At 58.6% G+C, this 55,471-nt stretch carries 57 protein-coding genes and 4 pseudogenes (2 of these 61 cut by a window edge); 15 read left to right on the top strand and 46 right to left on the bottom strand.

Features of this window, described 5'->3' with window-relative positions:
• The 3 genes in view from C2U47_RS13470 to C2U47_RS13460 are tightly spaced (at most 25 nt apart) and all read right to left on the bottom strand, a layout consistent with a single transcriptional unit that may run on beyond the window.
• Window positions 1–1,884, bottom strand: partial view of a M16 family metallopeptidase gene (locus tag C2U47_RS13470; protein ID WP_103261693.1) — the 5' portion only. It extends 930 nt beyond the left edge of the window; 1,884 of the gene's 2,814 nt are visible here — the first part of the coding sequence; it begins with the start codon at window positions 1,882–1,884; the stop codon falls past the left edge of the window.
• 25 nt (window positions 1,885–1,909) lie between these two features.
• On the bottom strand, window positions 1,910–2,347 hold the full coding sequence (locus C2U47_RS13465) for a YqaA family protein (protein WP_029313803.1): 438 nt from the start codon (window positions 2,345–2,347) through the stop codon (window positions 1,910–1,912).
• Window positions 2,344–3,318: an NADP-dependent oxidoreductase gene (locus tag C2U47_RS13460; protein WP_180911341.1), complete on the bottom strand. Its 975-nt coding sequence runs from the start codon at window positions 3,316–3,318 to the stop codon at window positions 2,344–2,346. The genes C2U47_RS13465 and C2U47_RS13460 overlap by 4 nt, the downstream gene beginning before the upstream one ends.
• A gap of 56 nt (window positions 3,319–3,374) precedes the next feature.
• On the opposite strand from C2U47_RS13460, the gene C2U47_RS13455 reads away from it, so the two are divergent.
• On the top strand, window positions 3,375–3,542 hold the full coding sequence (locus tag C2U47_RS13455) for a hypothetical protein (protein ID WP_162624087.1): 168 nt from the start codon (window positions 3,375–3,377) through the stop codon (window positions 3,540–3,542).
• Window positions 3,543–3,571: 29 nt separating this feature from the next.
• Window positions 3,572–3,973 carry a fosfomycin resistance glutathione transferase gene (gene fos / locus C2U47_RS13450; protein WP_010673125.1) on the top strand — a complete coding sequence of 134 codons (402 nt, stop codon included), beginning with the start codon at window positions 3,572–3,574 and terminating at the stop codon, window positions 3,971–3,973.
• Between the two features lie 7 nt (window positions 3,974–3,980).
• On the opposite strand, the gene C2U47_RS13445 is transcribed toward fos, so the two are convergent.
• Entirely contained in the window at window positions 3,981–4,976 is a 996-nt protein-coding gene (locus tag C2U47_RS13445; protein WP_039040004.1) for a hypothetical protein, read from the bottom strand.
• Between the two features lie 246 nt (window positions 4,977–5,222).
• On the opposite strand from C2U47_RS13445, the gene C2U47_RS13440 reads away from it, so the two are divergent.
• Both C2U47_RS13440 and C2U47_RS13435 read left to right on the top strand, forming a co-directional pair.
• A complete protein-coding gene (locus C2U47_RS13440) occupies window positions 5,223–5,501 on the top strand; it encodes a hypothetical protein (RefSeq protein ID WP_050485177.1) in 279 nt (92 codons plus the stop codon).
• 25 nt (window positions 5,502–5,526) lie between these two features.
• Window positions 5,527–5,871, top strand: coding sequence for a hypothetical protein (locus C2U47_RS13435; RefSeq protein WP_103261690.1), 345 nt, complete (start codon window positions 5,527–5,529; stop codon window positions 5,869–5,871).
• Window positions 5,872–5,925: 54 nt separating this feature from the next.
• On the opposite strand, the gene C2U47_RS13430 is transcribed toward C2U47_RS13435, so the two are convergent.
• The 4 genes from C2U47_RS13430 to rpsF form a co-directional block, all read right to left on the bottom strand.
• Window positions 5,926–6,669 carry a ferredoxin--NADP reductase gene (locus C2U47_RS13430; RefSeq protein ID WP_039040002.1) on the bottom strand — a complete coding sequence of 248 codons (744 nt, stop codon included), beginning with the start codon at window positions 6,667–6,669 and terminating at the stop codon, window positions 5,926–5,928.
• A 101-nt stretch (window positions 6,670–6,770) separates the two neighbouring features.
• On the bottom strand, window positions 6,771–7,217 hold the full coding sequence (gene rplI / locus C2U47_RS13425; RefSeq protein ID WP_010673120.1) for a 50S ribosomal protein L9: 447 nt from the start codon (window positions 7,215–7,217) through the stop codon (window positions 6,771–6,773).
• Between the two features lie 52 nt (window positions 7,218–7,269).
• Window positions 7,270–7,500, bottom strand: coding sequence for a 30S ribosomal protein S18 (rpsR, locus tag C2U47_RS13420; protein ID WP_005313392.1), 231 nt, complete (start codon window positions 7,498–7,500; stop codon window positions 7,270–7,272).
• A gap of 32 nt (window positions 7,501–7,532) precedes the next feature.
• Window positions 7,533–7,919 (bottom strand): 30S ribosomal protein S6, encoded by a 387-nt coding sequence (rpsF, locus tag C2U47_RS13415; protein ID WP_005331771.1) that lies wholly within the window; start codon window positions 7,917–7,919, stop codon window positions 7,533–7,535.
• Window positions 7,920–8,155: 236 nt separating this feature from the next.
• Here rpsF and C2U47_RS13410 point away from each other — a divergent pair, with 236 nt between their 5' ends.
• On the top strand, window positions 8,156–9,379 hold the full coding sequence (locus C2U47_RS13410; protein ID WP_103261689.1) for an Nramp family divalent metal transporter: 1,224 nt from the start codon (window positions 8,156–8,158) through the stop codon (window positions 9,377–9,379).
• A 99-nt stretch (window positions 9,380–9,478) separates the two neighbouring features.
• A pseudogene (locus C2U47_RS13405) lies at window positions 9,479–10,326 on the top strand (hypothetical protein).
• A gap of 187 nt (window positions 10,327–10,513) precedes the next feature.
• Here C2U47_RS13405 and C2U47_RS13400 read toward each other — a convergent pair.
• The 4 genes from C2U47_RS13400 to rnr all read right to left on the bottom strand — a co-directional run bounded on the left by C2U47_RS13400 (window position 10,514) and on the right by rnr (window position 14,837).
• The gene (locus C2U47_RS13400; RefSeq protein ID WP_049636452.1) at window positions 10,514–10,969 is read right to left on the bottom strand and encodes a GNAT family N-acetyltransferase; all 456 of its coding nucleotides are present in this window, start codon (window positions 10,967–10,969) and stop codon (window positions 10,514–10,516) included.
• Window positions 10,970–11,120: 151 nt separating this feature from the next.
• Window positions 11,121–11,690: a Crp/Fnr family transcriptional regulator gene (locus tag C2U47_RS13395; RefSeq protein ID WP_103261688.1), complete on the bottom strand. Its 570-nt coding sequence runs from the start codon at window positions 11,688–11,690 to the stop codon at window positions 11,121–11,123.
• A gap of 7 nt (window positions 11,691–11,697) precedes the next feature.
• Window positions 11,698–12,447, bottom strand: a complete 750-nt coding sequence (gene rlmB, locus C2U47_RS13390) for a 23S rRNA (guanosine(2251)-2'-O)-methyltransferase RlmB (RefSeq protein WP_041214488.1) — start codon at window positions 12,445–12,447, stop codon at window positions 11,698–11,700.
• Window positions 12,444–14,837 (bottom strand): ribonuclease R, encoded by a 2,394-nt coding sequence (gene rnr, locus C2U47_RS13385; RefSeq protein ID WP_010673114.1) that lies wholly within the window; start codon window positions 14,835–14,837, stop codon window positions 12,444–12,446. Before rnr ends, rlmB begins: the two co-directional genes overlap by 4 nt.
• A 133-nt stretch (window positions 14,838–14,970) precedes the next feature.
• Here rnr and C2U47_RS13380 point away from each other — a divergent pair, with 133 nt between their 5' ends.
• Window positions 14,971–15,993, top strand: a complete 1,023-nt coding sequence (locus C2U47_RS13380; RefSeq protein WP_010673113.1) for a GGDEF domain-containing protein — start codon at window positions 14,971–14,973, stop codon at window positions 15,991–15,993.
• A gap of 61 nt (window positions 15,994–16,054) precedes the next feature.
• Here C2U47_RS13380 and luxS read toward each other — a convergent pair whose 3' ends face one another.
• Genes luxS through C2U47_RS13360 form a run of 4 tightly spaced genes read right to left on the bottom strand, consistent with a single transcriptional unit; the run spans window position 16,055 to window position 19,202 of the window.
• Window positions 16,055–16,564 carry an S-ribosylhomocysteine lyase gene (gene luxS, locus C2U47_RS13375; protein WP_010673112.1) on the bottom strand — a complete coding sequence of 170 codons (510 nt, stop codon included), beginning with the start codon at window positions 16,562–16,564 and terminating at the stop codon, window positions 16,055–16,057.
• Between the two features lie 18 nt (window positions 16,565–16,582).
• Entirely contained in the window at window positions 16,583–17,185 is a 603-nt protein-coding gene (locus tag C2U47_RS13370) for a transglycosylase SLT domain-containing protein (RefSeq protein ID WP_043153148.1), read from the bottom strand.
• Window positions 17,186–17,231: 46 nt separating this feature from the next.
• On the bottom strand, window positions 17,232–17,570 hold the full coding sequence (gene glnB, locus C2U47_RS13365; RefSeq protein WP_005308848.1) for a nitrogen regulatory protein P-II: 339 nt from the start codon (window positions 17,568–17,570) through the stop codon (window positions 17,232–17,234).
• A 9-nt stretch (window positions 17,571–17,579) separates the two neighbouring features.
• Window positions 17,580–19,202 (bottom strand): NAD+ synthase, encoded by a 1,623-nt coding sequence (locus tag C2U47_RS13360; RefSeq protein WP_069785379.1) that lies wholly within the window; start codon window positions 19,200–19,202, stop codon window positions 17,580–17,582.
• Window positions 19,203–19,339: 137 nt separating this feature from the next.
• On the opposite strand from C2U47_RS13360, the gene C2U47_RS13355 reads away from it, so the two are divergent.
• Window positions 19,340–19,843 (top strand): GspH/FimT family pseudopilin, encoded by a 504-nt coding sequence (locus C2U47_RS13355; protein WP_010673109.1) that lies wholly within the window; start codon window positions 19,340–19,342, stop codon window positions 19,841–19,843.
• A gap of 13 nt (window positions 19,844–19,856) precedes the next feature.
• Here C2U47_RS13355 and C2U47_RS13350 read toward each other — a convergent pair whose 3' ends face one another.
• The 3 genes and pseudogenes from C2U47_RS13350 to C2U47_RS13340 all read right to left on the bottom strand — a co-directional run.
• Complete coding sequence (locus C2U47_RS13350) at window positions 19,857–20,141, bottom strand: TapY2 family type IVa secretion system protein (protein WP_041210962.1); 285 nt, start codon at window positions 20,139–20,141, stop codon at window positions 19,857–19,859.
• Window positions 20,138–23,368 carry a pilus assembly protein gene (locus C2U47_RS13345; RefSeq protein ID WP_233735816.1) on the bottom strand — a complete coding sequence of 1,077 codons (3,231 nt, stop codon included), beginning with the start codon at window positions 23,366–23,368 and terminating at the stop codon, window positions 20,138–20,140. The genes C2U47_RS13350 and C2U47_RS13345 overlap by 4 nt, the downstream gene beginning before the upstream one ends.
• An 84-nt stretch (window positions 23,369–23,452) precedes the next feature.
• Window positions 23,453–23,620: pseudogene (locus C2U47_RS13340) on the bottom strand (IS630 family transposase); the annotation flags it as partial.
• Between the two features lie 93 nt (window positions 23,621–23,713).
• Here C2U47_RS13340 and C2U47_RS13335 point away from each other — a divergent pair.
• Window positions 23,714–25,144, top strand: a complete 1,431-nt coding sequence (locus C2U47_RS13335; RefSeq protein WP_041207141.1) for an IS4-like element ISAeme22 family transposase — start codon at window positions 23,714–23,716, stop codon at window positions 25,142–25,144.
• Window positions 25,145–25,154: 10 nt separating this feature from the next.
• Here C2U47_RS13335 and C2U47_RS13330 read toward each other — a convergent pair.
• From C2U47_RS13330 to murJ, 11 genes and pseudogenes are all read right to left on the bottom strand, one after another.
• A pseudogene (locus C2U47_RS13330) lies at window positions 25,155–26,027 on the bottom strand (IS630-like element ISAhy2 family transposase); the annotation flags it as partial.
• 403 nt (window positions 26,028–26,430) lie between these two features.
• Window positions 26,431–26,874: a type IVa pilus pseudopilin TppD gene (gene tppD / locus C2U47_RS13325; protein ID WP_069785400.1), complete on the bottom strand. Its 444-nt coding sequence runs from the start codon at window positions 26,872–26,874 to the stop codon at window positions 26,431–26,433.
• A complete protein-coding gene (locus C2U47_RS13320; protein WP_081999332.1) occupies window positions 26,871–27,863 on the bottom strand; it encodes a PilW family protein in 993 nt (330 codons plus the stop codon). Before C2U47_RS13320 ends, tppD begins: the two co-directional genes overlap by 4 nt.
• A complete protein-coding gene (pilV, locus tag C2U47_RS13315) occupies window positions 27,860–28,423 on the bottom strand; it encodes a type IV pilus modification protein PilV (protein ID WP_103261686.1) in 564 nt (187 codons plus the stop codon). The genes C2U47_RS13320 and pilV overlap by 4 nt, the downstream gene beginning before the upstream one ends.
• Window positions 28,424–28,426: 3 nt before the next feature.
• Window positions 28,427–28,834, bottom strand: coding sequence for a type IVa pilus pseudopilin TppA (gene tppA, locus C2U47_RS13310; protein ID WP_039039991.1), 408 nt, complete (start codon window positions 28,832–28,834; stop codon window positions 28,427–28,429).
• Between the two features lie 110 nt (window positions 28,835–28,944).
• Complete coding sequence (gene ispH / locus C2U47_RS13305; protein ID WP_039039990.1) at window positions 28,945–29,880, bottom strand: 4-hydroxy-3-methylbut-2-enyl diphosphate reductase; 936 nt, start codon at window positions 29,878–29,880, stop codon at window positions 28,945–28,947.
• Window positions 29,880–30,332 carry an FKBP-type peptidyl-prolyl cis-trans isomerase gene (fkpB, locus tag C2U47_RS13300; protein WP_103261685.1) on the bottom strand — a complete coding sequence of 151 codons (453 nt, stop codon included), beginning with the start codon at window positions 30,330–30,332 and terminating at the stop codon, window positions 29,880–29,882. The genes ispH and fkpB overlap by 1 nt, the downstream gene beginning before the upstream one ends.
• Window positions 30,329–30,832 (bottom strand): signal peptidase II, encoded by a 504-nt coding sequence (gene lspA, locus C2U47_RS13295; protein WP_103261684.1) that lies wholly within the window; start codon window positions 30,830–30,832, stop codon window positions 30,329–30,331. Before lspA ends, fkpB begins: the two co-directional genes overlap by 4 nt.
• Window positions 30,832–33,693 carry an isoleucine--tRNA ligase gene (ileS, locus tag C2U47_RS13290; RefSeq protein ID WP_103261683.1) on the bottom strand — a complete coding sequence of 954 codons (2,862 nt, stop codon included), beginning with the start codon at window positions 33,691–33,693 and terminating at the stop codon, window positions 30,832–30,834. Before ileS ends, lspA begins: the two co-directional genes overlap by 1 nt.
• Window positions 33,693–34,667: a bifunctional riboflavin kinase/FAD synthetase gene (gene ribF / locus C2U47_RS13285; protein WP_103261682.1), complete on the bottom strand. Its 975-nt coding sequence runs from the start codon at window positions 34,665–34,667 to the stop codon at window positions 33,693–33,695. The genes ileS and ribF overlap by 1 nt, the downstream gene beginning before the upstream one ends.
• A 209-nt stretch (window positions 34,668–34,876) precedes the next feature.
• On the bottom strand, window positions 34,877–36,439 hold the full coding sequence (gene murJ / locus C2U47_RS13280; protein WP_041210955.1) for a murein biosynthesis integral membrane protein MurJ: 1,563 nt from the start codon (window positions 36,437–36,439) through the stop codon (window positions 34,877–34,879).
• A 191-nt stretch (window positions 36,440–36,630) separates the two neighbouring features.
• Between murJ and rpsT the strand changes: the two genes are divergently transcribed.
• The gene (gene rpsT, locus C2U47_RS13275; protein ID WP_005308808.1) at window positions 36,631–36,894 is read left to right on the top strand and encodes a 30S ribosomal protein S20; all 264 of its coding nucleotides are present in this window, start codon (window positions 36,631–36,633) and stop codon (window positions 36,892–36,894) included.
• Between the two features lie 48 nt (window positions 36,895–36,942).
• On the opposite strand, the gene C2U47_RS13270 is transcribed toward rpsT, so the two are convergent.
• The 8 genes and pseudogenes from C2U47_RS13270 to rppH form a co-directional block, all read right to left on the bottom strand.
• Complete coding sequence (locus tag C2U47_RS13270; RefSeq protein ID WP_103261961.1) at window positions 36,943–37,245, bottom strand: ArsR/SmtB family transcription factor; 303 nt, start codon at window positions 37,243–37,245, stop codon at window positions 36,943–36,945.
• A 48-nt stretch (window positions 37,246–37,293) separates the two neighbouring features.
• On the bottom strand, window positions 37,294–38,226 hold the full coding sequence (gene nhaR, locus C2U47_RS13265) for a transcriptional activator NhaR (protein WP_010673095.1): 933 nt from the start codon (window positions 38,224–38,226) through the stop codon (window positions 37,294–37,296).
• A complete protein-coding gene (locus C2U47_RS13260; protein WP_174218567.1) occupies window positions 38,213–38,593 on the bottom strand; it encodes a hypothetical protein in 381 nt (126 codons plus the stop codon). The genes nhaR and C2U47_RS13260 overlap by 14 nt, the downstream gene beginning before the upstream one ends.
• Before the next feature lie 20 nt (window positions 38,594–38,613).
• Window positions 38,614–39,804: a Na+/H+ antiporter NhaA gene (nhaA, locus tag C2U47_RS13255; RefSeq protein WP_103261680.1), complete on the bottom strand. Its 1,191-nt coding sequence runs from the start codon at window positions 39,802–39,804 to the stop codon at window positions 38,614–38,616.
• Between the two features lie 279 nt (window positions 39,805–40,083).
• A complete protein-coding gene (thyA, locus tag C2U47_RS13250) occupies window positions 40,084–40,878 on the bottom strand; it encodes a thymidylate synthase (RefSeq protein ID WP_103261679.1) in 795 nt (264 codons plus the stop codon).
• On the bottom strand, window positions 40,878–41,702 hold the full coding sequence (lgt, locus tag C2U47_RS13245) for a prolipoprotein diacylglyceryl transferase (protein ID WP_043153049.1): 825 nt from the start codon (window positions 41,700–41,702) through the stop codon (window positions 40,878–40,880). Before lgt ends, thyA begins: the two co-directional genes overlap by 1 nt.
• 66 nt (window positions 41,703–41,768) lie before the next feature.
• Window positions 41,769–44,048: a phosphoenolpyruvate--protein phosphotransferase gene (ptsP, locus tag C2U47_RS13240; protein WP_041214477.1), complete on the bottom strand. Its 2,280-nt coding sequence runs from the start codon at window positions 44,046–44,048 to the stop codon at window positions 41,769–41,771.
• 13 nt (window positions 44,049–44,061) lie between these two features.
• A pseudogene (gene rppH, locus C2U47_RS13235) lies at window positions 44,062–44,549 on the bottom strand (RNA pyrophosphohydrolase).
• Window positions 44,550–45,319: 770 nt separating this feature from the next.
• Here rppH and mutH point away from each other — a divergent pair.
• On the top strand, window positions 45,320–45,994 hold the full coding sequence (gene mutH, locus C2U47_RS13230; RefSeq protein WP_103261678.1) for a DNA mismatch repair endonuclease MutH: 675 nt from the start codon (window positions 45,320–45,322) through the stop codon (window positions 45,992–45,994).
• Window positions 45,995–46,077: 83 nt separating this feature from the next.
• Entirely contained in the window at window positions 46,078–46,407 is a 330-nt protein-coding gene (locus C2U47_RS13225) for an isoamylase early set domain-containing protein (RefSeq protein ID WP_010673087.1), read from the top strand.
• 102 nt (window positions 46,408–46,509) lie between these two features.
• Here the strand turns inward: C2U47_RS13225 and rplS are convergent, their stop codons facing one another.
• From rplS to ffh, 5 genes are all read right to left on the bottom strand, one after another.
• Window positions 46,510–46,857, bottom strand: a complete 348-nt coding sequence (gene rplS, locus C2U47_RS13220) for a 50S ribosomal protein L19 (RefSeq protein ID WP_005313505.1) — start codon at window positions 46,855–46,857, stop codon at window positions 46,510–46,512.
• Window positions 46,858–46,889: 32 nt separating this feature from the next.
• Window positions 46,890–47,639 (bottom strand): tRNA (guanosine(37)-N1)-methyltransferase TrmD, encoded by a 750-nt coding sequence (gene trmD, locus C2U47_RS13215; RefSeq protein ID WP_010673086.1) that lies wholly within the window; start codon window positions 47,637–47,639, stop codon window positions 46,890–46,892.
• A gap of 34 nt (window positions 47,640–47,673) precedes the next feature.
• On the bottom strand, window positions 47,674–48,195 hold the full coding sequence (rimM, locus tag C2U47_RS13210; RefSeq protein WP_039039979.1) for a ribosome maturation factor RimM: 522 nt from the start codon (window positions 48,193–48,195) through the stop codon (window positions 47,674–47,676).
• A gap of 24 nt (window positions 48,196–48,219) precedes the next feature.
• Complete coding sequence (gene rpsP, locus C2U47_RS13205) at window positions 48,220–48,468, bottom strand: 30S ribosomal protein S16 (RefSeq protein WP_010673084.1); 249 nt, start codon at window positions 48,466–48,468, stop codon at window positions 48,220–48,222.
• Between the two features lie 179 nt (window positions 48,469–48,647).
• Window positions 48,648–50,027, bottom strand: a complete 1,380-nt coding sequence (gene ffh / locus C2U47_RS13200) for a signal recognition particle protein (protein WP_010673083.1) — start codon at window positions 50,025–50,027, stop codon at window positions 48,648–48,650.
• A 285-nt stretch (window positions 50,028–50,312) separates the two neighbouring features.
• On the opposite strand from ffh, the gene C2U47_RS13195 reads away from it, so the two are divergent.
• Together C2U47_RS13195 and C2U47_RS13190 are read left to right on the top strand one after the other, a co-directional pair.
• A complete protein-coding gene (locus C2U47_RS13195; RefSeq protein WP_069784328.1) occupies window positions 50,313–51,104 on the top strand; it encodes a cytochrome C assembly family protein in 792 nt (263 codons plus the stop codon).
• A 39-nt stretch (window positions 51,105–51,143) separates the two neighbouring features.
• A complete protein-coding gene (locus C2U47_RS13190; protein ID WP_010673081.1) occupies window positions 51,144–52,424 on the top strand; it encodes an HlyC/CorC family transporter in 1,281 nt (426 codons plus the stop codon).
• A gap of 30 nt (window positions 52,425–52,454) precedes the next feature.
• On the opposite strand, the gene C2U47_RS13185 is transcribed toward C2U47_RS13190, so the two are convergent.
• Complete coding sequence (locus C2U47_RS13185; RefSeq protein WP_069784305.1) at window positions 52,455–52,922, bottom strand: Rrf2 family transcriptional regulator; 468 nt, start codon at window positions 52,920–52,922, stop codon at window positions 52,455–52,457.
• A 111-nt stretch (window positions 52,923–53,033) separates the two neighbouring features.
• On the opposite strand from C2U47_RS13185, the gene hmpA reads away from it, so the two are divergent.
• Window positions 53,034–54,227, top strand: a complete 1,194-nt coding sequence (gene hmpA / locus C2U47_RS13180) for an NO-inducible flavohemoprotein (RefSeq protein WP_069784306.1) — start codon at window positions 53,034–53,036, stop codon at window positions 54,225–54,227.
• Between the two features lie 82 nt (window positions 54,228–54,309).
• Here the strand turns inward: hmpA and C2U47_RS13175 are convergent, their stop codons facing one another.
• Window positions 54,310–54,900, bottom strand: a complete 591-nt coding sequence (locus tag C2U47_RS13175; RefSeq protein ID WP_029313773.1) for a tetratricopeptide repeat protein — start codon at window positions 54,898–54,900, stop codon at window positions 54,310–54,312.
• Window positions 54,901–55,296: 396 nt separating this feature from the next.
• Window positions 55,297–55,471, bottom strand: the end of a protein-coding gene (mdh, locus tag C2U47_RS13165) for a malate dehydrogenase (RefSeq protein ID WP_010673076.1). 761 nt of this gene lie beyond the right edge of the window; only the last 175 of its 936 coding nucleotides appear in the window; its start codon lies off the right edge, out of view — the gene reads right to left on this strand; its stop codon occupies window positions 55,297–55,299.

The following is a 55,471-nucleotide window of genomic DNA, read 5'->3' as shown; positions in this document are numbered from 1 at the left end:
CTGGGTCTTGAGCCGCTCGAAGTCCGCTTCCCGCAGGCCGGGTTGCAGCAGCACTTCCCGCACCAGCGCCAGGGTTTCAGGCAGCTTGTCCGCCAGACTGCTGATGGTGATGAGGTTGTTGTACTGGGCGCTGGAGACGCTGATGCTGGCGCCGAGTTTTTGCAGCTCGTCGCTCAGCTCGGCCTCGGAGAGGCGCGTCGTCCCCTGCTCCAGCATGGCGGCGGTGAGGCTGGCCAGCCCCAGCTCTCCCTTGCCTTCGGCCCGGATGCCACCCGGCAGGGCGATCATGATGGAGACGGCCGGGATCTCGTCGCTGTGGGTGCCGATGATCTCGATCCCCTTGTCGAGCTTGCCACGCCAGATGGCGGGCACCTTGACGCTCACCGCATCGGCCGCCTTGGGCTGCACGCTGCGATCGAAGTCATCTTTCACCGGCCGCTCGGCCAGCACCTTGTCATGCTTGCTGTAATCCGGCAGCTCCCGCTTGGCGGGAGTGAAATTGGGCTTGGCGGCCTGCCAGTCGCTCTTGCCCTTGGGCACCACGCTCAGCACCACGGCAGGCTTGTTCTGGATGAACTTGTCGTAGGCAGCCTTGACGTCAGACCCCTTGACCCGGGCGATGGCATCCAGATTCTTGAACACATAGTCGGGATCCCGGGCCAGCACCTGCCCCATGGCAAGCTGGCTTACCTTGCCCTCGATGCTGTCGAGTCCCCAGATGGCGGATGCGCGATAGCTGCTGATGGCCTTCTCCAGATCCGCAGGCTTGATGCCGCGCTGGGCGAACTCGCCGATCACCTTGTCCACCTCGCCCTTGAGGGTCTTGAGGCTGCCATCCGCCGCCGGATTGGGGTAGGCATAGACCGTCAGGGTACAGGCCAGCTCTTCGCAGGAGTGGGAGGCACCCGCCTCGATGGCCTTGCCGGTTTTCACCAGGGACTGGTAGAGCATGGAGCTGGCAGAGCCCCCCAGCACATCGGCAAAGATGTCCAGCGCCGGCTCCTGCGGGTCACCCAGGGAGACGGTCGGGTAGCTGATATACAGGAGCGGCAGATGCACCTTGTCTTCCAGCGTCACGTAGCGGGTTGCCGGCAGGGTGGCAGGCTGAGGCGTCGGTTCGGCCACGTCCGGACCGCGCGGGATGGAACCGAAGTACTGCTCAATCCAGGCCAGCGCCTGCTTGGTATCAAAGTCGCCGCCCAGGGTCAGGGTCGCGTTGTTGGGACCATACCAGCGCAGGAAGAACTGCTTGAGGTCGTTGACGTCGACCCGGTCGAGATCCTCCACATAACCGATGGGTTGCCAGGAGTAGGGGTGGGTACGCGGATAGAGTGCCTCCCCCACCCGCTCGCCCACCAGGCCATAAGGCTGGTTGTCGATGCGCTGGGCCCGTTCGTTCTTGACGGTGGCGCGCTGGATCTCGAACTTCTTCTGGCTCACCGCATCGAGCAGGAAGCCCATGCGATCCGCCTCCAGCCAGAGCACCTTCTCCAGCTGGTTGGCCGGCACGGTTTCGTAGTAGTTGGTACGGTCCTTGTTGGTGGTGCCGTTCATGTCACCGCCCGCTTCGTTGATGATCCGCATGTGTTCCTGATCGCCAACGTGCTTGGAGCCCTGGAACATCATGTGCTCGAAGAAGTGGGCAAAGCCCGACTTGCCCACGGTTTCCCGGGAGGAGCCGACGTGATAGGTGACGTCCAGATGCACCAGGGGATCGGAGTGGTCGGGGGCCAGGATCACGGTCAAACCGTTGTCCAGCTTGTACATCTGATAGGGAATGCCGAGCTTGCCCTCCTGCTTGACCTGCTCGGACACCAGGGTCGGGGCCGCCAGCACGGGAAGGGAGAAGCCCAGCAGCATGCTTAATGGAATGAGTTTGTTCACGGGTACCTCGTGAGTGACAAAAGGGCTAGAAGATCTGACTGGCCAGCAGAAACACCAGGGCATAACGAAGCAATTTGCCGAGCCCGATCAAGATGAGGGAGCGCCAGAAGGAGAGGCGCAGCCAACCAGCCAGCAGACAGAGACCATCGCCGACCACAGGCGTCCAGGCAAGCAGTAGACACCAGTGGCCATGACGTTTGAGCCAACCAAGGGCTTTTTGTTCCCCACGGCCTTGAAAATCTTCCGGTTTTTTCTTGTGGGTGGCGAGCCAGCCGAGCCACCAGGTGGTCATGGAACCCAGGGTATTGCCCAGCGTCGCCCAGAAAAGCAGGCTGGTCATGCTCCACTCCCCCTTGACCGCCATGGCCCCCAGCAGCACTTCCGAGCTGCCGGGCAACAGGGTGGCGGAGGTGAAGGCGCTCAGAAACAACCCTCCCAGCCCCATCCCGGTGAAGTCTATCATCCGGGCTGACCGTCTGCGGCGGACATGCGCAGCAACAGCTTGCCGCGCACATGGCCCTGCTCGATGGCCTGATGGGCCAGCGCCCCTTCTGCCAGCGTGTATTCACCGGAGACGGTGATCTTCACTTCCCCCTGGCGAAGCAGCGTCAGCATCTGGGTCAGCTGCGTTCGATCGGGATGGACCAGCATGCCGACAACCTCGACGCCGAGCTCGGCCCCCGCGTCCTTGATCTGCTGGGCCGTGATGGTGGGGACCGTCACCAGACGGCCGCCCGGCTTGACGCAGGCCAGCGCCGCCTTGCCGCTCTCGCCCCCCACCAGATCCAGCACCAGATCGAACGGACCATCGGTGATCGCCTCGGTGCGCCACCCGGCCTGGTGGTAATCCACCATCCGGCTCGCCCCGAGACTATGAAGGAAGCTGTGATTGTCGCCGCTTGCCGTGGCAACCACGTGGGCACCATAGGCGGCGGCAAACTGCACCGCCAGGTGGCCGACGCCACCGGCACCGGCCAGGATCAGTACCCGCTGCCCCGACTGCAAGCCACCGTGCTCCAGCAGCCCCTGCCAGGCGGTGAGACCCGCCAGCGGCAAGGCCGCTCCCTGCCTGAGGCTCACCCCATCGAGCTTGACCAGCTCCTCCTCGCGGGCCACCACGGATTCGGCATATGCGCCAGCGGCGAGGGGGAAACCCACCATGCCGCACACCAGTTCCCCCTCGGCCAGCGAGGTCACGCCGGGCCCCACCTTTTCCACCACTCCGGAGACGTCATAACCCGGCGTCCAGGGCAGGTTGTCCTTGTTCTGGGCGGCCGCCCAGCCGAGACCGGCCCGGGTCTTGGCATCGATGGGGTTGATCCCCGCAAAGCAGATGCGCACCCGCACTTCGCCGTCGGCTGGCACCTTGTCCAGGGAAGGGTTGAGCCTGAGTACCGAGGGGTCGCCGAATGCGGTAATCTGTAGCTGCGTCATTGCACAATCCATCCTGTTGATTGATCAAGGGTCAACAGAATAACAGCGAGGACACCATGGCTCGAATGTTTCTTATTCCTCTGTTGCTGACCCTGGGGTGGTGGGCGTTTCTGCTCTACTTCCGCATTCCGCTCAAACAGGGGGCCAGGGGCTTTTACTGGATCATCGGCATCGGCGGCGGGCTGGCCGCCTTCCTCAGCCTGATGATGGTGCTCACTCACTAGGGTTCGGGGACAAGGGGGAAGAAGAGAAGATGCTGCAGGGACTGAACCATCTCACGCTGGCAACCGGCGATCTCGACAGCAGCGTTGCCTTTTATGTCGACTTGCTGGGATGTCGCCCCAGGGTGAGATGGGCACGGGGAGCCTATCTCACCCTCGGCGATCTCTGGCTCTGCCTCTCCTGCGATCCCCCCCAACCGGCCAGAGATTACAGCCATGTCGCGTTTGGCATCTCGCCTGAACAGTTTCCAGCCTTCTGCGCCCGTCTGCGCGCGGCGGGCGTCGTGGAGTGGAAGAAGAACAGCAGCGAAGGGGATTCACTCTATCTGCTGGATCCCGACGGGCACCGACTGGAAATCCATGCAGGCAACCTGGATAGCCGGCTCGCCTCTCTCAGACAGCAACCCTATGAGGGTCTTATCTGGTTCGACTGAGCCGGATTCACCCCTGCTCGGCACGAAGATGGTAGTGACGATTGCTGCCCTGCCCCAGCACGCCCTGCGCCAGCAGATGCTGGAACACCCGGTCCACCTCCTCCAGAGACAGTGACAATGCCTCTGCCACCTTGCGTTTGCTGCATTTGAGCTCGCCGCTCTCCAGCGCGCCGCGCACCTGGGCGACCACGGCTGGCTCGGGCATGGGTCTACTGATGGCTGGCGGCTCCGGGGTCGGCGCTGCGACCCGGGCCTCGGCTTGCGCCTTCTCCCGTTGCCACATCCATTGACGGCGGAAGCGGTTCTCCTCACCGATCAGGCTGACGAAAAAGGCACCAAACGCATCGAGCAGGATAGACAGGAAGCAGACCAGCAGGAACTGCACCTGGCCGATGCTCATGCCCACCCCGTCCGCCAGACTGCTCATCAGCCCCAGCATGGAGGACTGCTCCCCCAGCGGCTTGGCGTCCCGCTCCTGGCGCAGCTCGTCCTGACGCAGCCTGAGCTTGGTGTTGGCCTGCTGCAGACCGCTGACGCCGCTCGAGATACGCGCCATCTCGATGTATTTGCGGGCCGCCTCTTCGTTGAGCTGGATCTGCCGCTCTATGCTAGCTATCTGCTCGTCGAAACGGGCTATCTCCCGCTCGTGACGCGCCTGCTGGCTCAGGATGGTGTTGGTGGCGCTGTTGATGCCGCCGATACTGCCCCCGATGGAGATGGCAGCGAGAACGCTGTAGAACAGCAGCGACCAGAAGGCGCCGCCCAGATCCCGCCTCGCCTTGCACTCGCCGTACTCGTACCAGACGTAGAACTTGCCCAGCTCGAAGATGATGGCCAGCCCGCCGAACAGCCACTTCATCAGGGGGTTTTCGTCGATGGAGAGAAACAGCAGCAGGGAGAAGACGATGGAAGCCAGAATGGCCAGCCCGGTAAAACTGTAGACAGTCGTGAGGGCGAACCATCCCTTGGGGTAACGCAATGCGGCGCAAGCCTGAGTAGTCATGATGAAACGGGAAACATCTGCAGGAAAAGTTGGCTGCCGATTATAGTCGCCACTCCCCCGGAGAGAAGGGCAAATCCCCGAATTCCCGCCGATGGACGATCAGCTGCCCAGAGTGCGACCAAAACGTGCAAATCGGCAGCAGAAAAACACTACAATCGACCCCGAACCTGAAGGACATCTGCGGTTATGCTCGGGTTAAGCCCGCCGCATTACACTCTTTTCCACCGAACACGACTCGAGGACATCATGAACAGAACGACGGCTTTGTTGCTCTCTCTTTTTCTGATCACCGGTAGCGCCCTGGCACAGGACGAAGGGAGCCAGACCTTCTCCGTGGATGCGCTGACCTTCAATCTGGACTGGAATGACACGCAGTTTGACTGGTCCCAGAGCAACTGCTTCGATCTCGGGAGCGGTGACACGGCCGCCGCCGACTGCAAGAGGATCAACCTCAATCTGGAGGACGAGACGCAGCGCAACCAGCCCCCCAGCACCAACCAGATCAGCACGCAACCGGATCAATGATCCCCCTGACAGGGGCCTTGATGCGATGACCCACATGACCATGACTTCCCGCGGCGCACTGCTGCTCTCCCTGCTTCTGGTTCAGGGAATGGCCTTTGCTGCCCCCCCTTCCAAACACGATGACGACATCCGGATCTCCACCGACCAGGGCCGGGTAAGCCTGGATTGGGACGACAAGGAGTACGAGTGGTGGCAGCACAACTGCCTGGATGTCAGCACCCGGACCAGCCGCATCCAGCTCAACTGCGACAACATGGGTGGCAAATACCGCGACCATTACAACCGCAGCATTCACAGTGGCAACAACCCGGGTCAGGGCCATGACAAGCCCAGGAACAAGCACGGCGGCAACGGCCACCAAAAACACTGACCAGCATGCCCATGGACATGGTTGAGGGGCCTGTGGCCCCTGGAGTCATTTCCCCTACCAGTAGTTTTCCATGCTGATATTGCCGGGGGCGCGACGCAGGTTCTTGGCAAGCCCCAGCCCGAGCAGGGTCTGCTGAGTCTCTTTCACCATGGCGGGGTTGCCGCAGATCATCACCTGGCTCAACTCGGGGGAGAAGTTCAGCCCCACCCTCGCCTGCAAGCTGCCATCGACGATGGCTGCCGGGATGCGCCCTGCCATCGCCCCCGGCCAGGTCTCACGACTGACGAAGGGAACATAGCGAAAACGCTCGCCATGCTGCTCGGCAAAACTGGCGATAAGCGGCTGATAGCTGAGCTCTTCCCCTTTTCTCACCCCGTGTACCAGCACCAGATGCTCGAAGCGGTCGAAGACCTGTCCCTCGGCCAGCATGGCGAGGAAGGGGCCGATGGCGGTGCCGGTTGAGAGCAGCCAGAGGTCCCGTCCCGGGGGAATCTCATCCAGGGTCAGAAAACCGGTGGCCTGGGACTGCACCAGCAGGCTGTCGCCCACCTGCAGGGAACCGAGAGAGGGACTCAGCTCACCGCCGGGGATCTCCACCAGATAGAATTCGTGATAGGGCGTGCCGGGAGGATTGACGAAGGAGTAGGCACGCTGGACTCGACGCTCGCCCTGCTCCAGGGCCAGCTTGGTGAATTGACCCGCCTTGTAGGGGGCAAGTTCCGCCTCCACACGCAGGGAGAGCAGGGTGGGTGTCCACTCGATGCGCTCGATGACCCGACCTTCGACCCAGGCAGCCATAAAGGTTCTCCTCCAGAGGAACAGACCTTCACTTTACCCCTTGATCTGAAAATAAAAAACCCGCGCATGTGCGCGGGTTTTTCTGCAAGAGCGGAACGCTATTACAGAGCAACAACCTGGATTTGTACGGTTGCTTTGACGTCAGCGTGCAGCTGAACAACAACTTCGTACTCACCGGTGTTACGCAGAACGTTGCCCATACGGACTTCGCTCTTGGCAACGGCTACGCCGGCAGCAGTGATGGCTTCAGCCACGTCACGGGTACCGATGGAACCGAACAGTTTGCCTTCGTCGCCAGACTTGGAGGCGATGACAACGGCAGCCAGCTCACCCAGCTTGGCAGCGCGCTCTTCGGCAGCAGCCTTGTTGGCAGCCAGTTTGGCTTCCAGCTCAGCGCGACGAGCACCGAAGGCTTCGATGTTGGCCTTGGTGGCCATAACAGCTTTGCCTTGCGGGATCAGGTAGTTACGGGCATAACCAGCTTTTACGGAAACTTGGTCACCCAGACCGCCCAGTTTGGCGATCTTATCGAGCAGGATAACTTGCATTACCTTTCCTCTATAAATTTCGTTGAGTTAGGCGTAAGCGCCGGGCCGATTCTTACTTGTTGTGCAGATCGGTGTACGGCAGCAGAGCCAGGTAACGAGCACGCTTGATGGCGCGTGCCAGCTGACGCTGATACTTGGCGCGGGTACCGGTGATACGGCTCGGTACGATCTTGCCAGATTCAGTGACGTAGTTTTTCAGAGTAACGATATCTTTGTAGTCGATCTCGGTAACGTTCTCGGCGGTGAAGCGGCAGAACTTACGACGACGGAAATAACGTGCCATGGCCTTTATCCTCTAATGCGGTGATCTAAGAATTACTCTTCGGAAGACGCTTCAACAGCATCTTCGCGACGCTCGTCGTCACGACGGGTGAAGCGCTCTTCCTTGGCCTTGGCCATCGGAGAAACTTCAGTCACGGCGTGCTTGGTGCGCATGATCATGTTGCGGATAACGGCATCGTTGAAGCGGAAGTTGGTTTCCAGCTCATCGATAACGGCCTGTTCAGCTTCTACGTTCATCAGAACGTAGTGAGCCTTGTGCAGCTTGTCGATCGGGTAAGCCAGTTGACGACGGCCCCAATCTTCCAGGCGATGAATGGTACCACCAGCGGTGGTGATAGCGCCGGTGTAACGCTCGATCATGCCAGGTACTTGCTCGCTCTGGTCCGGATGAACCATGAAGACGATTTCGTAATGACGCATTTTAGCTCCTTACGGATTAATTCAGCCTCCGCCCAGGTGCAGCCAGACCTCGGAGGCAAGGAACATAGTGATGTTTAGACGCTGCTTTCTAGGGCGGCGTATTGTACGAAATCACCTCTCCCACTGCAACTGGCGAAGCAAGATGTTTTTCTCGATGAGCCCGATACAAAACTTTAATTGATAATGATTATTATTTAGATCCATACTCTCCTCATATCCCCACGGAGGATGACAGTATGCAACCTGCGCTCACCACGGCCATCCCGGCCCGCAAATTCAAGCTGACCCTGCTCGGCCCCGCCTTCATCGCCGCCATCGGTTATATCGACCCGGGCAATTTTGCGACCAATATCCAGGCCGGCTCCACCTTCGGCTATCAACTGCTGTGGGTAGTGGTGTGGGCCAACCTGATGGCCATGCTGGTGCAGACCCTCTCGGCCAAGCTCGGTATCGTCACTGGCAAGAACCTGGCGGAACACATTCGTGATCGTCTGCCCAGGCCCGCAGTCTGGGCCTATTGGGTGCAGGCCGAGATCATCGCCATGGCCACCGATCTCGCCGAGTTCATCGGCGCTGCGGTCGGCTTCAAACTGCTGCTCGGCATCACCCTGCTGGAAGGGGCCTGCATCACCGCCGTGGTCACCTGGGGGATCCTGATGCTGCAATCCCGCGGCCAGAAGCCGCTGGAGTTCGTGGTGGGGGGCCTGCTGCTGTTCGTGGCCGCCGCCTACATCGTCGAGCTGATCTTCTCGCGCCCCCACCTGCCGAATCTGCTGGAAGGGGCACTCTTCCCCGGCCTCCCCAATGGTGATGCTGTCTATCTTGCCGCCGGCGTGCTTGGTGCCACCGTGATGCCCCATGTCATCTATCTCCACTCGGCCCTGACCCAGCACACCCAGGAGCAGGGCACGGTGATCCAGCGACTGCACAGCACCCGGGTCGACGTGGCCATCGCCATGACCATCGCCGGCTTCGTCAACCTGGCCATGATGGCCATGGCGGCTGCCGCCTTCCACAGCTCCGGCAACCAGCAGGTGGCCGAGCTGGAATCGGCCTACCAGACCCTCACGCCCCTGCTGGGCCCGGCAGCCGCCACCCTGTTCGGCCTCTCCCTGGTCGCCTCCGGTATCTCCTCCACCGTGGTGGGGACGCTGGCGGGACAAGTGGTGATGCAGGGCTTCGTGCGCTTCACCATTCCGCTCTGGCTGCGCCGAGCCATCACCATGGCCCCCGCCTTCGTGGTGATCGCCATGGGCCTCAACACCACTGAAATCCTGGTGTTGAGCCAGGTAGTGCTGAGCTTCGGCATCGCCCTCGCTCTCATTCCGCTGCTGATCCTGACCGGTGATCGCGCCCTGATGGGGGCACATCGCAATCACCCCGTCACCCAGGCCGTGGGGCGTCTCATCGTCGCCCTGGTGATCGGCCTCAATGCCTATCTGCTGGTCACCACCCTCTAACGCCATCTTGAGGCTCATTGACCCGGGTTGATGAGCCTTTTCGCACTTTCGCGTATGCTGCCCCTTTCCCTTCTCATCATCTCGTTGCGGGAGCCCGCCATGGAACATACCCGAGCCAGCTTCGTACTGGGCCACCATCAGGAACAGGCCAGCGTCGTCTGTTGCAAACAGGGGGATCCGACCCTGCTGGTCACCGACCTCACCCCCTTTCATCCCCAGAGCCACCTCTGGCCCGATCAACCCGGTGACGTGGGCACTGTGCGCTGGGAAGGGGGGAAGCGGCCGTGGGCCCCTGCCGCATGGGCGCCATCAGTCCCGAGGGCGAGCTGTTCGTGGATACGGAGATTCCGGTCAAGCGGGGGGCGGATGGGTGGGCTTTCGTGGTGGTGCATCCCCTCGCCGGTTCCCATCACCTTGCCATTGGCTCGCCTGTGGAACTGACAGTGGATGCCGAGGCTCGCCATGCCCTGAGCCTGGGCCACAGCGCCTGCCACCTGGTGGCACTGGCCCTCAATCGGGCGCTCACGCCCTATTGGCGAAAGGAGACAAGCGAGCTTGACGCTCTCGGGCAGCCGGATTTCGACCGCCTCGCCATCCAGCACTCCCGGGTCGAGCCCAGAGGATCAAAGGAGCAGTACCGGATCGGCAAGAGCCTTCGAAAAAAGGGAATTAACAGCGAGGCACTGCTGGCCGACCTCGACAGGATAGCGCTCCAGGTCAACGAGCAGCTGATGCGCTGGCTCAAAGAGGGAGGCGAGATCCGCCGCAGCCGGGCCGGTGAGGCCATCATCGATTCCCGCTACTGGCATGGCATGCTGGAGGGTCGGGAGATCACCATTCCCTGTGGCGGCACCCATGTGGGCAGTCTGACCGAGTTGGGCCAGGTTCAGGTGACGCTGGCCTCCAGTGAAGAGGGATTTACCCTCACCACCCGGGTCACCCCCTGAACCACCCCAGCCCTCCTGATGCCGCACCGCCCTGACCGGGGCGGTGTCCCGACAGAGAGACCGCAGGCAGATCAGTGCGGCGATATCTCACCCCGGTCTGACGACCACATGGCCACGGGGTAGCAAAAAACCATGCGATGCCCCACGGGTGAGGGGCCACTTGCCCCTTTCCTGGCGCCTGACGATGTCAGGCAGGCTCCCTTCGCATCCCCATGTGAGGGATGTCATCTTCCAGATACCCTTCCCCTTCGGCCACGAAACCATGCTGGCCGTAAAAACCTTGCAGGTGGGCCTGTGCACCGAGCCAGATGCTGTGTGCAGGCCAGCGTGCCTCGCACTCTCTGACCGCTTGCGCCAGCAGGCGGTGACCCAGTCCGCCCCCCCGCGACGTGGGAGAGGTGACCACGCGGCCGATGGCGGCGCCGCTGTCATCACCAATGCCGGGTGCCATGATGCGGGCATAGGCCGCCAGGTGATCCCCCTCACGACCGAGCAGATGCAGCACGCCGTCACGGCGATCCAGCCCGTCCAGATCCTGGAAGGGACAGGTCTGCTCCACCACGAACACCTCGGCGCGCAGGGCAAGCAGCTCATACAATTCATCCGTGGTCAGCTCGGACCAGGATTTCATACTCCAGTTCATGAATGACTCCTGTTTAATGGGGTCTGACAGCATAATCTTGCTCCCGACGAGGGGCATTAACCTTGGTTAAGTTGCCCCCCTTCTCATCCAATGCGGACATGGCCAGAAAAGAGCCGATCTCTGCCCTAGTTCATCGGTAATCCCTTCTGGCTCAACCCTGATCGCGCGTTTTCAGCCGCCTGCGGATGCGGCTCAGGCTGATGGGGGTGATCCCCAGATAGGCGGCAATCTGGTGATCCGGTACCCTGGCATCCAGCGCGGGGAAGCTTCGCAGAAAATGCTGATAGCGCGCCTCTGGGCCCCCGGTCAGCAGCAACAGCTCTTTCTCCTCCTTGATGCGCAGTTGCACTTCAAGGAGATGGTGATACCAGGCGGGCCAGCAAGGGAGTCGGCGCAGATCCGCCAGCGGAAGAAGCTGCAATCGGCAAGGCTCCAGCGCCTCCACACTGTAGCGGGCGGGCTCACCACTGAGCAGGTGGTGGAAGTCGATAAACTCGTCCCCCTCCCAATAGAACTCCTTGATGTACTCGCGGCCATCCGCCAGCACTACCTTGGCCCGCAACAACCCCTCCTCCACCCTGACCAGCAGCGCCGGACTGTCACCGGCATGCCAGAGGCAGGTGCGAGGGGGCAAGGTCAGGGAGCAGGTAAAAGAGAGGAGGCGCTCGGCCTCCTGCTCATCTGCAACCCGTTCCCAGACAAAGGGGGGTCTGTCGGTCATCGTCTTGTCAGACGCGGCGCTGGCGCACGGCTTCGAACAGGCAGACACCGCTCGCCACCGAGACGTTGAGGCTGGATACCGCCCCCGCCATCGGGATGCTCACCAGCTCGTCGCAATGTTCGCGGGTCAGACGGCGCATCCCCTTGCCTTCGGCGCCCATCACCAGCGCCATGGGGCCGGTGAGTTTGGCCTGATAGAGATCGTGATCCGCCTCGCCGGCGGTGCCCACGATCCAGACGCCGCGCTCCTGCAGCTCGCGCAGGCTGCGGGCCAGGTTGGTGACCTGGATGAGCGGCACCACTTCGGCGGCGCCACAGGCGACCTTGCGCACCACGGACGTGAGGCCGGTGGCCTTGTCCCGCGGCACGATCACCGCATGCACCCCGGCCGCATCGGCACTGCGCAGACAGGCGCCGAGGTTGTGCGGATCGGTCACCCCGTCCAGTACCAGCAGGAAGGGCGCTGTCTCTTGCGCCGCCAGACCGTCCAGCAGGCTGGCCAGGTCGTGCTCGGCCAGCTTGGGCGCTTCAATCACCTTGGCCATGATGCCCTGGTGATTGTTGCCTTCCGCCTTGTCATCCAGCGTCTTGCGGTTCACGCTCTGCACCCTGATGCCGAGGGACTCCAGCTCGGCCAGCAGGGGATGCAGCCGCTCGTCATCGCGGCCCTTGAGAGCCCACACCTCGATGAAGCGCTCGGGGGTGCGCTCCAGCAGCGCGGAGACGGCGTGAATGCCGTAGATCAGTTCAGTACTCATTTAGTGCTCTTGGCCTTGTCGCGAGCCTTTTTGCTCGGTCGTCTGTTGCTGGGCTTGGCACGGCCACCCTTGTCGGATTTGCCGCTCTCCTTGCCCTCTTTGCGTTTCTCGTGGCGCTGGGCGCTCTTGGCCTTCTCTTTCTTGATCTCGGCCTGCTTGCGCGCCATCTCCTTGGCGTTCTTGCCGGTGGCCTTGAGGGGCTCTTCCACCATCACGAAGTCGATCTTGCGATCATCCAGATTGACGCCCATCACCTTGACCCGCACCTTGTCGCCCAGACGGTAGCGGCGGCGGAAGTTCTCGCCGATCAGCTGCTGGTGCAGGGGGTCGAACTGGTAGTAGTCGTTGGTGAGGGTGCTGACGTGCACCAGACCGTCGATGTGGATCTCCGCCAGACGCACGAAGAAGCCAAAACCGGTGACGCTGGCGATGACGCCGTCAAACTCGTCACCCACGTGATCCAGCATGTACTCACACTTGAGCCAGTCTGCCACGTCGCGAGTGGCGTCATCAGCACGGCGCTCCGTCATGGAGCAGTGCTCGCCCATGGGGTCCACTTCTTCCAGCTGGTAGTGGTAGCCACCGCTCGGCGTCCACTTGTGGCGCAGGTTGCCCTGCTGCTCCTTGGCGGTCTGATACTTGATCGCCCGGTGCAGGATGAGATCCGGGTAGCGACGGATTGGCGAGGTGAAGTGAGCGTAGGACTTCAGGGCCAAGCCGAAGTGACCGATGTTGTCGGCCTGATAGATGGCCTGACGCATGGAGCGCAGCAGCATGGTGGAGAGCAATTCCGCATCCGGGCGCCCTTCGAATTTGGCGGCCAGGTCGGCAAAGTCCTTCGGCTCGGGCTCCAGGCCCCCCTTGAGCTCCAGACCCAGCTCGGCCAGGAAGTCGCGGAAACCGGTGAGACGCTCCTCGCCCGGGCGGTCGTGCACCCGGAACAGGGCGGCGGCCTCGTTCTTCTCGATGTAGCGGGCGGCCGCCACGTTCGCCTGGATCATGCACTCTTCGATGATCTTGTGGGCGTCATTGCGCACCAGCGGTACGATACGGTCGATCTTGCGCTGGGCGTTGAAGATGAAGCGGGTCTCCTCGCTTTCGAACTCCACCGCACCGCGTTGATGGCGAGCATGCTTGAGCGCCTTGTAGAGGTTGCTCAGCTCCTCGATGTGGCCCACCAGCGGATCATACTGCTGACGCAGCTTGGGATCCCCGTCCAGGATCGCCGCTACCTTGGTGTAGGTCAGGCGAGCGTGGGAGTTCATTACCGCTTCGTAGAACTTGTAGCCGGACATGCGGCCGGCGGCGGAGATGGTCATCTCGCACACCATGCAGAGCCGGTCGACCTGCGGGTTCAGGGAACACAGACCGTTGGAGAGCACCTCCGGCAGCATAGGCACCACGAACTCGGGGAAGTAGACCGAGTTGCCGCGCTGATAGGCTTCGGTGTCGAGGGCGGTGCCCGGCTTCACGTAGGCGGAGACGTCGGCGATGGCGACCCACAGGCGCCAGCCGCCACCGCGCTTGGCTTCACAGAAGACAGCGTCATCGAAGTCGCGGGCGTCTTCCCCGTCGATGGTCACCAGCGGCAGGGCGCGCAGGTCGATGCGACCCTCTTTGGCCTTCTCCGGCACCTGCTCACCGAGACCGGCGACCTCTTTGGTCACCTCTTCCGGCCAGGTGTGCGGAATGCCGTGGGTACGCAGGGCGATCTCGATCTCCATGCCGGGCGCCATGTTCTCACCCAGGACTTCCAAGACGGTACCGACCGCATTGAAGCGGGCAGTGGCGCGCTGGTTGATGCGCACGACTACGACCTGGCTCTGGCGAGCCCCCTTGTTCTCCCCTTCCGGGATGATGATGTCCTGGCCGATGCGGCTGTCATCGGGTACCACGAAACCGACGCCGTTCTCGACGAAGTAACGACCGACGATGTCCGCCTCCCGGGATTTGAGCAGGCGCACCAGACGCGCTTCCTGACGACCCTTGCGATCGATCTCGGTCGGCTGCACCAGGGCATAGTCGCCATGCATCAGGCGCTGCATCTCGCGGTTGTTCAGGAAGAGATCCGCTCCACCACCCTCGGGGCGCAGAAAACCGAATCCATCTTTGTGGCCAAGCACATAGCCTTTGACCAGATTCAGGCGATCCGGCAGGGCGTAACATTGGTTGCGGGTGAACACGAGCTGCCCGTCGCGCTCCATGGCGCGCAGACGACGTCGCAAGGCTTCCAACGGCTCTTCATCGGTCAGCTTGAGGACCTTGGCCAGCTCTTCCCGGGACATGGGTTTCTCATGGCCCTTGATGAGCTCCAGCAGCATCTCGCGACTGGCGATGGGGTTTTCGTATTTTTCGGCCTCGCGTTGGAGGAAAGGATCTTTTTGAGACATAAGCAGGCCTTAGGGTAGGTAATAACGCAGACATTATATCGGAGGGGGGAGCTAATGGCATCCATCGACTGCCTTTTGGCCATTCTCTCTGTCATACTGGACACAGTTTGCAGGTATGTGAGACTCGGAACTCATGAGCAAGGACTCGTTCGCCCAATCTGCCGCCTATTTGAAACAGGCGGTTCCCCTGATGATCAAGTATCAAATTCCCACCACGCCGAACAACTATCACCTTTGGTACAGCTATGTCTCCGGCGACATGCCCGAACTCAACCATGCCGTCGATCAGGCGATAAAACAGCAGGGAACCTTCTCCCTGACCACCTGTGAGCGTCTCTACCACCAGCACCTTGCGGCTCAGGACGAGCAGCAGATCGAGGCGATGAAACTCAACCTGGCGGCCATGGCCAGCGAGCTGAGTCACTCGATGCAGGATGCCATCTCCGATACCGGGCTGTTTCAGGAGATGCTCGACAAGAGTTTCGACAAGCTGAGCAAGATAGACGACGAGGGACTCAGCCTGGAAGACACCATGGGGATCCTGCGGGATCTCGTGCGCGAGTCGCGTGACGTACGCATGTCCACCCTCCACTTTCGCAACCAGCTCAGCAGCGCCGAGAAAGAGATCAAGGAGCTGAAACAGGCCCTGAACGAGACGAGGAAGCTGGCCACCGAGGACCCGCTCACGTCTCTGCTCAATCGACGCGCCTTCGATCTCGAGATGGACAGCCTCATTCGCAGCAAGCAGCCCTTCTCCCTGATCCTGACCGATATCGATCGCTTCAAGAACTTCAACGACGAATACGGACATCTGCTGGGGGACCAGGTGCTGCGCATCGTCGGCAAGCGGCTGCGAGAGGCCAGCAAGGAGGGCATAACCGCCTATCGCCTGGGGGGTGAGGAATTTGCCCTCTTGGTGCCAAACCGCGCCCTGGCGCTGACCCGCCAGATGGCCGAGAGCCTGCGTCGCGTCATCGAGCGGATGTCGATTCTGGATCGCAAATCCGGGCGACGCATCGATCACATCACCGCCTCGTTCGGCGTGGGGGAATACATCCCCCAGGAGACGGCAGACACCCTGATCGAGCGTACCGACAAGCTGCTCTACAAGGCCAAGGAGCTGGGACGCAATCGGGTGATGCCACTGCCTTCCTGATCCCACCAGATGCAAAAAGGCCGGTCATTGACCGGCCTTTTTCATGCTTCCCTTCTCGGGATCAGAGGCTTTTCAGCTTCTCTTCCGGCAGGGCCAGCTCGTCATTGTGGTTGACACCGATACCGCGCTCCAGCACATGGCGGGCGATGGCATGGGCCTCTTCCAGCGAATGCATGCTGTAAGTACCGCACTGGTATTCGTTCAGCTCGGGGATCTTACCCTGATCCTGCACGGTCAGCACGTCGCTCATGGCGGCCTGCCAGGCAGCGCCAACACGGGCTTCATCCGGCGCACCGATCAGGCTCATGTAGAAGCCGGTGCGGCAACCCATGGGAGAGATGTCGATGATCTCCACCCCATTCCCATTGAGATGATCACGCATGAAGCCGGCAAACAGATGCTCCAGAGTATGGATGCCGCGCTCGGAGAGGATCTCCTCGTTCGGCACGCAGAAACGCAGGTCGAACACGGTGATGGTGTCCTTGTTCGGGGTCTGCATGGTCTTCGCCACCCGCACTGCCGGGGCGGCCATGCGGGTATGGTCGACGGTAAAACTGTCCAATAACGGCATTTCTGACTCCTGATTTGGTTACCAGAACCAGCCCCCGCTGGAGAGCTGATCCTTGCATTGTCGATACTGGGCACCGTAGCGCTGGGCACGGGCCTCCACCTTGCGGGAGACCTTCATCAGCCATCCCTTGCTGCGGTAGCTGCCACGTCGGTAGCCCCCCCAGCCTTCGTGATAATTGAGATACTGGCCATAGGCATCCCACTTGGACGTGCCGTTGAGCCGCTGTGCCTTGTGAGTGTACCAGCCCATGAAATCGATGGCGTCGGCAAAGTCGTCGCGATCGCTCCAGCCGTTGCCGGTTTCCCGCTGGTAGTCGGCCCAGGTTTCGTCTTTCACCTGGGCATAGCCGTAGGCTGAACTGGCCCGCCCGGTGGGGATGAAGAGGAAATACTGCATCGGCGGCTGGGCATCATGCACGAAGGAGGACTCCTGGTACATCATGGCCATCACTACCTGGACAGGTGTCCCCCACTTCTCGTTCATCTTGAGCGCCGCCTCGTGCCACTCGGGTTTCTCCCGAAAGATCTGGCACAGGTTTTCCGGCTGTGCCGGCGGCCGGGTACTGCACGCGGTGATCGCCATCAAGCACGCCGCCACGACCCCGATACGGTACAACGACATCAGGGCAACAGACTCTTGCTGTTCATCACAGGGCACATCCACCACATCAGATCGCGTCTTCGTTCTCTTCACCAGTACGAATACGAATGACGCGCTCCACCTCGCAGACGAAGATCTTGCCATCACCGATCTTGCCGGTACGCGCTGTGTTCTGGATGGCTTCCAGGCAGGCATCGAGATCCTCGTCCTGCACCACCAGCTCCACCTTGACCTTGGGCAGGAAGTCGACCATGTACTCGGCACCGCGATAGAGCTCGGTATGGCCCTTCTGGCGGCCGAACCCCTTGACCTCGGACACTGTCATGCCGTTGATGCCGATCTCGGCCAGGGCCTCGCGTACATCGTCCAGCTTGAACGGTTTGATGATGGCTTCAATCTTCTTCATGGTGACTCCTTACCAGTTCTGTTTGCCGAACCCGGACGTGATGGGATAACGGCGGTCCTTACCAAAGTTGCGAGCCGTGATGCGAGGGCCGACGGCGGCCTGACGGCGCTTGTATTCGTTGAGATCCACCAGGCGGATCACCTTGCGTACCACCGCCTCTTCGAAACCTTCCGCCACCATGTCGGCGACAGACGCATCCTCTTCCACGTAGCGCTTGAGGATGGCATCCAGAATGTCATAGGGGGGTAGGCTGTCCTGGTCCACCTGATCCGGTGCCAGTTCGGCCGACGGGGGACGATCGATGACCCGCTGCGGGATCACGTACTCCACGCTGTTGCGATATTCGCACAACTTGAAGACCAGGGTCTTGGGGACATCCTTGAGCACATCAAAGCCACCCGCCATATCGCCATACAGCGTGGCATATCCCACGGCCATCTCGCTCTTGTTGCCAGTGGTCAGCACGATACGGCGGCGCTTGTTGGACAGCGCCATCAAGAGCACGCCGCGGCAGCGGGCCTGCAGGTTCTCTTCGGTGGTGTCGCGGGCAGTCCCTTCAAACAGCGGTGCCAGCTGGGTCATGAAGCCTTCGAACATGGGTTCGATGGAGATGATGTTGAACTCCACCCCCATCCGCTCGGCCTGCTCCTTGGCATCCTCCACGCTCATCTGGGCGGTGTAGCGGAACGGCATCATCACCGCCTGCACCTTGTCCGCCCCGATGGCATCGGCCGCAATGGCCAGGGTCAGCGCCGAGTCGATGCCGCCGGAGAGACCCAGCACGGCGCCGTGAAAACCGTTCTTGGTGACATAGTCGCGCACCGCCAGCACCAGGGCCTGATAGGTCTCGGCCAACGGCTCCAGCGGTGCGGCGGGTTCCCGCTCCTTCACCGGCTGACCATCGGCAAAGCGCACCAGCGCCAGCTCTTCGGCAAACGGAGCCAGCTTGTGGGTCAGCTCGCCCTGGCTGTTGAACACCTTGGAGCAGCCGTCGAAGATCAGCTCGTCCTGGCCGCATACCTGGTTGAGGTAGATGAGCGGCAGGCCGGTCTGATCGCAGCGTTCCGCCATCAGCTCGCGGCGGATCCAGGGTTTTTCCTGATCATAAGGAGAGGCATTGATGGTGAGCAGCAGCTCGGCCCCCGCCGCCTTGGCGGCCAGCGCCGGACCCGGCTGCCAGAGATCTTCGCAGATGAGCAAACCCAGCTGATGGCCACGGAACGGCACCACACAGGTATCGGTCGCCGCAGTGAAGTAGCGCTTCTCGTCGAACACCCCGTAGTTGGGCAAGTCCTGTTTGAAATAACGTGCCCGCAGTTGCCCGCGCTCATAGAGAGACGCCGTATTGTAAAGCGCCCCCTCTTCGCGCCAAGGGTGGCCCACCAGAATGGCACATTGGCCCTGCCATGCCGCGATGCGGGACAGAGCGGCCTCGACCCGGACCATCAGGTCGGCGCGCAGCAGCAGATCCTCAGGCGGGTATCCTGTCAGGGCCAGCTCGGAGCAAACCAGCAGATCGGCCCCTTGCTGATCGGCCTGGGCTGCTGCCGCCAGTACCTTGTCACAGTTATCTTCGATGGCGCCTACCGTCAGATTTAACTGGGCAAGCATCAGAGAGAGGGCTTTTGCCATGGCGATGCATCTTGAATTCGAAAATGATGGGGAATGATAAAGAAAAGGCGCTGGCTGTGCCAGCTCAACACTTGGGCTTTGCGCTGGTGTTCTGGCTGTCTGGAGATAAGATGTAACTAATCGAGGGAGATATTGACATGATCAAGGACGAGAAAGGATTCACCCTGCTGGAACTGATGATCGCCGTCAGTCTGGGGGTCATCTTGCTTGGTATTGGTGCACCGGCCATGTCGAGCCTGCTCAATGAGAATGCCTTGAAATTTGAATCTCGCACACTCTTGAAATATCTGCGTTTTGCTCGTAGCCAAGCCATCGACAACCAGCAATCTGTCACTGTGTGCCTTGCCAATGCCAGTGACAATTGTGTCACCGCCAATCCGACCCAATTCCTCGTGTTCGTCGACGGTAATGGCAATGACATTTTCAATAACGGTGAGCAGATCCTGGCAAGAAGCCCTCAGCTATCTGACTCGCTGACTGCTGCAAACAATCGAACTTCCACTACCTTCAGCCCTGATGGCACCAGCCTGGGTACCAATGCCACCATCACGCTGTGTCGTTCAGGAAATGCCCAGATAAATCTGGTCATCTCTCCCTCCGGCCGCACCACCCAATCTACCCAGGCAAATATCTGCCTCTGAATGAAGTCCTTCGCTATCGCAGTTGACGGGCATCCTGTTGCTGACCCTCTTTTGACTGGAAATTTTCCTCCGCAGTGCGGCATTCCAGGATTTTCTTCACAGGCTGTACCGCACCATCCACCTCGTATCCTCTTTGTTTGAATTTATCCTGCACCGCCTTTGGCGTGTTGTCTGCCACAGTACCGTGCAGGACAACCTTCTGGCCGTTAACCAGCTCGACATAACATTTTATGTCATCTGCCAAGACGGACCCGGATAACAAGAGGCACAAACCCAACACCCCGCTGCGTGTTTTCATTGTGCCTCTCCTTCGTAGAGGTAAATTTTCTTGGGCGACATGTCCATTTCAGCCTCTTCCGCCCCCTGGGCGCACTCACCGCCACTGGTACACCGCTCAGGCTCACCATTGCCTTCGTCTTTTAGGATGACCTCTTCCCCGGTGCCGCCCCCCAGGATGCGGATTTTGGCATCATCCCCGGCATGTACCACCAGATCGTCTGCCACCTTGTTTTGCACTTCAACGTAGCGTTCTGGAGTTTCATTGCCATCGAGATCGACCACATAGCGGAAGGAGCTGCCATAGTGCATGTCCACCATATACTGACGCGCCGCGCCTATAGACTGAATGGTGCATTGCTGGAACGATTGCACCTGAGGCAGGAAGGAGGTGAAATAGAGCTTGCCCTGCAAGACCACCCCGGCCCCCAGAGACTTCTCTCCCCTCGCGTTCAACCAGTTGACCCAACCCTTGGCACTGGTAATACCCGCCTTGATTGCCAGCGTGCCTTCGACTGTCGTCTGGACCGACAAAGGATCATTGGTCACATCGTAGAGGTCTGATACCAGGATAGGGTCTCTGGCCGTCGCATTCGTGGCACGCGGCATGACATCATAGTCACGCAACATGAAATAGCCATTGCGGACAGTCGCTTCCGATGAGGGGCGATTGCGGTCTCCACTCCCAATCAGCACTGCATCAAAGGGACGATCCTGATAGGAATAGACCACATTCCCTCCCACAACGGTGCGAGTGACCTGCTTGTTGATGGTACGCACCACGATAGGCTGGGTGAAGAAACGGCGATCATCGGCTTGAGTGACATCCGACCCCAGGCTGGCAAATTTGAAGACGCGCCAGTCAGATTTGTTGGTGCCAGGGAGATCCATGCGCCAGATATTGCCCCCCGTATCACCCACATAGATGCGATCGACTTTGCCATCACCATCGCTGTCAAGCGTAGCTACCGATCCGGGCATGCTGTCGGTCATCTCCGTGACCCTGAGGTTGCTGGTTGAAGTCGCTGCTGGGGTCGCACTGAATATCAGCGCCCCTGTATCGGCATTGACGATGTAGATACCTCTGCCCATGCTGTCACTGGTTCCCAATCCCAGCACGCTCTTGTTCACGTCATAACCGCCAGCAAAAATAAGCACGGGATCACTGACTCCCGGCACAAACGCGACTTCCGGCACCGACCAGGTCAGCCCCAGCTCACCAAAACCAGTCGTCAGACTGTTCAGACGCCATTTCAGTGTCGGCGTATCCGGGCTGGAAACGTTGAATGCATAATAGGCTTTGCCGCCGCTCCTCAAGCCGGTGAATACCCAGACAAAATCGCTCTCCGAGGATTTCAGCACCCCGTTGCGATTGGCATCTTTGATAAGGGCCACCGGAGAAGAGTCAACACCGTAGATATGTTCGGCTGATTCCGCATTGAGACGCAGCGCCTTCTGATTGGCCATGAACTCATAAGGTATCGCCGCCCAGCTTTCGTCTATGGTGCTCCCCATGTCCTTGAACATGTGAAGGAAACCGGCATTGGTTCCAAACACTATCCGCAAGTCGGGTGCATCCGTCGGGCTGCCGGATTGTGGGCCATAGTTCAGCACCAACGGACGGGAGTGCAGGGGATCCCCCATGATATGGCGGCGGTTCAGGGTTGAGGTATCAAAGTCCTCATCGTCGACATCCAGCCCCTTGGTCCAGTTAATCAGTGCATCCAAATCGGTCGTGCTGCTGGCCTGCATCCAGGTCATGAGCGCCGCCTCACTGCCAGCCTGCGTCACCAGATTGGCCTTGGTCAGCTGATCGAGGCGGTTCTGGGCATTGTTGATGACATAGAGACTGCGATTGCTTTTCCCCGCCAGCATCTCTTGGGCTCCCCCTTCAGCCACCTTGTTGCCATCGCGGCCCGATGACCAGAAGGTTTGAGCGTTATCGATAATAGCACCATCAGGTTTAATTGCCGGTAATCCTCTCGCATCCACCACATAACCATCAGAAGAGAGCATTAATTTTTTTAGATTGCCTTTCCACTTAGGGCCGGCGTCTGGTTCAAACATCGCGTAATAAATATTGTTATTACTACGTGTTCTATCAAAGTTATTGCTGGCGATGGCGGGTGACACCAGTGATGCATTGATACGCAATATTGCCAATAGTGATGCTTTCAGCGCATCACTTAAGGCAGATGCATCGGTTGCCGGATAATATTGCCCTCCACCCCGCCGTGCCGTCTCGGCCAGCAAATTACCCGCTCCGGTAATGGCTTCATCACCAAACCCAACAGTGAAGGTAGTTACCGTCTGCTTATCACCCATCGTACTGTTAATATCATTGTGCTTCATATAGCCAGCCAGTGCAGCCAAATAACTAGACCCACGACTACTACCTGAACCATATGACACTGCTGTACCATAAGCCCGCTTGTCATTATCAGATAATGTGTTGATAAGACCTATCACAGTATTATCAGAGGAACCATCACTAGTCGGCTCACCATCGGTGATGTAAATAACATAACCATTGTTCGAACAATTGTCATAAGGAGCCTTATAAGTACCATCAGACTTTTCAGCTGATGTATCTCTGGCAGGCGATAAACTACCCCCCTGAGTACCGTAGACAACACTCATCCCTCCAAAGAATTGATAGGCCTCCTGTAAGGTCTCGCACAACGGCGTGTTGCCATCCGCATTCAATGCATTGACTTTATCAAGCAAGTCCTGCTCACCTGTCTTACTATTACCCAGGATTGTTTCACTTCCTAATATATTACGGACAATACGACCACCATTGGTATTTGTGTTTCTACTGCTATTCTCATTAAAAACTGCCAAACCAAAATCCACACCAGGTGTTGATGAAATTAACTCAGCCACCGCATTTTTGGCAATACTCAGCCTTGATTGGTTGACTGGTTTACCTGGCCCGTGATACCAACGTATATAATTGGAAGAATACAGTGTAATGCCTGTATTATTATTATAGACATTGGTAACATCTGCAGTATACGCTGCCGTTGCGGTAGAGTTCCCCCTGATGGGGTAACCAGCCCCTACTGTCAAAGTTCCACTATAGGGATTGGCTGTATTCCTTACCGTAACATCCTGTTGACAATCTACCAATTTTATATCTTTTTCTTGCTCACCTCTGATGGAATCCCATGACCAATATCGCCAAAAAAGAAAATTGGTTTCCTTATAAACCCAAACAGCTGAAACAAACTGCCCTACATTGGACAAGGGGGGCTTTGACGTCGCGCATGCATTTACGCTGTCAGGGAAGCGGGCAGAACTGGTAATACTAAATAACTGATCCCAATAGTGCTACACCTTCGCTGTGCCATAGCCATTCCCCGGGAAAGGAGACACGGTATCCATGAAGTGTTTCACTCGGGCCAGCAGGTTTGCCATCCCTCTGCATTGATGATTGCGCGTGATGGTTTCATGTAACTTGTGCCATAGCCGTTCTATGTGATTAACCCAAGGGCTGTAACTGACTCTTATACACAAGTAGCGCCCTGAACGGAACCATTCCCGTTTTCCAGGATCTGATCTTCCATGTGACCTCCTAACATGGTAACGATCATGATAACTTCTGCTCTTCATCGTGCGGCTGACTGGGCTAAATCTGTGTTCTCTTCGGCGGCGCTGGGTGATCCTCGCCGTACCACCCGTCTGGTTAACGTCGCCGCTCAATTGGCAAAATGTTCTGGAAAATCAATAACCATCTCATCAGAGGGCTGTGAAGCCATGCAGGAAGGCGCTTACCGATTTATCCGCAATCCCAACGTCTCTGCCGAGGCGATCAGAAAGGCTGGCGCCATGCAAACCGTCAAGTTAGCTCAGGCGTTTCCCGAACTGCTGGCCATTGAGGACACCACTTCTTTGAGTTATCGCCACCAGGTCGCCGAAGAGCTTGGCAAGCTGGGTGCTATTGGAGATAAATCCCGCGGATGGTGGGTTCACTCCGTTCTCTTGCTCGAGGCCACTACATTCCGCACCGTAGGATTACTGCATCAGGAGTGGTGGATGCGCCCGGATGACCCTGCCGACGCGGATGAAAAGGAGAGTGGCAAATGGCTGGCTGCGGCCGCAACTAGCCGGTTACGCATGGGCAGTATGATGAGCAACGTGATTGCGGTCTGTGACCGCGAAGCCGATATCCATGCTTACCTGCAGGACAAACTGACACATAAAGAGCGATTTGTAGTGCGCTCCAAGCACCCGCGCAAGGACACTGGCTCCGGATTGTATCTGTACGACCATCTGAAAAACCAACCGGAGCTGGGTGGCTATCAGATCAGCATCCCGCAAAAGGGCGTGGTGGATAAACGCGGTAAACGTAAAAATCGACCCGCCCGCAAGGCGAGCTTGAGCCTGCGCAGTGGGCGCATCACGCTAAAACAGGGGAATATCACGCTCAATGCGGTGTTGGCCGAGGAGATTAACCCGCCCAAGGGTGAGACCCCGTTGAAATGGTTGTTGTTAACCAGTGAACCCGTCGAGTCACTAGCCCAAGCCTTGCGGGTCATCGACATATACACCCATCGCTGGCGGATCGAGGAGTTCCATAAGGCATGGAAAACCGGAGCTGGAGCCGAGAGGCAACGCATGGAGGAGCCGGATAATCTGGAGCGGATGGTCTCGATCCTCTCGTTTGTCGCGGTCAGGCTGTTACAGCTCAGAGAAAGCTTCACGCTGCCGCAAGCACTCAGGGCGCAAGGGCTGCTAAAGGAAGCGGAACACGTAGAAAGCCAGTCAGCTGAAACGGTGCTGACTCAGGATGAATGTCAGCTACTGGGCTATCTGGACAAGGGAAAACGCAAGCGCAAAGAGAAAGCAGGTAGCTTGCAGTGGGCTTACATGGCGATAGCCAGACTGGGCGGTTTTATGGACAGCAAGCGAACCGGAATTGCCAGCTGGGGCGCCCTCTGGGAAGGTTGGGAAGCCCTGCAAAGTAAACTGGATGGCTTTCTTGCCGCCAAGGATCTGATGGCGCAGGGGATCAAGATCTGATCAAGAGACAGGGGCTGTAAACTGGCTGGAACACCAGGCAGAACTTGGGATTCTTCTTCAACCATCGCTCGGTCTGTTTGCTTTTGTGAATGATGTAGTTATCGAGGATCAACGTGATGGTTTTGGCTCGTCGGTAGTGGTGGCGCAGCTTTTCCAGCATGGCAATAAACAGCGATGAGTTTTTCTTGATCCCGCTGACGTAAAGTACCCTTCCGTTGCCTGCGTGGAGAACGCCTGCCAGATAATGCTTGGCATTCTGCCCCGGTGTGACAACCCGCTTTTGCTGCGCTCTGAACATCCAGTCGGCTCCTAATTTGGGATTGAGGTCTATATCGACTTCATCCTCATAAAACACCGGATTATCGGCATCACAGCGGGCCAGCGCGGCGTCGATATTCGCCATTTTTTCCTGATAGGCTGGGTCTTTTATCCGCAAGGTCGGCACGGGCCTGCGCCAGACAATGCCCATACGAGGTAACCATCGGCGGAGCGTGGAGGCTGCCACATTGAGCCCTGTTAACCGATTGATTTTTATAGCCAATAGTTCAGTACACCAACGGCTGCGCTGATAACCAAAATCTTGCGGAGAAAACTGCATGAGCAGCACCAGTAAGGTGACAATCTTGGCGATAGGTAAGACTGGGGCACGGCCAGCCGGTAAGGCTTCTAGCGCATCTATGCCTTCATCTCGATACCACCGAAGCCAACGACCGATGGTCGAGCGCGCAGCGCCGGTAAGGTGATGAACATCGGTGATCGTGCGTCCTTCATGTAACAGCAAGATGGCCATCAAGCGACGAGCATGTCCTTTATCACGGGTGGCATGGATGATTTTGTGAATGCGGCGCCGTTGTGGTCGTGGCAGAGGTGGTAGGATAGGCATCAACTCAGTCCTTTGGGTGTGGCTTGTTTTGTTTAGCGACTAATCAGATCGCACAAACTGGACTGAGTTCCCTTCCTCCGGTGATCTACTATTCGGAACAGCTATTTAGGCACACTGCTATTTGAAGAGAAATATATGTACTTTTTGCTATTGTTTGTGTCGGGGTCATTAGGTAATGCTGGATATATTGTTGCGGGATCATAGGCTTCACTCACCTGCATTGTTTCTTTCATACTGCCGGATGTATCAAATATCAGCAGCACCTTGGGGCGAAAATCCCCGGCCTTGTTAAAGTCATATATAAACAGTTCGGTGTCATCGGCTCTCGTCGATGTAATGCCAAACACAAGGCTACACCAGCATAAAATCACTCCAAGTCGTCGTAACCACATATCCTTCGCTCCTATTCGGTGAGCAGTGGTTGTTCTACACCCGCAATCCAAGTCAACGGGCGAACATATTTTCCATAATTCACATTGGCCTGCAGCTCGACATACTTGCACTTAGGAATCACATTGCTGCTGCTGGCGTCAATCTTTCTCTTGCACACGGTTTCGGTGCGATTAGCAAGAGCGACCGCGGCCGAAGCATTGCTGCTATTGATGCTGATCGCCGCACTGGCCCCCGGAGTGTCGCTCATGCCGGCAATCACCGTCGATATGTTGTTGCTCTGTATAGCGGCTTCGATAATGCCTTCGAGTCGGTGCTCTGCCTGGCGGAAGCTGGCAGACGAACCTGCCATCTTGAGGTCTTGCCCCGAAGATTGCATCACCACCACGGCAATCAGGGTCAGGGGCACCAGAATGATCAGGGCTATGATCAGAGCCACACCGCTCTGGGATTTCATTTCCCTCCTCCTGCAATCACCGCTGGATTACGTAATGAGACGCTCGACTCCAATAGCAAACGACGATAACCATCGCCGTTACCCGGGACCTGAATATCGCCAACCTGATAGGTGTTGTTATTGACATAGCGACTGGAAACTTGTAACGAACGCACGAGCACAAAGACTCTAGCGGCGATGACTCGCCCCTCACTCCACTCCTGCCCTGTGACATTGTTGGTAGCGACATAGCGATCAATTTCGCCATCAGGGACTAAGCTGTCATCAACACCAAGCAATATTCTCATCTGTTCAATTCCTTCGGCCATTGCTCCACCAATTAATAAAGAACCACCCCCAGGCGTTAAATATCGCTTACGCAGCTCAGGGTTGCCATTTTTTGAATTAGGAGATAGGTAGTAAATAAAATGCTGATATTCCCACAACTGCGGGTTTATCATGGTGCCGGGGATGGCCTCCCCCTTTTTGAATAGGTAGGCTGACTGTGTTGTAGTTGCAAGATAAAAGCGTGTAGTCACTAGATCTTTAGATTCCAAAGAGTTTCCAACTAATCGCTTGATACTCACAACGTCTGAATTGGCTATACGGTCACCGACATCAATGCAGTCGAGCCCCCCTCCTATCACGGTTCTATTTCCATCTATATGCGCAACCCAGAATGAACGTAGTGAACCTGTACTAGTTGGAAAACTGCCACGATCTAAGTCATCTAAACAATCTTTTGCTACAGTAGTCCCGCTACTTAAGGTTATCCCCAAGTCTTTAGTCATTGGAGACCCCGTATAATCCCCCCAGAAGCCGGCCCATTTCAGATCCTGGGTGAGCAGACGCATGGCGATACGGCCATTTTCCTGCAACTCACTCTGATCGAAAGCATCTTCGGTGGTGGCGCGAGAAGCCACAAAGATGCTCAAGCCGCCACCGACCAAGAATACGCCGATCAGCATGGCGATCAGCCACTCGATCAGGGTAAAGCCACGGGCGTTCATAATGTGGTCGTCAGCACGAACTGACGCCTCTGTCTGTCTGCGGCATTCCCCAGTCCACAGCTGTTGCGCACGGCGGTGACCACATCTGCGCCATCAGACAGAGACTCACGACCCCGCCAGAAGATCCCTATGGTCAAACTGTTGTTGGCGCCACGAATCACGCAGCCGACCGGAGATTGCAGAGGTGACGCGGCACCGGATACTGCGGTTCCCAGCAGGGACTGCTGCCAGTAGAAGAGGTCCAGTGCCTGCCGCTCAGTCCTGCTGCAATCCGACATGGTGCCATTGTTGTTGGCACAGCTCGGCATATCCAGGATCGCGTTGCCGGATACCACTGTCGTTCCCTGACCAGACCAGCTGTCTTTGTTGATCCTGGCGCGTTCGACCAGATCATTGGCCAGCCAGTTGGCGATGGTGCGCTGACGCGCTTCGTAGCTGGAAAACTTGGCGGTGACCTGCATGGCAACCAATCCCAGCAAGCCGAAGGAGAGCACCACGGCCGCAATCATCACCTCCAGCAGGCTGAATCCCCTCGTGTGTCGATGGTGCAGTGGTTTCATCGCCTAGTCCCAGCAAGCATTGTTGACGGTATCCCCGAGCCGGGTGGCACTCCGGGTGCCATCCTGGTCGATGGAGAAAATGATGCAGTCGCTGTCTGACCCCTGCGCACCAGAGGCTGTGGCAAACAGGATGTATGTATTGACCCCGGCTGAGATGACCAGGTGATAGAAGCCGGATTCGGAGTTCTCCGAGATATTCAAATCGGCTGCGGATGAGGTATACCGATTGAAGTCCATAAAATAGGTTTCTTGTCTGTTGGCGGCATCCAACAGCATTTTTTTGGCATCAATTCGGTGGCTGGACAGCAGGTAACGCTGATAGGAGGGATAGGCAATAGTGCCAAGAATCGCCACGATTGCGACGACAATCATCAATTCAATGAGAGAAAAGCCTCGATAGAACCCAATCATAACCCATCCTTGGTGACTGGCGGTTCATATAGTCTAATGCCGGATAGGTCGCAACGACAAATCCGGCATCAGGAACATAACTCTTTATTCTCAGGCCATCCTGGCCACATTCAAATAATTCTAAGCTCGGGCGGCACTTCAAACACCACATTCTCTTCCCGGCCAGGATGCTCGGTCACTATCTTGCCTCCCAGCTCGCGCAGCCGGGCGATGACATTCTGAACAAGCACATCGGGGGCTGACGCACCCGCCGTGACCCCGATACGGGCAACCCCGTCCAGCCATTGCGGCTCAATCATGGAGGCATCGTCGATGAGGTAGGCCTTGGCGCCCACCTTCTCGGCCAGCTCCCTCAGACGGTTGGAGTTGGAAGAGTTGCGCGATCCCACCACCAGCATGGCGTCCACCAGCCCGGCCATCTCCCGCACCGCATCCTGGCGGTTTTGGGTGGCGTAGCAGATGTCATCCTTGCGCGGCCCCTGGATCTTGGGGAAGTGCGCACGCAAGGCATCGATGACATCCGAGGTCTCGTCCACGCTGAGTGTCGTCTGGGTCACGAAGCAGAGGTCATCCGGGTTCTTCACCTTGAGTTTGGCCACATCTTCCGGCGTCTCCACCAGATACATGCCACCCTCACTGTTCTCGTACTGTCCCATGGTGCCGATCACCTCGGGGTGGCCGGCATGGCCGATGAGCACGGCTTCGGAGCCCTTGCGACTGGCGCGATGGACCTCCATGTGCACCTTGGTCACCAGCGGACAGGTGGCATCGAACACCTTGAGGGCGCGGGATTTGGCCATCTCGCGCACGACCTTGGCGACACCGTGAGCGGAGAAGATTACGATGCTGTCATCCGGCACCTCGTCCAGCTCTTCGACGAAAACGGCACCCGCCTCCTTGAGCTTGTTCACCACGTAGCGGTTGTGCACCACTTCGTGACGGACATAGATCGGGGCACCGAACTTCTCCAGCGCGCTCTCGACGATGCTGATGGCCCGGTCGACACCGGCACAGAAGCCACGGGGGTTAGCCAGCAGAATATCCATCAGTGCACCTTCTCCTCGTCATCAACCCCCAGGATCTCCACCTCGAAGGTGACGGTGTGACCGGCCAGGGGGTGGTTGAAATCGACCGTGACCGACATCCCTTCCACCGCCCGGATGATCCCGGGCAGTTCGCTGCCGTTGGGCTGGTCGAACAGGATGATGGCACCCACCTTGGGCTCAACTTCGTTACCGAATTTGGCGCGATCGAGATGGTAGATGTTGTCGGGATTGGAAAGGCCGAACGCCTCTTCCGGCGCCAGGGTAAAGCTCTTGCTCTCCCCTTCGCGCAGCCCCAGCAGGCACTGCTCGAAGCTCGGCGTCAAGCTGCCGTCTCCCATCCGCAGACGGGCAGGCTTGCCGTGCAGCGCCGTGCTGTCGGCCACCGAGCCATCTTCCAGTTTGATAGAGAAATGGAACAGCACGCTGCTGTCCGCAGCAATTAGCTGGCTCATGAGGTCGCGTCCTGTTTTTTCTCGCCACGGAAGCCGTCCAGCACGATCATGGCGGCACCGATGAAGATGAAGCTGTCAGCCAGATTGAACGCCGGCCAGTGGGCGCGCTGCCAGTAAAAGTCGAGGAAGTCGACCACATGGCCCAGCACCAGCCGGTCAAACACGTTGCCGAGCGCACCGCCGATGATCAGGCTGTAGGCGATACCGCTCCAGCGCTGGGTGACCGACTGCTTGCGCAGCCAGTGGATCAGCAGGCCGCAGATGGCGAACGCCAGCACAGCGAAGAACCAGCGCTGCCAGCCTCCCTGATCTGCCAGGAAGCTGAAAGCCGCCCCCTTGTTGTAGACGTGGACCAGGTTGAAGAAGGGGGCGATCTCCACCCCCGGGTAGCCAAACGGCAGCAGCTTGACCACGGCGAGCTTGCTCGCCTGGTCCAGTACGAAGGCCAGCACCGCCAGCCACAGCCAACGCAGGCCGCTTTTATGTTGAGTCATGTTCATCAGGCAAATTGACGCGTTTCGCCGTCACCCTCGACGTTGGTGACGCAGCGGCCACAGATCTCTTCATGGCCCGCAATAGTGCCCACGTCTTCCACATGGTGCCAGCAGCGGTCGCACTTGGCGGCGGCAGACTGGGCCACGCAGAGCCACAGGTCATCACGCTCGGTTGCCACGGCCTCTGCCGGTGCAGCATCGACGCTGACCACCTTGGCCTTGGAGGTGAGCAGCACGAAGCGCAGCTCATCGGCCAGGGCGTTCAGACGCGCGGCCAGCTCCGGCTTGGCGAACAGGGTCAGCTCGGCCTGCAGAGAACCGCCGATGCGCTTCTCGCCACGGGCCACTTCCAGCGCCTTGTTCACTTCACCGCGCACGGTGAGGATCTCGGCCCAGAACTCGTCGTTCAGCACTTCGCCCGCTTCCAGCCCGAACAGGCCGTCGTACCACTCCTCGGTGAACACGAACTCGCCGCGCTCACCCGGCAGCAGGGCCCAGATCTCGTCGGCGGTGAAGCTCATGATGGGCGCCATCCAGCGCACCATGGCCTCGGCGATGTGATAGAGGGCGGTCTGGCAGGAGCGACGGGCCAGGCTGTCAGCCTTGGCGGTGTACTGGCGGTCCTTGATGACATCCAGATAGAAGGAGCCCATCTCGATGGAGCAGAACTGCATCAGCTTCTGGGTCACGCCGTGGAAGTTGTACTCATCGAACGCGGCTACGATCTCGGCTTGTACCGCTTTGGCACGGCCCACTGCCCAGCGATCCACCACTACCATGTCGGCAGGCGACACCATGTCGGTCGCCGGATTGAAACCGTTCAGGTTGGCCAGCAGGAAACGGGCAGTGTTGCGGATACGACGATAGGCGTCGGCGGAGCGCTTGAGGATCTCGTCGGAGACGGTCATCTCACCGGTGTAGTCAGTGCTCGCTACCCACAGACGCAGGATGTCGGCACCCAGCTTGTTCATCACGTCCTGAGGGCTTACCACGTTGCCGATGGACTTGGACATCTTGCGGCCCTGACCATCCACGGTGAAGCCGTGAGTCAGCACCTGGTTGTAGGGTGCCTTGTCCTTCATGGCGACGCCGATCATCAGGGAGGACATGAACCAGCCACGGTGCTGGTCAGAGCCTTCCAGATACATGTCGGCCGGCTTGCCGTTGAACTCGGGACGGGCGTCGACCACGGAGGCGTGGGTAGAACCGGAGTCAAACCAGACGTCCAGGGTGTCGGGCACCTTCTCGTAGTTGTCGGCGTCCGCGCCCAGCAGCTCGGCCTTGTCCAGATCCCACCAGGCCTGGATGCCGGACTGCTCGACCCGCTTGGCCACCTCTTCCATCAGGCGCACGGACTCCGGGTGCAGCGCCTGGGTATCCTTGTGAACGAACAGGGAGATGGGCACGCCCCAGGTACGCTGACGGGAGATACACCAGTCGGGACGGTTCTCGACCATCGCCTGGATCCGATTCTTGCCCCAGGCCGGGACCCAGCCGCTCTGGCCGTGTTCGGCAATGCCCTGAGTCTCGATACGCTCGATCTCTTCCAGAGCACGCTTGCGCAGACCCTTCTGCTCCATGCTGATGAACCACTGGGGGGTTGCACGGAAGATGATCGGGGTCTTGTGACGCCAGCAATGCGGGTAGGAGTGGTTGAATACCTTGTGATGCAGCAGGGCACCGCGCTCGGTCAGCACCTCGACCACGGCCGCATTGGCCTTGAACACGTGCTGGCCGGCAAACAGTTCGGTATCCGGCAGATAGACGCCGTTGCTGCCAACCGGGTTGGCCACTTCCAGACCGTACTTCTGACCGACCACGAAGTCTTCCTGACCGTGACCAGGGGCGGTGTGCACCGCGCCGGTACCGGCGTCCAGAGTGACGTGGTCACCCAGCACCACAGGTACGTCGAAGCTGTAGAAGGGGTGGTTGAAGCGCAGCAGCTCGAGTGCGGCACCCTTGGCGTAGCCCAGGTTGTGGAAGTGCTCGATGCCGGCGCGATCCATCACGTCCTTGACCAGCTCGGCGGCCAGGATCAGGCGCTCGGGATTGTCGCCCTCAACCTGCACCAGTGCGTAGTCGAGATCGGCATGCATGGCGATGGCGCGGTTGGCCGGCAGGGTCCACGGGGTAGTGGTCCAGATCACGGCAGAGAGCGCGCCCTTGCCGGTGTGGCCTTCGGCGCAATCAAACTTGGCGGCAACGGCAGCCTCGTCGACGGCCTTGAAGCGCACGTCGATGGAGGGGGAGTTTTTGTCGTAGTACTCCACTTCCGCTTCAGCCAGCGCGGAGCCGCAATCGGTACACCAGTGCACCGGCTTGGAGCCTTTGTGCAGGTGGCCGTTTGCAACGATCTTGGCCATGGAGCGGATGATGTTGGCTTCGGTCCCAAAATCCATGGTCAGGTAGGGGTGTTCCCAGTCACCCAGCACGCCCAGACGGATGAAGTCGGTCTTCTGCGCTTCGATCTGGGTTTTGGCGTATTTGCGGCACTCGGCGCGGAACTCGGCGGCGGAAACCTTCTCGCCCGGCTTGCCGACCATGCCTTCCACTTTCAACTCGATGGGCAGACCGTGGCAATCCCAGCCCGGTACATAGGGGGAATCGAAGCCAGAAAGGCCTTTGGACTTGATGATGATGTCTTTGAGGATCTTGTTGACCGAGTGACCGATGTGAATGCTGCCGTTCGCATAGGGGGGGCCATCGTGCAGAATGAAAGAAGGCTTGCCCGCTTTGGCGCGGCGAATGGCGCCGTAAAGATCCTGATCGTACCAACGTTTCAGCATGTTGGGTTCGCGTTTGGCCAGATCGCCACGCATCGGAAACTCGGTTTCCGGCAGATTCAGGGTGTGTTTATAGTCGCTCATCAGTCCTGGGTTCCCTTCTTTTCTAAAAGAGTGCTGGGTAAATGAAATTGTGGCAGCCCGAACCAGGCTCGGGCCGCCAGGGCATCTCGTTCGATCTGCTCTTTCAAGGCGGTGAAAGAGTCAAATTTCTGCTCTTCGCGCAGCTTGTGGCGAAGCAGCACCTTGACCTGCTGACCATATAGATCACCAGAAAAATCAAATAGATGTACTTCCAATCTGGCTTGTGTACCGCTCAAGGTCGGACGTACACCCACATTGGCGACACCGGGGAAAGTCTTGCCGGAACATATCACTTCCACCGCAAACACGCCACCGACCGGGACAACCTGGCGTTTGAGGGCCAGATTCGCGGTGGGGAAACCTATGGTGCGCCCCAGCTTGTCGCCATGGGCCACCCGGCCGCTGATGGCATAGGGGCGACCGAGCATCAACTCCACCTCCGCCATGCGACCCGCTTTGAGGGCCTCGCGCACCAGGGTGCTGCTGACCCGCTGGCGGGAAAGCTGGAAACTCTGGGTGCTGATCACCTCGAACCCGAAGCGCTGACCGGCCTCCTCCAGCAGGTGGAAGTCCCCTTCCCGCCCCTTGCCGAAGCGAAAATCGTCGCCGACCACCAGATAGTGCACACCGAGTTTCTCCACCAGCAGTTGCTCGATGAAGGTGCTGGCTGCCTGCTCGGCAAAACGATGGGTGAAACGCACGCAGAGCATGCGATCGATCTGCATTCCCTTGAGGGCTTCGTACTTCTCCCGCCAGCGGCTGAGGCGGGCGGGCGCGGCACTGCCCGCAAACAGCTCCAGCGGCTGGGGTTCGAACAACATGACACAGGCGGGCAGGCCAAGTTGGGCGGCCTTCTCCTGCAAACGGGCCAACACTGCGTGGTGCCCCTGATGAACCCCATCGAAGTTGCCTATGGTCAATACACAGCCCCGGTGACGGGGCTTGATATTGTGAATGCCGCGAATAAGCTCCATCAGTGCCTTGTGCGTTGCTGCCATGGAAATCGGCGGATTATATATCAGGCAGCAGGCAGGGTCAGCCCTGCCGTTGACCCGATTTAGCCATCCCGCTCGCTTCTCGGACTTGGCCAGGAGCATCGCACCTCGTTGGCGGGCCAACCCGACAGCCCCTGAGACCGCTCCCCCATCGACCCTGTACTGTCCCCTCCCTTGCAGCTGGCTCCTTATTGCTGATCGGCTCTCAGGTGACGTGGCCGGATCCCCAATGCCAAGAGGACAATGCCGTACAGTGCTCCGCCCAGGCAGAGCAGCAGGGTCAACTCCAGGCTGGCCTTGCCCATGCTCCAGGCCCCCCATTGGGGGAGATCCGGTGATAGATAGGCCAGAAGCCCCCCCATCAAGACCGTTGCCGCCAAGAGCTTGAGGCAGAACAGCCCGGTGTTGCGGGAAGGGCGATAAACATCCTGCTGATAGAGCCCCTTGAACAGCAGTACGGCATTCAGGGTGCCGGAGCAGGCGGTCGCCAGCGCCAGCCCGACGTAGCCGAGCGGATAGATGAAAATAAGGTTGCACACCATGTTGGCTACCATGGCCATGATGCCGATACGCACCGGCGTCCTGGTGTCCTGGCGGGCGTAATAACCGGGGGCCAGTACCTTGATGAGCATCAAGGAGAGCAGCCCCGTAGTGGAGGCCAGCAGGCTGGCACTCGACATGCTCACCTCGTGCAGACCGAACTCACCGCGCATGAAAAGCACCCGCAGTATGGGCTCGCGCAGCACGGCGATGCCGACCATGGCTGGCAAGCCGAGCAACATCACCATGCGCACCCCCCAATCCATGGTGCGAGAAAAATCAGCCGGATCCGCATCCACGTGTTTCCTGGCCAGGGCAGGCAGGATCACCGTGCTGATGGCCACCGCAAAGAGGCCGAGGGGAAACTCCAGCAACCTGTCCGAGTAATAGAGATAGCTGATGGCACCGGTAGCCAGAAACGAGGCCAGCATGGTGTTGATCAGCAGGTTGATCTGGCTGACCGACACACCGAACAGGGCCGGGATCATCAGGGTACGGATCTTCACCACCCCGGGATGGTGCCAACCCCACTTGGGCCAGACCAGCATGTTGAGCTGGCGCAGAAAAGGGTACTGGAACAAAAACTGGACCAGACCGCCGAGGAAGACACCGATCGCCAGGGAGATCTCGGGGCGCTCCATCAAGGGCGCTATCCACCAGGCCGCCGCAATCATGGTGATGTTGAGGAACACCGGCGTGAAGGAGGACACGGCAAAACGGCCAAAGGTATTGAGAATGGCCCCCGCCATGGCGGTGAAGGTGATGAACCAGAGATAGGGGAAGGTGATCTTGAGCATCAGACTGGCCAGCTCGAACTTCTCCGCCGCCGGTCCGCCGTGCAGCCAGTCCCAGAACCAGCCCCAGCCAAAGAGGGCCGTCAGGACACCGGAACCCAGCACCCCGAGCAAGGTGACCACGGTGACGATACCACCCAGGGTGCCCGCCACCGCCGCCAGCAACTCGCGAACCGCCTGCTCGTCACCGTTTTTCTTGTACTCCGTCATCACGGGCACGAAGGCCTGGTTGAATGCCCCTTCGGCAAAGAGACGGCGCAAGAAGTTGGGAATGCGATTGGCGAAGAAGAAGACGTCTGCGGCCACCCCGGCACCGAGCAAATTGGCGATGACCACATCGCGCACCAAGCCCATCACACGGGATGCCAGCGTCATTCCGGACACTATCATGCCGGATTTGATCAATTTCTTACTCAAGACGAGGCCTCTGGAACTGTCGGAAAGAAAAGAATGCTGTTAGAATCGGCCGACAGTTTAACCGTCTCCCATCTGACACACCACCGGGGGGCGGTGTTTATTTGCACAAATCATTTGACAATATGTGGTTGGGAAGGCATATTTCCGGGCCTTTTCAATACACTCGCTAAGACAGTTTTAGGAGTTTTACCTTGGCTAACATCAAATCTGCTAAGAAGCGTGCTCTTCAGTCAGAGAAACGTCGTCAGCACAACGCCAGCCGTCGTTCCATGACCCGTACCTACCTGAAGAAAGTGATCGCTGCCATCGCCTCTGGTGACAAGGCTGCTGCCACTGCCGCTTTCGCTGTTGCTCAGCCGATCATGGATCGTATGGCGACCAAAGGCCTGATCCACAAGAACAAAGCTGCTCGTCACAAGAGCCGCCTGTCTGCCCAGATCAAAGCCATGGCTTAATCAGCATCCGCTGATGAAAGCTGAAAAAACCGGCCTAGTGCCGGTTTTTTATTTGGGGTCGCTACAGTACAGTCTGTGCAACAGTCCGATCATCTCACGCACTTCATGGCTGCGCAGGGAATAATAGACCGTCTGGGCTTCCTTCCTCGTCACCACCAGCTCATCCCGGCGCAACACCGCCAGATGCTGCGACATGGCTGACTGGCTCAATCCCAATACCTCGTTCAGCTCGCCGACCGACAGCTCCCTATCCAGCAACTGGCACAAGATAAACAGCCGCCGTTCATTGGCCAATGCCTTGAGCAGGGTGACGGCACGCCCGGCATTCGCTTCCATTTCTTCCAATTGCATCTCACCCTCCTCTTCCAAGACAGGCATCATAGCGCCGTCACCGTCGATTTAAAACGAGAGGCTTGCCGGCTGAATGGCCGTGAAATCCTCCTGCCCGGCAAAGAGGAAGGAGAAATCACTCTCGCATACTCGCTTGACCGCAGGATGTTGGATCATCCGCTCGGCAAAGATGACGTAATACTCCTCCATCAGATCCTGGGTTTCACCTAGCAGCATCACCTCCTCCCCCTCCAGGATCTCTTCCCGATAGATGGTCGGAGCCATGAAGATGCCCTGGTTGAAGAAGCCGAACGCCTTCATCAGCGCCGCATCATCGAATTCTCCCAGAATACTGGGGGAAATCCCCTGCTGCTCGAACCACTGGGTCAGTTGACGACCCATGGCGGTACGGCGGCCCGGGATGAGCAGCTTGCGCTCTTCCAGGCAAGCAGGGAAAGGCTGGGAGGGCAGAGGCGCCTTGCAGAAGAAACTGACGCCGCATCCCCCCAGACGCTTGGACAGCAACCCAGCATGCTGGCTGGAGTCCACCGGGCAGTCAGAGAGGATCATGTCGAGCTTGTGCTCGCTCAACTGCTCCAGGAGCAGTTCATGAGTCGACTCGAAGCAGCGCAGGTGAATGGAACCATCATTGGGGATCACGGAGAGCAGTACCCGGCTGGCAAGACGCTTGGAGAGTGCATCGGCGATACCCACGTCGAACAGGATCTGGCTCTCCTTGCGGTAGTTGACGATATCCAGCATCTCGTAGGAGAGGCTGAACATCTTGTCCGCATAGCGAAATACCAGTTGGCCAAGCTCGGTGGCCTCAAGGGAGCGCCCCTTTCTGATCAGCAACTTGCCGCCAAGACGCTGCTCAAGCAGTTTGATCTGACCGGTCACGGTCTGTGGGGTCAAAAAGAGGGCTTCCGCCGCCTGCGTGACGGAGCCCTTCTTCTGAGTCATCCAAAAATAGTAGAGATGGTTGTAGTTAAGGTGTGACATCCGATGGGGTTCCCGCGCTAGGCGGGCTCCGGTAGCAGCTGAGTTCAACCGCCAGAATGTCATACATGTCGCTGATCGAGTCAACCTTGTTCGAGTCGAACTGTGCCTGCAGATGGGCCTTGAGACGATCGGCATCCGGCATTCGCTCGGTGCAGTAGCGCTTGTTGGACAGCTTGACTCGCTCGCCGGCACGACTGCTCAGTGCCCGTTCGGCGAAGGTCTCTCCGAACCGGGCTTTTACCTGAGAGTCCCCCAGCATGAGTGCGCTGTCGACCACCCCGTTGAGATAGGCAGAACAACTTGCCGAGGTGGCATCCCGCTGACAATCAACCAGGCTATCTGCCCAGAGTGCAGGGCTCGCCAGCATGACTAACCATCCTAGTTTTCTCATAACCCCTCCGTACTTTGATTCGCCTCCCGATTGGGCAGCGATATCCGCAGTGCGATGTAACCGATCACAGCCGCGAGTGTGGAACCTGCCAAGATCCCGAGGCGCGAGTAGCTGCCGTAGTCCAGTCCGCCATGCTCGAATGCCAGCGATGCGATAAACATCGACATGGTAAAACCGATGCCACACAGGATGCTGACGGCAAAGATCTGTCTGAAGTTCACTCCTTGCGGCAATTGGGCAATGCCTGATTTCACAGCCAGCCAGCTGATGGTGAAAATCCCGAGCGGCTTGCCGACGAAGAGCCCCAGGATGATCCCCATGGGGAGCGGATTGAGCAGAGCCGAGAAGTAGATCCCCTCCAGCGATACCCCGGCGTTGGCGAAAGCGAACAGCGGCAGGATCAGGAAGGCACTCCAGGGGTGCAGCACATGCTCCAGATGCTTGAGTGGCGATGCGTAACGCTTGCCGTTGAGGGGGATCATGAAGCCCACGATGACCCCCGCCAGGGTCGCATGGACACCGGACTTGAGCACGGCAACCCAGAGCACCAGGCCGACCAGCATATAGAGTCCAATCCTGTCCTCACCACGGCGATTCATCCAGAGCAAGGTCAGGGTGGCCACCACACCTATCGCCAGCGCAGTCAGCGACAGTTGCTGGGTGTAGAAGAGGGCAATGATGATGATGACCCCCAGATCGTCCATGATAGCCAGCGCCAGCAAGAAGACCTTGAGGCTGGTCGGTACCCGCTTGCCCAGCAGCGCCATGACCCCGAGAGCGAAGGCGATGTCGGTTGCGGCCGGAATCGCCCAGCCAGCACGGGTAGCCTCGTCTCCGTAGTTGAAGAAGCTATAGATGAGGGCCGGTGCCAACATCCCCCCCACGGCAGCAATGGCCGGGAAGGTTGCCTGCACCCGGGAGGAAAGCGCCCCCTCCAGCATCTCTCGCTTCACCTCGAGACCCACCAGCAGGAAGAAGATCGCCATGAAGCCATCGTTGATCCAGAGCAGCAGCGGCTTGTTGATGTCGAGGGCCGCGATGCGAACCTGTACCTCGGTATTGAGGAAGCCCTGATAGTGTTGCGCCAGCGCCGAATTGGCCAGGCCGATGGCAAGCAGGGCGGCCAGGATCAGAATGATCCCGGAAGCGGACTCCAGTTTGAGAAAACGCTTGAATACATCGCTCATATCTAACTACCCATAAAATTGCATCTTTTCAGTCTAGGGCCAGAGTAGCTCAATGAAAAATCGTTTCTAATGGCTGATAACAACGAAAAAACCGAAAGCAAAACAGATAATACCTGCTATAAGCAGGTTATTTCCCCTTTTCAGGAGCCATCTCTCCACCCGGAATTCCGCATATTTATTCACATAAAATGCAAAAAGGCACCCGAAGGTGCCTCTAACAGCTGAGTGTCGATTCATCGTCACCTGGGAGACGATACTCGCCCCAGGCTCATTATCTACTCAAATAGCGACAGGCGCCTTGATCCCAGGATGGGGATCATAGCCCTGGATCTCGAAATCCTCGAATCTGTAATCGAAGATGGAGTCAGGTTTGCGCTTGATCACCAGTTGCGGCAGGGGGCGCGGCTCGCGGGTGAGTTGCAGTGCCGTCTGCTCCATGTGGTTGGAATAGAGGTGCACATCGCCACCGGTCCAGACAAAGTCCCCCACTTCCAGATCGCACTGCTGCGCCATCATGTGGGTCAGCAGCGCATAGCTGGCAATGTTGAACGGCAGGCCAAGGAAAACATCACAACTACGCTGGTAGAGCTGGCAGGAGAGCTTGCCATCCGCCACATAGAACTGGAAGAAGGCGTGGCAGGGTGCCAACGCCATTTTATCCAGCTCGCCCACGTTCCAGGCGGAGACGATGATGCGGCGGGAATCCGGGTTGTGCTTGATGTCGTCCACCGCCTTCTGGATCTGGTCGATGACAGACCCATCGGCCGCCGGCCAGGAGCGCCACTGGGCACCATAGACAGGCCCCAGATCACCGTGCTCGTCGGCCCACTCGTCCCAGATGCTGACACCGTGCTCTTTCAGATAGGCGGTGTTGGTATCGCCGTTGAGGAACCAGAGCAGCTCGTGAATGATGGAGCGCAGGTGGCACTTCTTGGTGGTCACCAGCGGGAATCCCTCGGCCAGGTTGAAGCGCATCTGATGACCGAACAGGGAGATGGTCCCGGTCCCGGTGCGATCGGATTTGACGGTCCCTTCATCCAGAATTTTCTGCATCAGGTCGAGATAGGCACGCATTACTTCGCCTCCTTGGGTGCATTGCCGAACAGACGGGGCTGCTTGTAGGCGGCCCAGACCATGAGGCCCCCCGCCACTATCATCGGGGTAGAGAGGATCTGACCCATGCTGATCTCGTTGAAGTAGAGACCCAGCTGGCTGTCAGGCTGACGAACAAACTCCACCAGGAAGCGGAACAGACCGTAGAACAGCAGGAACATGCCGGAGATGGCGCCACGGGGCGGGTGCTTGCGCCAGAACAGGTTCAGGATGATGAAGAGCACCACCCCTTCCAGCGCGAACTGGTAAAGCTGGGACGGGTGACGCGGCTCGGGGCCAGCCTCGGGGAAGATGATTGCCCAGGGGACATCGGTCACCCGACCCCACAGCTCGCCGTTCATGAAGTTGCCGATGCGGCCAACACCGAGGCCAAACGGAATCAGCGGCGCCACGAAATCCGCCACGGTGAAGAAGTGGCGCTGGGTTTTGTGGGCAAACCAGATCATGGCGGTGATCACCCCGATGAGGCCGCCGTGGAACGACATGCCACCGGTCCATATCTTGAACAGATAGGTCGGGTCGGCGAGGAAGAGATCGAAGTTGTAGAACAGCACATAGCCGATACGGCCACCCAGGATCACCCCAAGGAAGCCGTAGAACAGCAGGTCGGATACCTCGTTGCGGGTCCAGCCGCTGTTGGGTGCATCGGCACGGCGACCAGCCAGCCACATGGCGAAGGCAAAACCGAACAGGTACATGAGACCATACCAGCGTACCGATAATGGTCCCAAACTGAATGCTACGGGATCAATCTGCGAGAAAACCCAATATCCGTCGTGCTGCATAGGCGGCCCCAATCATAAGAAAAGCCGCATTCTCCGATCATTCTTACGCAGTAACAAGACGGAATATCAATCGGGCAGCCTGACCTTGTGCCCAGCCCGCAGCAAGCCTCCCAGACCGTGCTCTTCCAGATAGCGGGCAAACAGGCCGCGCAGCACGTGAGGATTGTCATGCTTGAGACCATCCGCCATCAGCGCCTTCAACTCGCCAAGGTCGGATTGCCGCAGCACGTATTTGATACGGGAGATGTTGTGGGTATTCATGCTGAAACGACGATAGCCCATGGCCAGCAGCAGCAGCACTCCGACCGGATCGCCAGCCAGCTCGCCACAGACAGAAACCGGCTTGTGATAGCGCCGGGAGGCATCGACCAGCAGCTGCAAAGCGCGGATCACCGCGGGATGGAAGGCATCGTAGATGCTGGCGACACGGGCATTGTTGCGATCCACCGCCAGCAGGTACTGGGTCAGGTCGTTGCTGCCCACCGACCAGAAGTCGATGAGCGGCGCCATCTCCGGCAGGATGTACAGCGCGGAGGGGACTTCGATCATCACCCCGAGACTGGGGTAGCGGATCACCGCATCGCGGCTGGCCGCTTCTTCCGACACCTCGCGCCACGCCTGATCCAGCAGACGACGGGAGGCCTTGATTTCACTGACGCTGCTGATCATCGGCAGCATGATGGCCAGATTGTCCAGCCCTTCGCTGGCCCGCAACATGGCCTTGAGCTGAACCAGGAAGAGCTCGGGGTGATCCAGGGTGAGCCGGATCCCCCGCCAACCAAGGAAGGGATTTTCCTCCACGATGGGGAAATAGGGCAGTTGTTTGTCCCCCCCCACGTCCAGAGTCCGCATGCAAACCGGGCGATCCCGATAGGTTTCCAGGATCCCGCGATAGCGGGCAGTCTGCTCCCACTCCGAAGGGAAGCTGTCCTGCAGCATGAAGGGGATCTCGGTGCGATAGAGCCCGACCCCGTCCGCCAGATGATTGAGGGAGATCTCGGTATCCGCACTCAGCCCTGCGTTGAGCAGCAGAGAGACCTTGGTGCCGTCGGCAGTCTCGGAGGGCTGGTTGTCGACGCTACGCACCAGGGTGTCGAGTGCCCGCTCCTCACTCAGCAGTTGCCGGTACTCAGTCAGGATCACCTGGTTGGGTTCGATGAAGAGATCGCCGCTGTAGCCATCGATGACCAGGGTGCGCCCGCCTATGTCACCGAGGGGCAGATCCACCCCCATGATGGCCGCCACCCCCATGGCACGGGCCAGGATGGCGGCATGGGAGTTGGTCCCGCCCTTGAGCGACACCACACCGCTCAGAAATTCCCTCGGGATCTCCGCAAGGATGGTGGCCGTCACTTCATCGGCGACCAGCACCACGGGTTCGCCGATGGTGAGCTGCTCGGGTTCGTCCTGCACCAGCCGGCTGATGAGCCGCTGGGCGATGTCTTTCACATCGGTGGAGCGCTCCCGCAGATAGGGATCCTTCATCCCCTTGAACTGCTCTATCAGCCGATCGCTGATGAGTTTGACCGCGGAGATGGCGGTCCAGTGTTCCTTGCTGACCTTGTTGCGGATGGGCTTGATGTAGCCGGGATCGTTCAACAGGTGCAGATAGATGTCGAAGATGGCGACCGAGTCCTGGCTGTAGCTCTCGCGAAAGCGCAGTGCCAGGCTCTCCAGATCATGGCGCACTTCCTCCACCGCCAGCTCGAGACGGGCAAGCTGCTTGGCATGATCCTCGTCCTTGCGCGGCGTGATGGTATTGAGCGCCTTGCGCGGACGCCACACCCAGGCCTTGGCGATGGCGATGCCACTCGCCCCGGCAATACCGCGCAGCGGCTTGCTCCAGTCGGTCTTCTGCAGCCACCCCTTGGCCTGGGCCTGGGCGATGCGGGCAGCCAGCTGAGCCGCCAGGGTGACCATGAAGGACTCCTCCCCCTCATCGAAGAGGCGGCTCTCCTTCTGCTGCACGACCAGAATCCCCACCACCTGACGCTGATGCATGATGGGAGCGCCGAGGAAGGAGCGAAACGCCTCTTCCGCCACATCGGGCAGGAACTTGAAACTGGGATGAGAGGGGGCATCGGCAAGGTTGATCAGCTCTTCACGCTGACCCACCAGGCCGACGATACCCTGCTCGAACGGCAGGGTGGCCTTGCCCACGGCCGATTCGGCCAGACCATCGGTCGCAGCCAGTCGATAGCGGCGCATGTCCGGCTCGGCCACATAGACGGAGCAGCAGTCCACCGTCATGGCGAGCCGGGTCTGGCTCACCAATGCTTGCAAGGCCTGTTCGAGGGTGTTGGCCTCGGCCATGCTTTCCACGATGCGTCTGAGTTCCGTCAGCAACTAGTTGTGCTCCTTAACGCGAGCGGTTGCGCCGCCCATCTTTTCGGTTAGCCTGCACCACGGGGACTGGCATGGCCAGCGGGGCAAACTCCTTCATCACCCGGCGGTAAACCTCCCGCTTGAAGGAGACGACCTGACGAACCGGGTACCAGAAGCTGACCCAACGCCAATCATCAAATTCCGGGTGACCATGACAGCCAAACTGGATCCTGGACTCTTTGCCAGGATCGAGCTGCAACAAAAACCATTTCTGCTTCTGGCCAATACAGACCGGTGAACTGTCCCAGCGGACGAGTCGTTTGGGTAAGCGATACTTCAGCCAGTTGCGACTGGTCGCCAGTATGGTCACATCGTCCTGCTTGAGGCCTATCTCCTCATACAGCTCACGATACATGGCCTGTTCCGGCGATTCACCATCATCAACCCCCCCTGCGGAAACTGCCAGGAGTGCTGCCCATAGCGCTTAGCCCACAATACTTGTCCGTCACGGTTACAGATCACGATGCCGACATTGGGACGAAATCCGTCACCATCTATCACGTGATCACCTTATAAAGGCTGAATCTATAACGAGATTGTTCCACATTCACCCCGTGGCGGCAAACAGGGACTGTCATCTTCCATTCATGAATAACTTGGCATTTCAAGCAAAGTTATAAACAAATTGAAGGTTCATGCTAGGCAAGTTGCCCACCCAGACTGTGCATAAACCTGTGATCAAGCAGGTATATACAGTAGTTTTATACTGTGGCATTGCACGGAAGCATATCATACCCGATTCACTTAAAAACAAAATATACATTTAAATACATAAGGTTATAGTTTAATTGCTGGATCAAGATCCATGTCTTTTGCCTAAGAGGATCCAGCCTGTCAATTGTGAACAAGTTCGACTGCTCAAAGATCCACCAAGACGGATTTATCCACAGATATGGCGCATTATCTGCACCGAAATGGCGCTGAAAATCGGCGTACTCTCACATTTATTTCTGGTGCCACGCTTCCTTTCACCACTTTACGCTAGTTATCCAAGATTTCTGTGGATAACTGTGTGCAACAGCTCGCACAAACCCTTGGACAACTCGTTTATGCGGGGATCCGGCGGGCCAACATACTGGATAAATAAAGTAAAACCCTTTAAAATCATTTAGATATGTTGAATTCTGTCACCCATGTCTCCCTGTGTATAGTCGGGCGAGGATCGGTTATAAAATCAGCGATACCATGCAAGGATCCGTATTGCGATGTCTATTATCTCCAGAGGAGCCCTCATGCCCGCCAATCCCCAGTCAGAACAAGAGCTGCTCAGTCGAGCCTACGCCATGGCTGGCTTCACTCTGGCCCAGCTTGCCGCAACGGCGGGCATCCCCGTACCGCGGGATCTCAGGCGTGACAAGGGCTGGACAGGGCAGTTGATCGAGTGGCAGCTGGGGGCCAGTGCAGGTAGCCGACCGGAGCAGGATTTCCCCGAACTCGGCATAGAGCTCAAGACGATCCCCGTCGATCCTCAAGGGCGCCCGCTGGAAACCACCTTTGTCTGCGTGGCCCCCCTCATCGGGGTCAGCGGCCAGCGCTGGGAGGAGTCGAACGTGCGCAACAAGCTGTCGCGGGTGCTCTGGATCCCAGTGGAAGGCAGCCGCGACATCCCTGTCGGCGACCGTCGCGTCGGCATGCCGCTGCTGTGGAGCCCGAATGAAGAGGAAGAAGGACTGCTGCGACAGGACTGGGAAGAGCTGATGGACATGATAGTGCTGGGGGAAGTGGAGCAGATCAGCGCCCGCCACGGCCAGGTATTGCAGCTGCGCCCCAAGGCGGCCAACAGCAAAGCGCTGACCCGCGCCATCGGCCGCAATGGCCAACCCATCATGACGCTACCACGGGGCTTCTACCTCAAGATCGAGTTCACCCATCAACTCCTGCAGCGCCATTTTGCCCTCCCCCTTTGATCCTGTTTATCAACATCCTTGTCATAAAGTGATATAAAAACAACCAGCGCTACTTTCTTCGCAGCCAGTGACAAGGAGTCCATATGCCGATCAACAAGCAATTCCTCAAATCCCGTCCCGAGGTCAAGGTGACCTTTGCCGTCGAAAAGGAGGCCGCCGGTGATGCCGAGCAGGTCTTGCTGCTGGGTGAATTCAGCCAGTGGCAGCCCATTGAACTGAAGAGGATGAAAAACGGGGAGTTCAAGGCGACACTCAACCTGCCGACCGATGGCCCCAGCCATTTCGAGTATTGCTATCAGCTAGTGCAACCCGATGGTGAAACCCTTTATGACAACGACTGGGAGGCGGACGACTATGTGCCTGGCCCCTTCGGGCGTGACAACTCGGTGGTGCGGGTCAGCCAGCCCGGTTGAGCCAATACCCCGCACACGGATACAAAAAAGGCTCGCCATTGGCGAGCCTTTTCACTACCTGTCGAGCTTTTCGCCGACATACCGACACCAATTCGAATCGAATTAGTTGAGCTTCTCTTTGATACGAGCAGCTTTGCCGGACAGGTTGCGCAGGTAGTACAGTTTGGCGCGGCGAACATCACCACGACGCTTCAGTTCTACACTGTGGATCAGCGGAGAGTGAGTCTGGAATACACGCTCAACACCTTCGCCGTTGGAGATCTTGCGAACGGTGAAAGCAGAGTGCAGACCGCGGTTACGCTTGGCAATCACGATGCCTTCGAAAGCCTGCAGACGCTCTTTACCACCTTCTTTAACACGAACTTGAACACGTACGGTGTCGCCCTGGGCAAAAGCCGGGATGTCGGTACGCAGTTGCTCTTGTTCAAGCTGCTGAATAATCTTGCTCATTGTCTTTCCTTACCTAGGATAAACTGAAAACTCTACTTAACGCTGTCACGCACTTCGCGGACATACTCGGCAAGAAGTGATTCTTGCTCGTCAGTCAGAGCTAGGTTGTTAATAAGTTCCGGCCTTCTCTGCCAGGTTCGTCCGAGCGATTGCTTGAGTCGCCAGCGCCGAATCACTTCGTGATTGCCGCTTGTCAGCGCCTCGGGCACCGTCAGCCCATCCAACACCTCCGGCCGAGTATAGTGGGGATGATCCAGCAGCCCATCCGTGAAGGAGTCCTGCTCGGCACTGGCCTGATCGCCCAAGACCCCCGGGACCAGACGCGAAACCGCATCGATCAGGGTCATGGCAGGCAACTCACCACCACTTAACACGTAATCCCCGATAGACCACTCTTCGTCGACTTCGGTTTGTATCACGCGCTCATCGATACCTTCGTATCGACCGGCGACCAGAATCAGTTTCTGATTCGTCGCCAACTCGGTCACGCCCGCTTGAGTCAGCTTGCGTCCCTGAGGAGAGAGATAGATGACTTTCGCCCCGTCTCCCGCCGCTTGCTTGGCTGCATGAATGGCATCACGCAGCGGCTGAACCATCATCAACATGCCGGGCCCACCACCATAAGGACGATCATCGACCGTACGGTGTTTGTCGTGGGTGAAGTCCCGAGGGTTCCAGCACTCAATCTGCAGCAGGCCACTCTTGACGGCCCGACCCGTTACCCCGTGCTCGGTAATGGCTCGGAACATTTCCGGGAAGAGGCTAATGACCCCAATCCACATAAGAAACCTCCGGCACCCGTGTTAGCGCGGGAAACTAGAAACCAGGATCCCAATCAACTTCGATTGTTCGAGCAGTCAGATCAATATTCTTGATCACCTGCTCTTCCAGGAACGGTATCAACCGCTCCTTTGCACCAAAGGCATCTTTTACATTGGCCTCAACCACCAACACATCGTTGGAGCCGGTTTCCATCAATTCGGTCACCTTGCCCAGGTCGTATCCCTTGGTGGTTACCACGGTGCAACCAATGAGGTCACGCCAGTAGAACTCCCCTTCGGGCAACGCAGGCAACAGATCGGCGGGGACGCCAATCTCGACGTTGGTCAATGCCAGGGCATCCTCACGCACATCGATACCATCGAGTTTGCAGATCAGACCCTTGTTGTGACGCTTCCAGGATGACACCCGGATTTCACGCCACGCCCCGTTCTGATTGATCAGCCAGGGGTTGTAATCGAAAATCGCTTCGGCAACATCGGTGAAGGAGTTCACTTTAAGCCAGCCCTTGATTCCGTAAACGGTCCCCAGGGTGCCCAGAACTACAGGTTTTTCCACCTTAACTCCCTACCGTTTGGCTGATTAAGCAGCTTTGGCAGCGTCTTTGATCAGCTTGGCAACGCGGTCAGAAACAGCGGCACCAGTAGCAACCCAATGCTCGATACGAGCCAGGTCCAGGTTCAGCTTTTCAGCGTTACCAGCAGCAACCGGGTTGAAGAAACCGACGCGCTCGATGAAACGACCGTCACGGGCGTTACGGCTGTCAGCAACTACTACCTGGTAGAACGGACGCTTTTTCGCGCCACCACGTTGTAAACGAATGGTTACCATATCGTCCTCATAAACATCTAATGAACAAGGCCTGCAAATACGCAGACCCTAGCTTAAAATAAGCCGCGTAATTCTACTTGGATTCGTAATAATTGCAACCAAGCCAGCTATTTTTTGCGCAGGGATTGGCATGAAAAAGGCTCACCAGGGTGAGCCTTTCTGCCTGACCAGCAGGAAAATCAGAACGGACCGCGACCGCCACCACCGAATCCGGGGGGCAGCATGTTCTTCATCTGGCCCATCATCTTGCGCATGCCGCCCTTGCCGGACATCTTCTTCATCATGCGCTGCATCTCGGTGAACTGCTTGAGCAGCTTGTTCACATCCTGGACCTGCATGCCGGAGCCCGCAGCGATGCGGCGCTTGCGGGAGCCCTTGATGAGATCGGGATGGGCACGCTCTTTCGGCGTCATGGAGCTGATAATGGCCTCCATCCGCACGGTGAGCTTGTCATCCATCTGATCCTTGATGTTGTCCGGCAGGCCGGACATGCCAGGCAGCTTGTCGAGCATTCCCATCATGCCACCCATGTTGCGCATCTGGGCCAACTGCTCACGGAAGTCTTCCAGGTCAAAGCCCTTGCCGCTCTTGACCTTGCTGGCCAGCTTGGCCGCCTTCTCTTTATCGACGTTGCGCTCCACCTCTTCGATGAGAGAGAGCACATCTCCCATGCCGAGGATGCGGGAGGCGAGACGATCCGGGTGGAACGGCTCCAGCGCGTCGGTCTTCTCACCCATACCGATGAACTTGACCGGCTTGCCGGTGATATGGCGAACCGACAGTGCGGCACCACCGCGGGCATCACCGTCTGCCTTGGTAAGGATCACACCGGTGAGCGGCAGCGCCTCGTTGAAGGCCTTGGCGGTATTGGCGGCATCCTGGCCTGTCATGGCATCCACCACGAACAGGGTTTCGACCGGCTTGATGGTGGCGTGCAGATCCTGGATCTCCGCCATCATTTCGCCATCGACGTGCAGACGACCGGCAGTATCGACGATCACCACGTCATAGAACTTCTTGCGCGCCTGATCGATGGCGGCAGTGGCAATGGCGATCGGTTTCTGGCTGGCATCACTCGGGAAGAAGTCGACACCGATGTCGCCCGCAAGGGTCTCAAGCTGCTTGATCGCCGCCGGACGGTAGACGTCCGCACTGACCACCAGCACCTTTTTCTTGCTGCGCTCCTTGAGCAGTTTGGCCAGTTTGCCGACCGTAGTGGTCTTACCGGCCCCCTGAAGACCTGCCATCAGGATGATGGCCGGCGGCTGTGCAGCCAGGTTGAGCTGTTCGTTGGCCTCCCCCATCACGGTGACCAGTTCGCCATGGACGATCTTGATGAAGGCCTGGCCCGGGCTCAGGGATTTGGCCACTTCCTGGCCCACGGCTCGTTCCTTGACGCGCGCCACGAAATCGCGCACCACCGGCAGGGCGACGTCCGCCTCGAGCAACGCCATGCGGACTTCGCGCAGGGTATCCTTGATATTCTCTTCAGTCAGACGGCCGCGGCCGCTGACGTTGCGCAGGGTGCGCGAGAGTCGTTCAGTCAAATTCTCAAACATGACGCTTTCCGGTTCTTGGCGTGACACTGGGGGCATTATACCCCGGTCAGCACTCTAGGGACGATTACTCGCCGCTTGCCGCGGCGGCCTGCCATCGAACGGGCAGGTCAACAAATGAAGGGCAGTATACCCCAGTCAACGCCGGAGGACGATTATTCGCCGCACGGTGACCATCAACGCCTACTTATATGTGGGCAGTTAGCCTCTGGCACAACTGGCGAGCATATCTTGTGCAAGGTATACTGCCCCTCTTATCCATAAAGCTTGTTTGACAACGACCTGGTTATGATCGTGATCTCTGTTCTGGCCCTGGCGTTTTACCTGCTGGCCATCATCGCTTCACTGCACCTGCTGCTCAGCGCCAAGCCCGTCGGGCAAGTATCGCTGTTCGTCTGTGTCGGCCTGGCCCTGACCGCCCATGGCATGGCGGTGGGCAGCGAAGTGCTGACCACCCATTCCGGCCAGAATCTCAGCATGTTGAACGTGGCGTCCCTGGTCAGCCTTATCATCAGTTGCTTCATGACCTGCGTCACCCGACGCTTCAACGGCTGGATCCTGCTGCCCGTCGTCTACAGTTTTTCAGCCCTGCTGCTGGCAGCCAGCGCGCTCATTCCCGGGCGCTACATCACCCATCTGGAAGCGCACCCCCAGTTACTGCTGCACATAGGCCTCGCGCTGATGGCCTATTCGGTACTGATGATCGCCTGCTTGTTTGCCCTCCAGCTTGCCTGCCTGGACAGGCAACTGAAATCCAGAAAGATCAGCCACCTGCCAGCCATGCCACCCCTGATGACGGTGGAGAAACGCCTGTTTCAGCTCATTTCCGCAGGTCTGCTGCTGCTGACCCTCTCCATCGCATCCGGCCTGTTCTTCCTGGAAGACATGTTTGCCCAGGGCAAGTCCCACAAGGCCATCCTCTCTATCCTGGCCTGGTGCGTCTACGCTCTGCTGCTCTGGGGTCACCATACCCGTGGCTGGCGCGGCCGCAAGGTCATCATGCTGAGCCTCATCGGCAGCTTCATCCTGACACTGGCCTATTTTGGCAGCCGCTTCGTCAAGGAAGTGCTGCTTAGCTGACGCACGAACATTCCCCAACCATCCTTACAGGAGCCCTTCTTGGACAGTATCTCAACGAGTACATTGCTGATTGTTCTCGTTATCTTGATCCTTTTGTCAGCCTTCTTCTCCAGTTCCGAAACCGGTCTGATGTCGCTCAACCGCTACAAGCTGCGGCATCTGGCCCAGACCAAGCACAAAGCTGCCCGCCGGGTCGAGAAGCTGCTGGCTAGGCCGGACCGCCTGCTTGGCCTCATTCTCATCGGCAACAATCTGGTCAACATCCTGGCCTCCGCCATCGCGACCATCGTCTGCATCCGGCTGTTCGGGGATCTCGGCGTCGCCATTGCCACCTTCGGGCTGACCCTGGTGGTACTGGTATTCGGGGAAGTCACCCCCAAGACACTGGCGGCCATGTTCCCCGAGCGGATAGCCTACCCTGCCTCCTGGATCCTCAAGGGGCTGATGGTGCCGTTCGCTCCCCTTGTCTGGCTCATCAACAGCATCACGAACCTGCTGCTGAAACTCTTGCGTCTAGAGCACAACAAGGATGACTCCCTCAATTCCGAAGAGCTGCGCACCATCGTCAACGAGGCGGGCAATCTCATTCCCAAGCACCACCAGGAGATGCTGATAAGCATCCTGGATCTTGACAAGATGACGGTGGAGAACATCATGGTCCCGCGCAGCGAGATCTCCGCCATCGACATCAATGACGACTGGAAGATCATACTGCGCCAGCTGGCCCACTGCGCCCACACCAAGATCCTGCTCTATCGCGACAACATCGATGACGTCGTCGGCTTCCTGCACTCACGGGATGCCCTGAGACTGGTCGCCCGGGATCAGTTCAGCAAGTCCAGCCTGCTGCGGGAAGTCGATCCCATCTATTTCATCCCCCAGGGGACCCCCCTCAACGTGCAGTTGGCCAAGTTCCAGCGCAACAAGGAGCGAATTGGCCTTATCGTCGACGAATATGGCGATATTCAGGGGCTGATCACCCTGGACGACATCCTGGAAGAGATTGTCGGTGACTTCACCACCTCCATGACACCGACCCCGAGTGACGAGATCCATCCCCAGCCGGACGGATCCTTCCTGGTTGAAGGCTCCGCCAGCATCCGCGAGCTGAACAAGGAGATGGACTGGCACCTGCCCATGGACGGCCCACGGACCCTCAATGGCGCCATCCTGGAGTACCTTGAGGAGATCCCCCAACCCAACATCAGTGTCAGGCTGGCGGGCTACCCTATCGAGATTCTCGAAGTGGAGAACAACATGGTGAAGATGGCGAGGATCATGCCGCACCTGTACCGGGACGACTCAGGGTACGAGGATTGAAAAAAGGCTGCCAATGGCAGCCTTTTTGTTTCACTCGCTCTCGTCATCCGGCTCCAGCACCAGAGTGGGGATGAGCTCACCGAACACCTGCTGCAACTCGTCACGGTTTGCCAGCAAATCCTGCAGCGTATAGTCATCCATCACCGCGAGGAAGGCGTTCATCGCCTCCTTCAAGGCACTTTTGAGCAGACAGACGGAGACGATATGGCAGACCGGGGAGCTGCAGTCGATCCCGTCCAGATTGCCTTCTAATGCCCGGATCACTTGCCCGATATTGATCTCGTCGGGGGAGCGCGCCATGCGGATGCCACCATTCTTGCCGCGTTGTGACTGCAGATAGCCCAGTTTTACCAACTGGTTCACCACCTTCACCATGTGGTTGCGGGATACATCGTACAAGGCGGATACCTTGGCCACGCTCGACAGTTCCCCCTCCGGCAGGGTAGCCAAATAGAGCAGGGCCCTCAATCCAAAATCGGTATAGCTCGTTAGTCTCATAGTGCCTGTAGCGCCTAGCGCGAAGAATTGATGATTGATCCAGATCAATTAAACATTTAGGATGCAACTTAATAAGTAACATTCCAGATGTTCAATTAGAAAGGACCTCCTATGTTAGACCAAGCCACCATCGCCGTCATCAAGAGCACCATTCCTTTGCTCGAATCGGCGGGCCCTGACCTCACACGGCACTTTTATCAGCGCATGTTCAGCCACAATCCTGAGTTGAAGGATCTCTTCAACCTGGCTCACCAGCGTAGCGGGGGACAGCCCTTGGCACTGTTCAGTGCGGTGGCGGCCTATGCCAGGAACATTGACAATCTGGGGGCCCTGGCCGGAGCCGTTGAACGCATCGCCCACAAACACACGGGTTTCCTGATCCAGCCGGAACAATATCACATTGTGGGTAGTCATCTCTTGGCCACGCTCAAAGAAATGGGTGGCAACGCTGTCACGGAGGAGGTCCTTACCGCCTGGGGCAAGGCGTACGGTGTGCTGGCCGACATCTTTATCGGCCGGGAGAGCGAGCTCTATCGGGAAAAGGCAAGCCAGGACGGTGGTTGGCAGGGAACCCGCCCTTTCATCATCAAGGAGAAGCGTCAGGAGAGTGAACTCATCACCTCTTTCGTCCTGGCCCCCCTCGATGGCAACCCCGTGTTGCGTTTCAAACCGGGGCAATATCTCAGTATCAAGCTGGTTCATCCCGCCCTCGAGCATCAGGAGATCCGCCAGTACTCCCTCTCGGACGCCCCCAATGGCCGCGACTACCGCATCAGCGTCAAGCGCGAACCCAGGGGGCAGGCCTCCAACCTGTTGCATGATCATCTTCACATCGGTGACACGGTCGACATCATGCCGCCGGCCGGCGACTTCTTCCTGCAAGAGGAGACAGACACGCCCGTGGTGCTGATCTCCGCCGGGGTCGGCCTCACCCCCATGCTGAGCATGCTCAACCACTTGCTGGCCGATGGCCCGGATATGGATATTCGCTGGCTTCACGCCTGCGAACACGGCGCCCACCACGCGTTCAGGGACGAGATCCGGGCAAAGAGCAGGCAACACGGGAAACTGGAGAGCCGGATCTGGTATCGGGAGCCGGGGGAGCAGGATGTCAAAGGAGAGGATTACGACTTCAGCGGCACTCTGGCACTGGAGCAGGTCACCGACCTCATTCCGGCCGACGCCCATTACTATTTCTGCGGCCCTGTCCCGTTCATGAAAGCAGTCAAAGCTCAGCTGGAGAATGTGGGCGTGCCTGCCGAGCGGATGCACTACGAGGTCTTCGGCCCCCATCAGGGCCTCTGATCCCTCCCCTGACCGGGAGAATGCACAAGGCCCACAAGCACAGCTTCGTGGGCCTTGTAATATCAAAGCGGGCTACCAGAACTCAGTGCATCGCCTTGGCACGGGCGATGGCATTGGCGGGCATCCGGTTGCCGAGCCGGCTGAGCAGGCTCGCCGCCTTCTGGTGCATGGCCTTGTCGCCGATGACGGCGCCGTGCAGCCAGTGATACGCCTCCTCGTAATCCAGGGGACTCCCCATGCCCTGCAGCAACATCTCCACCCACTCCATCTGTGCCCGCAAGAAGCCGAGGCTCGCGGCTTCCCGCATCAGGGTCTCGGCCCTCACCAGATCCTTCTGAACCAGGATCCCCTTCCAGTAATAGCGGCCAAGCTGTTCCAGCGCCGGCGCCAGCCCCTGGTTGGCGGCCTCCCACATGTACTGCACTCCGATCTGGGCGTCCGGCTTGGTGCAAACCCCCCAGGCCAGCATGTCCCCCCAGAGGAACTGATAGGCAGGGATCTTCATCACCGAGGCCCGCGCCTCGATATCCTGGGTGAGCTGGCACCTGTCCTGCTTCACCCGGGCCAGATGGCGCCCCTGCTCTATCCAGTTGAGCAGTTCGTCCTGGCGATAGAGCGGCACGGCCTGCAACTCTCCCGCAGCAGCGGATGCCTGCGTCGTCGCCCTGGGCAGCGGCGCAGCTGCCGGTGCGGACGGTACAGGTGCGGATGCGGATGGCGCCTGGGCTGGCGCTGCTGACACAGGGAGGGATGACGTGGCGACAGAAGAGGCTGGCGTCAGGGCTGGCTGGGCCGATGATGAGGCCGGTGACAAGGGGGCAGACGCCGCGGATGGCGGCGCGGCTGCAACCGCCACCGCCTGGGTGGGCACGGCGGCCGAGGTGGGCTCCGCACCCTGCAAGGGTAAGCTGCACACACCGATAATGGCGATGAGGGTTCTTGGTTTCATCATAGGGATCTCCTGCTGCCTTCTGTTATCGGCAGCCAGAGCCATCTCCTTAGCCCGCCACACCCAACCCCGAAAATGACAAAGGGGAGCCTGGGCTCCCCTTGTGGTCGACGTAGAGACTTACTTGACGAAGTCGACGCCCAGCTGGATGTCAGCCTTCAGGGTGGCCAGCATGCTGTCCATCGCTTCCTGCTCGAAGGCGCTCAGCTTGCCGTAGTCCAGCACGGTTTCGACACCGTTCTTGCCGAGCAGCACCGGCTGCGCGAAGAAGGTGGCGTGCTCACCGTTGCCTTCC

This window comes from Aeromonas sp. ASNIH7 (genome assembly GCF_002903485.1).
Taxonomy (GTDB): Bacteria; Pseudomonadota; Gammaproteobacteria; order Enterobacterales; family Aeromonadaceae; genus Aeromonas; species Aeromonas caviae.
This window is presented reverse-complemented; position numbering and strand designations above follow the sequence as displayed.

What these genes read in the sequence shown, in the direction of transcription:
- C2U47_RS13465 (WP_029313803.1), bottom strand. Translation starts at nt 2,347, where the DNA reads ATGATAGACTTCACCGGGATGGGGCTGGGAGGGTTGTTTCTGAGCGCC.
- C2U47_RS13460 (WP_180911341.1), bottom strand. Translation starts at nt 3,318, where the DNA reads ATGACGCAGCTACAGATTACCGCATTCGGCGACCCCTCGGTACTCAGG.
- C2U47_RS13455 (WP_162624087.1), top strand. Translation starts at nt 3,375, where the DNA reads ATGGCTCGAATGTTTCTTATTCCTCTGTTGCTGACCCTGGGGTGGTGG.
- fos (WP_010673125.1), top strand. Translation starts at nt 3,572, where the DNA reads ATGCTGCAGGGACTGAACCATCTCACGCTGGCAACCGGCGATCTCGAC.
- C2U47_RS13445 (WP_039040004.1), bottom strand. Translation starts at nt 4,976, where the DNA reads ATGACTACTCAGGCTTGCGCCGCATTGCGTTACCCCAAGGGATGGTTC.
- C2U47_RS13440 (WP_050485177.1), top strand. Translation starts at nt 5,223, where the DNA reads ATGAACAGAACGACGGCTTTGTTGCTCTCTCTTTTTCTGATCACCGGT.
- C2U47_RS13435 (WP_103261690.1), top strand. Translation starts at nt 5,527, where the DNA reads ATGACCCACATGACCATGACTTCCCGCGGCGCACTGCTGCTCTCCCTG.
- C2U47_RS13430 (WP_039040002.1), bottom strand. Translation starts at nt 6,669, where the DNA reads ATGGCTGCCTGGGTCGAAGGTCGGGTCATCGAGCGCATCGAGTGGACA.
- rplI (WP_010673120.1), bottom strand. Translation starts at nt 7,217, where the DNA reads ATGCAAGTTATCCTGCTCGATAAGATCGCCAAACTGGGCGGTCTGGGT.
- rpsR (WP_005313392.1), bottom strand. Translation starts at nt 7,500, where the DNA reads ATGGCACGTTATTTCCGTCGTCGTAAGTTCTGCCGCTTCACCGCCGAG.
- rpsF (WP_005331771.1), bottom strand. Translation starts at nt 7,919, where the DNA reads ATGCGTCATTACGAAATCGTCTTCATGGTTCATCCGGACCAGAGCGAG.
- C2U47_RS13410 (WP_103261689.1), top strand. Translation starts at nt 8,156, where the DNA reads ATGCAACCTGCGCTCACCACGGCCATCCCGGCCCGCAAATTCAAGCTG.
- C2U47_RS13400 (WP_049636452.1), bottom strand. Translation starts at nt 10,969, where the DNA reads ATGAACTGGAGTATGAAATCCTGGTCCGAGCTGACCACGGATGAATTG.
- C2U47_RS13395 (WP_103261688.1), bottom strand. Translation starts at nt 11,690, where the DNA reads ATGACCGACAGACCCCCCTTTGTCTGGGAACGGGTTGCAGATGAGCAG.
- rlmB (WP_041214488.1), bottom strand. Translation starts at nt 12,447, where the DNA reads ATGAGTACTGAACTGATCTACGGCATTCACGCCGTCTCCGCGCTGCTG.
- rnr (WP_010673114.1), bottom strand. Translation starts at nt 14,837, where the DNA reads ATGTCTCAAAAAGATCCTTTCCTCCAACGCGAGGCCGAAAAATACGAA.
- C2U47_RS13380 (WP_010673113.1), top strand. Translation starts at nt 14,971, where the DNA reads ATGAGCAAGGACTCGTTCGCCCAATCTGCCGCCTATTTGAAACAGGCG.
- luxS (WP_010673112.1), bottom strand. Translation starts at nt 16,564, where the DNA reads ATGCCGTTATTGGACAGTTTTACCGTCGACCATACCCGCATGGCCGCC.
- C2U47_RS13370 (WP_043153148.1), bottom strand. Translation starts at nt 17,185, where the DNA reads ATGTCGTTGTACCGTATCGGGGTCGTGGCGGCGTGCTTGATGGCGATC.
- glnB (WP_005308848.1), bottom strand. Translation starts at nt 17,570, where the DNA reads ATGAAGAAGATTGAAGCCATCATCAAACCGTTCAAGCTGGACGATGTA.
- C2U47_RS13360 (WP_069785379.1), bottom strand. Translation starts at nt 19,202, where the DNA reads ATGGCAAAAGCCCTCTCTCTGATGCTTGCCCAGTTAAATCTGACGGTA.
- C2U47_RS13355 (WP_010673109.1), top strand. Translation starts at nt 19,340, where the DNA reads ATGATCAAGGACGAGAAAGGATTCACCCTGCTGGAACTGATGATCGCC.
- C2U47_RS13350 (WP_041210962.1), bottom strand. Translation starts at nt 20,141, where the DNA reads ATGAAAACACGCAGCGGGGTGTTGGGTTTGTGCCTCTTGTTATCCGGG.
- C2U47_RS13335 (WP_041207141.1), top strand. Translation starts at nt 23,714, where the DNA reads ATGATAACTTCTGCTCTTCATCGTGCGGCTGACTGGGCTAAATCTGTG.
- tppD (WP_069785400.1), bottom strand. Translation starts at nt 26,874, where the DNA reads ATGAAATCCCAGAGCGGTGTGGCTCTGATCATAGCCCTGATCATTCTG.
- C2U47_RS13320 (WP_081999332.1), bottom strand. Translation starts at nt 27,863, where the DNA reads ATGAACGCCCGTGGCTTTACCCTGATCGAGTGGCTGATCGCCATGCTG.
- pilV (WP_103261686.1), bottom strand. Translation starts at nt 28,423, where the DNA reads ATGAAACCACTGCACCATCGACACACGAGGGGATTCAGCCTGCTGGAG.
- tppA (WP_039039991.1), bottom strand. Translation starts at nt 28,834, where the DNA reads ATGATTGGGTTCTATCGAGGCTTTTCTCTCATTGAATTGATGATTGTC.
- ispH (WP_039039990.1), bottom strand. Translation starts at nt 29,880, where the DNA reads ATGGATATTCTGCTGGCTAACCCCCGTGGCTTCTGTGCCGGTGTCGAC.
- fkpB (WP_103261685.1), bottom strand. Translation starts at nt 30,332, where the DNA reads ATGAGCCAGCTAATTGCTGCGGACAGCAGCGTGCTGTTCCATTTCTCT.
- lspA (WP_103261684.1), bottom strand. Translation starts at nt 30,832, where the DNA reads ATGAACATGACTCAACATAAAAGCGGCCTGCGTTGGCTGTGGCTGGCG.
- ileS (WP_103261683.1), bottom strand. Translation starts at nt 33,693, where the DNA reads ATGAGCGACTATAAACACACCCTGAATCTGCCGGAAACCGAGTTTCCG.
- ribF (WP_103261682.1), bottom strand. Translation starts at nt 34,667, where the DNA reads ATGGAGCTTATTCGCGGCATTCACAATATCAAGCCCCGTCACCGGGGC.
- C2U47_RS13270 (WP_103261961.1), bottom strand. Translation starts at nt 37,245, where the DNA reads ATGCAATTGGAAGAAATGGAAGCGAATGCCGGGCGTGCCGTCACCCTG.
- nhaR (WP_010673095.1), bottom strand. Translation starts at nt 38,226, where the DNA reads ATGTCACACCTTAACTACAACCATCTCTACTATTTTTGGATGACTCAG.
- C2U47_RS13260 (WP_174218567.1), bottom strand. Translation starts at nt 38,593, where the DNA reads ATGCTGGCGAGCCCTGCACTCTGGGCAGATAGCCTGGTTGATTGTCAG.
- nhaA (WP_103261680.1), bottom strand. Translation starts at nt 39,804, where the DNA reads ATGAGCGATGTATTCAAGCGTTTTCTCAAACTGGAGTCCGCTTCCGGG.
- thyA (WP_103261679.1), bottom strand. Translation starts at nt 40,878, where the DNA reads ATGCGTGCCTATCTCGACCTGATGCAGAAAATTCTGGATGAAGGGACC.
- lgt (WP_043153049.1), bottom strand. Translation starts at nt 41,702, where the DNA reads ATGCAGCACGACGGATATTGGGTTTTCTCGCAGATTGATCCCGTAGCA.
- mutH (WP_103261678.1), top strand. Translation starts at nt 45,320, where the DNA reads ATGCCCGCCAATCCCCAGTCAGAACAAGAGCTGCTCAGTCGAGCCTAC.
- C2U47_RS13225 (WP_010673087.1), top strand. Translation starts at nt 46,078, where the DNA reads ATGCCGATCAACAAGCAATTCCTCAAATCCCGTCCCGAGGTCAAGGTG.
- rplS (WP_005313505.1), bottom strand. Translation starts at nt 46,857, where the DNA reads ATGAGCAAGATTATTCAGCAGCTTGAACAAGAGCAACTGCGTACCGAC.
- trmD (WP_010673086.1), bottom strand. Translation starts at nt 47,639, where the DNA reads ATGTGGATTGGGGTCATTAGCCTCTTCCCGGAAATGTTCCGAGCCATT.
- rpsP (WP_010673084.1), bottom strand. Translation starts at nt 48,468, where the DNA reads ATGGTAACCATTCGTTTACAACGTGGTGGCGCGAAAAAGCGTCCGTTC.
- ffh (WP_010673083.1), bottom strand. Translation starts at nt 50,027, where the DNA reads ATGTTTGAGAATTTGACTGAACGACTCTCGCGCACCCTGCGCAACGTC.
- C2U47_RS13195 (WP_069784328.1), top strand. Translation starts at nt 50,313, where the DNA reads ATGATCGTGATCTCTGTTCTGGCCCTGGCGTTTTACCTGCTGGCCATC.
- C2U47_RS13185 (WP_069784305.1), bottom strand. Translation starts at nt 52,922, where the DNA reads ATGAGACTAACGAGCTATACCGATTTTGGATTGAGGGCCCTGCTCTAT.
- hmpA (WP_069784306.1), top strand. Translation starts at nt 53,034, where the DNA reads ATGTTAGACCAAGCCACCATCGCCGTCATCAAGAGCACCATTCCTTTG.